The following is a 57671-nucleotide window of genomic DNA, read 5'->3' as shown; positions in this document are numbered from 1 at the left end:
CATTTTTCTTCATGCAGTTGTTTGGGTTTTCGATCAATTTATTAACGCTTTTTGCTTTGATTTTAGCCATTGGTATTGTGGTAGATGATGCGATTGTAGTGGTAGAGGCAGTGCATGCCAAAATGGAGCACAAGCATTTATCGCCCAAAGCGGCTACACATGAGGCCATGCATGAAATTACAGGCGCCATTGTTTCCATTACGCTGGTGATGGCGGCAGTGTTTCTTCCTGTTGGGTTTATGGAGGGTTCTACAGGTGTTTTCTATCGTCAGTTTGCCTTCACGATGGCCATTGCGATTGTGATTTCGGCGGTGAATGCGTTGACATTGAGTCCGGCTTTGGCTGCATTATTTTTGAAGGATAATCATGCCGCTCATAGCGAAAAGACTGAAGTTAAACCAAACTTTAAGCAAAGGTTTTTTAATGGATTTAACCACAGTTTTAATTCCTTAACCAACCGTTATGTTGGTGGACTTAAGTTTTTAGTACGCCACAAATGGTTAAGTTTAGGTGGTTTGGCATTGATTACGCTGGTAACTGTCTTTATGGTTAAAACTACACCATCAGGCTTTATCCCAACAGAAGATCAGGGTTTTATTGCCATTGCAGTAAACACACCATCAGGTACTTCATTGGATGGTACTCAAAAGGTAATGACTGAAGCCGAAGGGATCTTAAGCAAGCTGGATGCTTCAAGAGATGTAACTGCCGTATCAGGTTTCAACCTGCTTACCAACTCAACCAGTCCATCTTCAGCAGTAGTTTTTGTATTGTTAAAACCAAATGAAGAACGTGGCGAGGTTAAAAATATTGAGGATATTATGAATCAGGTGCGTGGAAAGTTAGGTGCCATTTCTGGCGGTAATTTCTTTGTGTTCAGTTTCCCTACCGTTCCGGGCTTTAGTAATGTGGAGGCTTTGGATATGGTGTTGCAAGATAAAACAGGTGGCAAACTGGATAAATTTAGTGGTATCTCTCAACAATTTATTGGTGAGTTAATGAAACGGCCGGAAATTGCTGTAGCCTTTACCAGTTTTAAAGCCGATTATCCGCAGTTACAACTAGATATCAACGATGAAAAAGCTGATCAGCTAGGCGTGAATGTGAAAGATATTCTGCAAAGCATGCAAACTTATTTCGGAAGTGTACAGGCATCAGATTTTAACCGCTTCGGTAAATATTACCGTGTGGTAGTTCAGGCTGATGTACAGGATCGTGCAGATCCTTCGGCTATAGACAGGGTGTTTGTAAAAAGCAACAGAGGTGAAATGGTACCCATAAATACATTGGTTAAACTTACCCGTATTTATGGTTCTGAAACAGCATCAAGGTATAATCTGTTTAACTCCATCTCTATTAATGCCATTCCAAAACCTGGTTTTAGTTCGGGCGATGCCATTAAAGCGATTGAAGAAGTGGCAGAAAAGCACTTGCCAGCGGGTTATAGCTATGAATTTTCTGGACAAACCCGTGAAGAAATTTCATCTGGCGGACAATCTACCGTGATCTTTTTATTGTGTTTGGTATTTATTTACTTCTTGCTATCTGCTCAATATGAAAGTTATATCTTGCCTCTAGCGGTAATTTTATCTATCCCTGCCGGAATATTTGGGGTATTTGTTGCGATAGGTTTAACTGGAATTGTAAATAATATTTATGTTCAGGTGGCGCTGATTATGCTCATCGGGTTGCTGGCAAAAAATGCGATCCTGATTGTAGAATTTGCTGTTCAGCGACGACGTGCCGGCGAACCTTTAATTGCTGCGGCATTAGAGGCTGCAAAATCAAGGTTGCGTCCAATTATCATGACATCCCTTGCTTTCATTGTAGGTTTAATACCAATGATGGGTGCAACTGGTCCATCAGCGCAGGGTAACCATTCAATTAGTATTGGTGCCGCAGGTGGGATGATCTCTGGAGTAATTCTGGGTTTGTTTATCATCCCGGTACTCTTCGTGATTTTCCAGGCTTTACAAGAAAAAATTTCAAAATCAAAAGAGGTTGTTCATCATGAAGAGCCTGTAAAAAAATTAGTTTATGAAACGGTTTAATATATTCATCATCTTGCTTCTTGCAATTATTTGGAGCGGATGTTCGGTTTCCAGAAACCTGTCTTTACCAGAAAATCTGGCTCCAGGAATGTTTAGAAATTCTATGCCTAAAGATTCTTCCAGTATTGGCGATTTGCCTCTAAAAAACTTTATTAACGATCTTACGGTACAGCATTTAATTGATACGGCTTTGGTGAGGAATTATGATATGCAAATTGCATTAAAGAACATTGATGCCTCGGAAGTTTTGTTCAAACAATCTAAATTAGGGTATTTGCCTGAGTTGAAATTGCAGGTTACTGGAAGTTCCAGTCGCCCTTCTGATAATAGTTTGAATGGGTTAAGTTTAAATCAGTTTACGGGATCTACTCATATTGAAGATTATAATGCTAACCTTGGTGTGTTTTGGGAAGCAGATATTTGGGGTAAAATCCGCAATCAAAAAGCTGGCGCTTTAGCCAGCTTTTTACAAACTGGTGAGGCACGTAAAGCGATTCAAACACGTTTGGTAGCTAATGTGGCACAGGGTTATTATAATTTGCTGATGCTTGATGCTCAATTGGAAATTGCCAGGAAAAACTTAAAACTAAATGATAGTACGCTTAGAATTATCAACTTACAGTTTGATGCTGGTCAGGTTACTTCTTTAGCCATTCAACAGGCAGAGGCACAACAGTTAAATGCGGCGCAATTAATCCCGAGGTTAGAACAAAATATTGCCTTACAGGAAAATGCTTTGAGTGTATTAATTGGTACATTGCCAAAATCTATTAGCCGTCTGAGTCGTTTAGATCAGATGGTTATTCCTACAGACTTAAATGCTGGTTTCCCATCATCTTTATTAAGCCGCAGACCAGATATTAAATCAGCAGAACTGGCTTTGGATGTAGCTAATGCAAAGGTAGGGGTAGCGAAGGCGAGTTTGTATCCATCATTGGTGATTACGGCAAGTGGTGGAATCAACTCTTTTAAGGCAAGCAATTGGTTTAGTATACCAGCATCTTTATTTGGAATGGTATCTGGTGGAGTTACACAACCTATTTTTCAACGCGGTCAGCTTAAATCTAATTTAGAACTGGCTAAAATCGATCGGGAAAAAACGGTGATTCAGTTTCGTCAGTCGGTAATAAATGCTGTGGGCGAGGTATCTGATGAATTGACAAAGGTAGAAAAGCTAAAATCGCAGTACAGCATTGCTGAAAAAAGGGCGCAGACTTTACAGCAGGCTTCCAGAAATGCGAGTTTGTTATTTAAAAGTGGTATGGCAAATTATTTAGAGGTGATTACGGCGCAAGGGAATTTATTGCAAAGTGAACTGGAACTAACTACCATTAAAACGGAACAACTTAATGCGGTAGTTGGCTTGTACCGCTCGTTAGGCGGCGGCTGGAATTAAATGCTATTAACCTTTATTATCACATAAACCTATAAGATTTTCAAAACCTTATAGGTTTTTAGGCCTTCTAGAAGGAAATGGCAAGGCTATTAGGTCAGTTGTAAAAAACAATCGGTTTGTTGTTTGGCAATTGGTACTTTTTTTAAACCTATAAGAGTCTTTAAGACCCTTATAGGTTTTATGTAATTGCAGTATTTTATGCCCAAGCGGTTGTTTTTTACCATGGTAAATAAATCGCTATTTTTATTCATCCTCGTTAGGCAGATAGGATGAACTTCTTATAAAAACTTACGAAGTTCTCCCAACTCAAATGGCTTTTGAAACTTCGAAAGTTAATGTTCGATCCGATTGTTATAATTTTACGATATTGATTTATGGTTTCTTACCAATATTTACCCTGATGTTTACTTCAAAATCACCATTGGTATAACCGCTGATGGCGGATGTTGCCGTATTGTAATAGGCCATGAAATATAAGGAAGACTTATAATTCATTCCAAAACCTACGGTAGCATTTTGTGTGTTGTGGTACATGGCCATTACATACAATTTATCGTTGGCGAAATTGGCATTTACACCGGCATCCCAAAGGTTATCGTAATTTTTAATGCCTCTGAAAACTCCCTTCGGCTCCAAACTAATGGCGTTGATGCCACTGCCGAAGTTAAATTTATAACTTACAGCTGAATAGAATGTTGGTTTGTTTGCGTAATTTAAATCATCGTTTCTGAAAACGGAACGCATATTGGGCAGAGCACCCTCGACGGTAAGTCCGTTTGAGATATAGGAGACACCAAAATCGCCATCTAAATAATAGCCACGATCATTAAAACGGGCAATTGAAGGGTCGTTAATATCGCTGTTCCGCACGCTACTTAAATCGAGTTTATCCTGACTGGCCCCAAATGAAATACCGAAATTTAACTGTTGGTTATCACTGCTTAAGGGTAAATGATAGGCAAAAGTTCCAACGGCTTTGGTGCGTTGTATCCCGCCTGATTTTTCATTATAAATGTTTACACCCCAGCCCACTTTATTTACTTGTTGATCTAAAGTTACACTTTGCGTAATGGGAGCACCAGGAATATTAGACCATTGCTTACGGAAGCTACCATTAATATTAAAACCTTCGTTAATACCCGCCATTGATGGATTAACGAGGTATTTATTTTGAAAATATTGCGCATTTAGCGGAAGGATTTGTGCCCCTGCTGTTTTAGAAAATATGATGCTTGCGGCAAATAGAAACGTTACGCGACTTATTTGCTTAAGTTGTTTAGTAATTGCTTTCATGTCTGTAATTAGTCTCTAATGATGTTGATATAACCTTTAAAAGTTCGGATGCCTGTTCCTAAATCAATGATGTAGTAATAGGTTCCTTCTGCAAGCGGACTGCCGTTTACAGTTCCATCCCAATCATTTGCATAGGCTTGTTTGGTGTATAAAATCCGGCCGGCTTTATCAAATATTTTCAGGGTATTTTTTGGATAGTAATCAATGTTTTTAATGATAAACCGATCATTATAGCCATCGCCATTTGGCGTAACAACTGTACTGGCTTCTAATTTATAATCATCTACCACAGTGATTGAAATACTTTGATCGCTGGTGCAGCCGCTGGCATTGGTTACTGTTACTTTATAGTTTCCACTTTGTTTTGGCCTGATGGTAGCAGTAGCTGTTGATTGTCCGCTGGTGATGTCAGCTCCCGTCCAGCTATATTGTGAACCGCCGGTTGCTGTTAAAATTATGGATTCGCCTTTTGAGATGGATACATTGCTGCTGCTGATGTTAATTACGGGAAGTGGATTTACCGTTACTGTTGCCGTTCCACTTTGGGTTTGTGTTGCAAAGGCATCTGCCACGCTAATTAAACGATAAACAAATGTACCTGTTAGGTTTGTAGGCGCACTTAAAGTAACCGTTGTTCCGTTGGTAGTGATTATTCTGTTGCTGCCACCATTTATAGTATAGGTGAAGGTATATGGAGCGGTACCAGCTGAACCTGTAAAAGTGATTACAGGGGAGTTGTTGAAATTACATACAGAAGCGTTGCCTGTAATTGTGGCTAAAGGTAATGGGCGAACCGTTACAGTTGCAGAACCGGTTTGTGCTTGCTCGCAGTTTACATCAGCAACACGAACTAAATTATATACAAAGTTGCCTACGGATGTTGTAGGCGCAACTAAGGTTGCAACATTGCCAGTTGAGGTAATGGTTCTGTTAGTGCCACCGTTAATGTTGTAGGTAAAAGTATATGGTGCGGTTCCGTTTGCCCCGGTAAAAGTGATGGTTGGTGCAGTACCATTTTGTGGAATAGCAGTAGATCCGGAAACACTTGCCGTTGCTAATGTTCTAATGGTTACTGTTGCTGTTCCACTTTGATTTTGTGCTGCATTTACATCGGCAACGCTTAGTAAATTGTAGTTAAAACTACCTGCAACATTTGTTGGTGCAACCAGTGTTGCATTGGCATTTGTAGCGGTAGAGGTTATGGTTTGGCTTGCTCCACCATTTATATTATAGGTAAAAACATATGGCCCGGTACCGTTTCCACCAGTAAAAGTTACGGTAGGTGCTGTGCTATTTAAGCAAAGTGCTGTTGTGCCTGAAATGGTTGCTACAGGAATTGGGTTTACTGTTACCGTAGTAGAAATATTTTGCGTTTGGGTGCTGTAGGCATCGGTAATGCTGGTTACAGTATAGGTAAATGTACCTACTGTATTGGTAGGTGCTGTAATGGTTACCGTATTGGTGTTTGATGTTGCCGTTTGCGCTACACCACCATTAATTTGATAGGTAAAAGTAAATGGAGCAGTACCTGCTGAGGCCGTAAAAGTAATTGCCGGAGCAGGAGCATTAAGCGGAACTGAAACATTTGAACTTACTATGGCTGCGGGTTTGGCATAAATATGCAGATTAGCAGTTTGATAATCAATGGCATAATTGGTACTCAAGGCCAATGTGCCTTGGGTAATGGCATAATCGCCCGCTGTTTCTCCAGGATTTCTACTTAAAGCACCTGTGAAAATATCTGTTCCGATTAATGCTGGAGTAGATGTGTAGGTAAACGATGGATCTACAGTGGCTTCTACTTTGGTTTTGGCATCAGCCGTTACGGTAATCTTTTTAGGCGCTATAGTTAAAATTTGCTGTTTTGCTACGGCTGGATTAAAAAACGTATCTCCCGACTGATTAGCTGTAATGGTAACCGTACCTGCTTTTAAAATATGGATATCGTTATTGCTCAGGGTTGCAATATTGGTATCGCTGCTGGTATAGGTGATGTTAATGTTGGTATTATTGCTGGTTGCACCAACCGGGAAATCAGGATCACCATAGGTAACCGTTTTGGCCGCCGCAAGTGTGATGGTTTGGTCGGATTTTACTGATGCATCATCTCTGCTATACCAAATAGGAGAAGTAATGATCCGGCTTCCATCTGCTTCTACAAGATCTGCATAGTAATAGCCTGTTGCTAAATTTGCCAGTGCATTATCTGTATAGGTTAAACTGGTAGAAGTGCTTGAGGTTAATTCAATCGGATTTACACCGCTACCTGGGGTACCGTATAAGATTTTAATACTTGTTACCGGGCTTGTTGTAATTGAGTTTAACTCAATAAGTGGTGCGCCAGCGGTTTTAAATATGCTACCAACGGGTTGTTTGTTAATGGTAAAGACAATTTTTGCAGCAGAATCTTGCGATGCATAAAAACGCATCTTCTTAATCGCATCCAATAAATCGTTTTCGGTAAGGGCAGGAGCCATTACAACTAACCTGGCCCGGGTATGCCTGCCGAAAGTTAGGTTATGGTTATCATGATCGATACTGGCGCCAAGGTGATAACCTCTGGCAAGCATTCTATTATAGTAACTCAGGTAACTCATAGAGCTGGCTGGGTCTGAATAGGTGATGTTGGTTGAAAATGCCGGGCCACTTTCCAAAGCAGCACCTACAATTGCACTGTCTGCACTTAAATCATAAGTAGCTGAAATATTATTATAATCGGTTGTATTAGGATGTGCCAGTGTTGCAACAGCATTTAATCCATGTCTGTTGATGATTCTGAATAATCCGGTAGGGCCGGTATACACGCTTTTAGGTACGTAAATTTGATTTTCTCCGGGTTCCCAGCCAATTAATGAATCAATTCCGTAAACTATTACGTGTCCGCCACCACTAATTACGCCCCACTCCATACCGTGCATGGCTACGAAGGTAGATGTAGTGGCTTTTTTTGCCGCTTCAATTCCGGGTTGCCAGCTTGCCAAAGACATTCCTGCCTGTGTGTGGTTATGTTCTGATATACCCAGGAAATCTAAATTCATGGAGTTTTTAGCAAATGCATAATCATCTTCAGGCTTTTTGGTTAAGTCGTCTTTATTTCCATCAGAATAACTGCTGTGACTATGCAAATTTCCATAATAGAAATTAAGCTTATTTACGTCTAAAACACCAGTTTTTAGGTTGCCCAGCAGCGGTTGGGTAGTGAGGTATAATGGCCCGCCACTACAAGCACTGTTAATGGAATAGATGAAGAAATAGTAATTGGTATTTTGGGATAAACCATTTCTGATGAATGTGCCGCCGGTTCCTCTTTTAACAACGATACCACCGCCTAACTGATCGCCAATGTTGTACGTGGTTTGATCTACCGGAGCAGTTGTTAAAGCAGGATTGGTGCTCATTACCACCAGGTATTCATCTGCACCGGTGGCTGTTGTAAAAGCGCCTTGAATAAAATTATAGTTGGATGATGTAATGGTGAAGTTGGTTGGCTGGGCTACCGGAGTTGCACAAGGCAATAATGTTTTGGTAGACTGGCTTGCGCTTAAAATATTTGTGGTTAAATATTTAGGGCCTCCTGTACATGAGATGTTATTTAATGGAACGATGAAATAAGTATAGTTCGTTGCATCTGTTAATCCGTTATCTGTAAATACATTGGTTACGATTCTGTTGGCGATAACGCCGCCACCAAATGAGGTACCCACATTATAAACCGTTCCATCAACTGGTAAAGCGGTTAAGGTGTTGCTCTGGCTTCTGATGATCAGATATTCGTTTGCATCGGTTGATTTAGTGAAACCTGCCGAAATGCTATTGGTGGTTACACTGTTAAAAGTTAATGCTGTAGCTGGGGTTGATGGCGCTGCGCAAACTGGTAGGTTTGGCGGGAAATGAACGCCTAAACGGTTTGCATCATCATCATCAATGGCATTTTGAACCAAGGCCATAGTGGTTCTTGTCCAGTCGTCATCAATATAAGTAGGGCTAGGTGCCGTAACATTCAAACTTCTTACATAAGAAACATCCTTCGCATTCACTCCTTGTCCAAAAGCATCAATGATATTGTTATTGGCATCAAGCAAAGCCACACCATCGTTTCCATTAAAGTTGATTACCGTATTGCTGTTTAAAACGGCACTTGCTGTGGTGAGATAAGGAATTTCAGTATTGCTGTTTCCGGTGTTGCCCAGCAAAACAGATCCACGTGCAGGAATGGTAAAGTTTAAATTAACGATTTGAGATGGTGCACCCGTGATATTAATGGTTCCGGCATCACCAGATATATTGTATAAAGCCAGTTTTAATTGAGGTGTTGCAGTATTGATAGGCGCATTGCTCAGGTTGGTTAATTCTATCCATTTATTTACCGAAGTGCCTTCATAATACTGACTGATAATAACCGGAGCACTTACCAATGGTGGGTTGGCTGTACTTCCATTTGCGTTAGTTACGGTTGTTTGTAAATTTCCGGCAGCATCTTGTGCAACTACAAAGAAAGTGTAATCAGTTGCGGAGGTTAAACCAGTTACAGTTATAGAAGCATCAGTATTAGCTGTGTTGGCAAATGAACCCGACTTTAATGCAGCTGTACCAGAAGCATCTACACCAGCTTTTACTTGTGCCGGGGTAGGAACATTTGCACCTGATGGAAGTAAAATATAATAGCTGGTTCCAGCCTCGTTAATATTATTGGTTAAGGTAAGTTCTGTTAAAGTTGGATTACTGGTTTTTGGGTATGTACTCGTGGTCACTGGCGGAGTAACATCTCCTAGTACACCTGATCCGGATAAAGCAATATTTATAGTTGTTGCACCTGTGCTAGTGAGCGCAATATTACCGGATGATGATCCCACTACTGTAGGGCTAAACCGTACGTATACCGTGGGCGTTGCCGCTATTTCTGTGGGTGTAAATGCGATGGAAGTTGAAAAAACACTGTTATCTTTTGATACTGAAAAAGGTGCAGTGGTAGTGATATTGGTGTTTGCGTTGGTATTGGTTCCTTTTGCTGTAAAGCTTTGATTACCAGAGTTTGTACCGATGCTTTGGTTTCCGAAAGATAAACTTGCCGTTGATGCCGTTAAAGTAGGGGTTGATACGCCTCCACCCGATGTGAACGACAAATTAAAATTATCAATACCTGTAGAAGGGCGGTTTCCAGACCCTGAAGTTGCATTGATGGTCACAATCCTGATCCATACCGTATTTGAAACATTATCTAAGGCTGTTCCAAAATCAATATTTACCGTATTATTAGTGAAAGAGGTGTTTCCTGTGGTTAATGTCCCGGTGGTGGTTGCTGCCGTAAATGCAGTTGGTGCCGCACCAATGCCATAATCTACCCGCCAGGTGGCTTGTCTTGGCGATCCGGCATCTAAAGATTGTAAATTAAAGCTTAGTTTTAGCGCTGTTTTGCCTGTGGTGTTGGCCAGTTGAAAAACAAAAGCCCCATTTGGATCTCCTACAGCTGCAGTTTGCCTTAAGCCTAAGGCCCGATCTGTAGCTGAACCTTGAACAGCAGTTGTTGCTGCTGATCCTGCTGTTGCAGATGCAAAGTTTTTGAATGCACCAGTGGCATTATTCCATGCAGTAGCAGCGGTTGTAAGGGCTGCGGATGTTCCTAACGCTGTGGCTGTTGCATTTGTTCTTACAGAGAAACCAGCTGGAAGTGCTGTGCCAATTCCGTCAAAGTTTTCCACATAGGGCGAAGTAGTGAGTGTTACCTGAGCGAATAATCTGCCCGCAATCAGAAACAACAGAGATAAAAGTAGAAATTTTTTCATACAGTTTTATTTGGATGATGATGGTCTCCTTCTTGCAGGCAAGAAGAGTTGACACGACAATGGAATCTTTAGTCAGTATTTTAATTTACACGCTTAAAACTTACCGATAAATGGGTTAAGGATAATTGTTGGATCATTTGAATACCCATAGCAAGATAATGCCACTAAGGAGCTTATCATATTGCCTGAATAAGTTGGAAATTGAATCGCGTAGCGAAACAATTTAGCTGGAAAAGCAGCTTATTGAAGTAGATTTTTCTGCATATGGGATGTTTAGGATGTAAAAATAGGGTTCGGATATTAATTTAATATTGTGGGGATGTTAAATTAGTTGTGTTTGGTAATCAATGATAGTTAGCCATTGATGATTTAAATTTAGTTAATTATCAGAATATTAACAGTGATGTTGGTAAGTTTTAGTGATTACTGAATGATTTAATGATTGAATGAGAGAATGGTTGAATGAATGAGAGATTTAATGAATGATTGAATGGTTGAGTTAATGAAAGAATGAGTGAATGGGTAGTGAGGTTACATGAAATCTTCAATATTGCCTTTTCCTTCACGGATTACTTCAAATTCGCCATTGGTACAATCTACTACAGTTGATGCTTCATTATCTCCAAAGCCACCATCAATTACCAGGTCTACCAGGTTTTCATATTTTTCGTGAATTAATTCAGGGTCAGTAGAATACTCGATTACATCATCGTCATCTTTAATGGAAGTAGATAGGATAGGATTACCCAATTCTTGTACAATAGCACGTGCAATATTATTATCAGGAACACGAATCCCCACTGTTTTTTTGTTAGAACTAAGCAGTTTGGGCACATTGTTATTTGCGTTGAAAATAAAAGTAAATGGCCCGGGTAATGCTTTTTTCAGCACTCTGAATGCGGTATTATCAATAGGTTTTATATAGTCAGAAATGTGCTTTAAATCATGGCAAATAAAAGAAAAGTTCGCTTTTTCAGGTTTAATTCCCCTCAGGCGTGCAATTTTTTCAATAGCTTTAGGATTGGTAATATCACAACCCAAACCATAAATGGTATCGGTAGGATAAATGATTAAGCCACCTTTCTTTAATACTTCAACTACTTGTTGAATGGCTTTCTCGTTGGGGTTTTCTGGATAGATTTTAATAAGCATAGCGTAAAAATAACAATTTAATGGTGTCGGTTGTTTAATAATCATAATCTTTGTATGAACAAAACATACGCTAATCTATTGTTATGAGAAAAGCTTTCGTGGCCATCGCCGCATTTTTAATTGCCCTAACCATTATGCTGGGCTTATATCATCCTTTTTTATGGTGGACATTTTTATTCACCGGACCCTTTGTAATTCTTGGTGTTTATGATTTATATCAGCCTAAGCATAGCATTGTTAGAAACTATCCTGTATTTGGTAGATTAAGGTATTTCATGGAAGAGTTAAGGCCAAAGGTTTACCAATATTTTGTAGAAAGTGATACCAATGGTACCCCATATAACAGGTTAAACCGCTCTTTAATTTATCAGCGAGCCAAAACAGATAATGATACTATTCCCTTTGGAACCCAATTAAACGTATATGAAAATGGTTACGAGTGGTTAAGCCATAGTATTGCAGCCATTTCTCATCACGAATTAAATTTAGATCCAAGGGTACAAATTGGTGGTCCGGGTTGTAAAAAACCTTATTCTGCCAGTATATATAACATTTCAGCCATGAGCTTTGGTTCATTGAGTCAGAATGCTATTTTGGCTTTAAATGGTGGTGCAAAGATGGGGAACTTTGCACATAATACGGGTGAAGGCGGTATTAGTGATTATCACCGTAAACCAGGTGGTGATTTAATCTGGCAAATAGGAACTGGTTATTTTGGTTGCCGAAATGATGACGGAACTTTTAATTATGATGCCTATTCAGAACGAGCGCATTCAGATCAGGTTAAAATGATTGAAATTAAACTTTCACAAGGGGCTAAACCTGGTCATGGTGGAATGTTGCCTGCAAAAAAGGTAACGGCTGAAGTTGCTCGCATTCGTTTGGTGCCAGAAGGTAAAGATGTATTGTCGCCGCCAGCACATTCTGCCTTTAATACACCAACTGGTTTATTGGACTTTGTGCAAAAACTTAGAGACTTATCAGGTGGAAAACCAGTGGGTTTCAAGCTATGTATTGGTCGTAAAAGTGAATTTTATGCCATTTGTAAAGCCATGATTGAAACGGGTATTTACCCTGATTTTATTACTGTTGATGGGGGAGAAGGTGGAACGGGTGCAGCGCCTCAGGAATTTTCAAATTCAGTTGGGATGCCTTTGCGTGAAGGTGTTGCCTTTGTTTATGATGTGTTAAATGGTTTCGATCTTAAAAAACACATTAAAATTATTGCTTCTGGTAAGGTGGCAACAGGATTTGATTTGGTTAAGAATATTGCTTTAGGTGCAGATTTATGTAATGCAGCTCGTGGGATGATGTTTGCTTTAGGTTGCATTCAGGCTTTAGAATGTAACAGCAATACTTGCCCTACGGGGGTAGCCACACAAGATCAGAGCTTGATGAAGGGTTTGGTTGTGGAGGATAAAACGGTTCGCGTGAAAAATTTTCATAACCTTACGGTGGCGAGTGCGGTTGAATTATTAGGTGCTGCGGGTTTGCGTGAACCTCACCAGTTAAGCAGGGCTTATATCAATCGTCGCGTAAGCTCAAGTGTAATGCAAAGTTACCTGGAAAGTTTTCCTTATATTCCTGCCGGAAGTTTATTGCAAACTCCATATCCAACCCGTTTTGAATTGGGAATGGCGCTAAGCACTTCGCAAAGTTTTGCACCGACAGATTATAAGGTTTCGGCAGTAGATTATGCACATGCAAATCCTTATAGCGATACCATGCATGATGATGGAAGATAGTTATTTCGGTTGGTGAGACGCCAGCCGATAGGTTGGTTAAATGTGCTATCGTCATTGCGAACTGAAGGTCAGGGTTTAGCCGTTAGAGTGAAGCAATCTTTCTAGAGGAATAGATTTTTCTACTGATTGCTGAAATACCAAACAGACTTATAAACAGATGAGTCGTCATTGCAAGGGGGAACGACGAAGTCATTATTTAGGTTGGTGAGACACCCAACCGATAGGTTAGAGTTCAAAGATTTCTCGGCTATGCTCGAAATGACGAAGCAATCTAATTCGCTAAATAGATTGCTTCGTCAGCTGAAAAAGCCTTTCTCACAAGGACGAGTTTGTTAGTTTTTCGTACAAGCTTTCTGCGCTAAGTACGTGAATTAGCGACATTTTTCTCCATATTAATCCCTAGAAATAACACATTATAGGCTGCCAACCAACTTAATCATCAAGTAAGTAGTTTTTTCTGTAAATGGGGGTGGAATGGATAAAAAAAAGAGTTCAAGCCTTTAAAAGCTTGAACTCCTATATCGTCAGGTTTGTTTACCCTAAACCCTAAACCCTAAACCCTAAACCCTAAACCCTAAAACTCTGCATTTTTCGGGAACCTTGGGAAAGCAATGACATCACGGATATTGGTCATACCAGTTACGAACAATACTAAACGTTCGAAACCTAAACCGAAACCAGCGTGTGGCGCTGTACCAAAACGGCGGGTATCTAAATACCACCAAAGTTCATCCTGAGGTATGTTTAAATCTTCCATTCTTTTAGTTAAACGATCTAGGCGTTCTTCACGTTGAGAACCGCCGATCATTTCACCAATTCCAGGGAAGAGGATGTCCATTGCGGCAACGGTTTGTCTGCCTTCTGCATCAGGTTCATTCTGGCGCATGTAGAATGATTTAATGTCAGCTGGATAATCTGTTAAAATTACTGGTTTTTTAAAATGCTTTTCAACAAGAAAACGTTCGTGTTCGCTTTGTAAATCAGCACCCCACTCATCAATTAAATATTTAAATTGTTTCTTTTGGTTTGGTTTTGATGATTTTAAAATTTTAATGGCCTCTGTATAGGTTAAACGCTCAAAATCATTTGCTAAGCAGAAATCTAATTTTTCTAATAAGGTAAATTCACTGCGCTCATTCTGAGGTTTTTGTTTATCTTCTTCCGCAAGGCGGGTATTTAAAAATTCCAGTTCTTCCTTGCAATGATCTAAAGCATATTTGATTACATACTTCATCATATCCTCTGCCAGTTGCATGTTATCTTCCAGATCGGCAAAAGCAAATTCAGGTTCTACCATCCAGAATTCTGCAAGGTGACGGGTGGTATTGGAGTTTTCAGCCCTGAATGTTGGTCCAAAAGTGTAAATTTTTCCAAAGGCCATTGCAGCTAATTCACCTTCCAGCTGTCCGGATACGGTTAGGTTGGTTGCACGTGCGAAGAAATCCTGAGAGAAATCTACTTTTCCATCTTCGGTACGTGGCGTATTGTCGAAATCTAAAGTAGTTACTTTAAACATTTCACCTGCACCTTCAGCATCACTGGCTGTAATTACTGGCGTATGCATATACACAAAGCCGCGTTCATTGTAAAACTGGTGGATGGCAAAAGCCAAAGCATGACGTACTTTAAATACGGCATTAAAAGTATTGGTACGGAAACGCAAGTGCGCAATTTCACGTAAGAATTCTAAACTGTGCTTTTTAGGTTGTAAAGGAAATTTTTCAGGATCGCTATCTCCTAAAATTTCAACAGTTGTAGCTTTAATCTCTACTGACTGACCTTTTCCTAATGATTCAACCAGGTTTCCGGTGGCAGAAATAGCTGCCCCAGTGGTGATTCTTTTCAACAGCTCATCAGGTAAATTATTAAAATCGATTACCACCTGGATATTGCCCATGCAACTTCCATCATTTAAAGCGATAAACTGATTATTACGGAAAGTTCTTACCCATCCCATAACCGTTACTTCTGTGCCAAATGCAGTCGATTTTAATAAATCTTTAATTTGCTGTCTCTTAATCATAATGTTATTTGTAAAAGGCGCAAATTTATGAAAAAATGAGGTTAAATTGTTGGAATTAGTTAAAATGTTGAATTGGCTAATTGTTTTATTGCCTGATTTTTAATAAACTGCCAAGTTAATAATTGACCTATCTACCAGATGATTTTAGAAAGTTTAGTTTTAAATAGGTTTATCGTAAAGTCCTATAACCCTGTTTTTGAGTTTAGTTTTAGGTACTTTCATCATGATTAATCCTTAAATTCTGGTTTATTGTTGCTGCTGTTGTTGCTGTTGTTGCATTGCTTCCATATATTGCTGGTAACTGTTTTGTTTAATGGCTGTTGCAGTAGCCATTTCTGATGGTTTTGAATAGTTGACTTCTTTCGGCTGAAAATAATTTTCATTATCACTAAAGTCGTCATCATTATAGCCAACAGATACATTTACTTCCATAATGTGCTCAAGACCGCCTTTATATACTCCTTTTACCGGAGAGCAATTGGTGAAATTGCGTCCAACTGCCAGGCGAACATGCTTTTCATTGGCTATACAATTGTTTGTAGGGTCTAAGCCCAACCACCCATATTCAGGTATATAAGCTTCTGCCCATGCATGGGTAGCGCCTTCACCTCGCATGCCATCTTTATTTGGGCAAATATATCCACTTACATAACGTGCAGGGATCCCAGTTAAGCGTAGCATTGCGGTAAGCACGTGTGCAAAATCCTGGCAAACACCAGCTTTTAGTTTTAAAATTTCATCAATAGTGGTATCTACTGCTGTGATTCCTTTGATGTATTCAAAATGCTGAAAAACATGTGCGCAGTATTTAATAGCGGTTTGATAGGGGGTATCTTCGGGAGTTTTAATTTGCTGTGCCGTTTCTTTCAATTGAATAATTCCATCAAAGGATTCCTGACGAAGGTAATCGATGTATGGGACCTCATATTTCATCAAGTCCAAACTATTCCATTGTTCACTGCTAAACATATCGTCTTGCGGAAGTGGTTTTGGGAAAGTCTCTACACAAACCTTTGAAAATATTTTCAACTGGTTATGTGGTTCATTTTGAGTAAATGTGCCTACTTCATTTCCATAATAATCGATAAATATTTCTATTTCCGGACTTCCAGATATATTCAAATCATGTTTCACCACTTTTTGAAAATCATCTTTAATGGGGAACAGGATAATCTGGTTTGCACTATCACGAATAGGCAATTCATATTTGTAATTGGTAATATGTTTGATTTTAAATATTGGCATAATAAATGGTTAAGTAAGGGTACAAATTCATTGCATTATGAATTTGCAAAGTAATATTCGTTCAGTAGGTTCCCGATACCAAAAAGCTCTGTCTTAATATCAGTTAAATAAAGATGAAGCTGATCATCTGCCATGGTATTTACTGAGCTGTAAGTAATCATGCTTTTTAGCCTTCCTATTTTAAAGGATAAATTATTATAATCTGCAATATTGCTTTCACTTTTAAGTCTACTGAAATAACGCTCAATATTGTTCATCGAATAAAGTGCAGACCTTGGGAAATCGTTATTAAGCATCACCAATTCGATGATGTTCTTAGCATCAAATCCCTGTCTGTAAGTTTTAAGGTAGAGTTCATAGCCACCTAGCGAAAGTAGCAAGTGTTTCCAATAGGCTATATCTGTAAGTAAATCGGGATTGGTGCTGATGGAACTGAACTTAATATCTAAAATATCGATTGATTGGATGCTTCTTTCCAGGTGTTTACCAATCTTCATAAAGCTTCTGCTTTCACCACGTTCCATGGTGCTATCTGCCGTTCCATGATAGAGCATTACCTGCTTAATTAAAATGTCCAGGGCAGTAATGGGGTCGTCTTTTTGCACATACCATAGCAATTTTTCATCCTTTACGGTATGATAATATTCATTCAGGCATTGCCATAGGTCTTTTGGAATATGTTCTTGTACACTTCTGGCATTTTCTCTGGCCAATGTTACAATATTTAAAATCGAATTGGGATTTTCCTTGTTTAATAGTAAGTATTCAATTACCGCTCTGCTATCGTGCTGGATATTCAAAAGTTCATGCTCATCATCCGAAGAAAAAATCCGAATGACAGGTTTCCATGTAAACTCCTGAATGGTATCTTGTGAGGAGGCATAATTGATTTTTAACATGCGCAGCATACCATCACTGCGTTCTACATACCTGCTTAACCAATATAAGCTTGATGCTACTCTACTTAACATATCTGTAATTTAAGAAGTTAAAACCCAGGTATCTTTACTGCCTCCACCTTGAGAACTATTTACCACCAGCGAGCCTTCTTTGAGGGCTACACGCGTTAATCCGCCAGGTACAATTGAAATTCCATCAGGTCCGTTTAAAGCAAAAGGGCGAAGATCTATTCTTCTTGGCGCCAGTTTGCCATTAATAAAACACGGTGCAGATGAAAGGCTGATGGTGGGCTGGGCAATAAAATTTCTTGGATCTTTGAGGATCTCGATTTTATATGCTTCGGTTTCTTCTTCTGATGCCGCATGTCCCATTAACATTCCATAACCGCCACTTCCATTGGTTTTCTTTACAACCATTTTGTTGATGTTAGCGAAAACATAATCAAGTTCATCACGGTTACTCAATTGGTAAGTAGGTACATTCTTTAAAATGGGTTCTTCATTCAGGTAGTATTTAATCATATCCGGAACATAAGTGTAAACGGCCTTATCATCGGCAACACCATTTCCTACTGCATTTACAATAGCCACATTTCCTTTGCGATATACGCCCATTAAACCTGCAACACCTAATACACTGTTCGGGTTAAATACTAACGGGTCTAGATAATCATCATCTACCCGCCTGTAGATAACATCAACCTGTTGCAGTCCTGTGGTTGTTTTCATAAACACGTTATGGTTTTTTACCACCAGATCGCGGCCCTCTACTAATTCTACACCCATTAAACGTGCTAATGTGGTGTGTTCATAGTATGCAGAATTGTACATGCCAGGGCTCAGTAATACAATGGTAGGATTGGAGACGGCCCGGGGAGAAAGTGCCATGAGATTTTTATAGAGAATAGCCGGATATTCTGTTACGCTCCTTACGCCACACTGCGGAATTAAATCAGGAAAAAGTCTTTTAGTGATCTCCCTGTTTTCTAGCATGTAACTTACACCAGAAGGCGTACGTAGATTATCTTCCAATACATAGAAAGTACCATCATGATCGCGAATTAAATCGATACCAGCAATATGGATATAAATATCGTGTAGAACGTTTACATGGTGCATTTCTCTTAAAAAATGCGGACAGGAATAAATTACGTTGATTGGTACAATCTGATCTTTGAGGATAAACTGATTGCTGTAAACATCTTTTAAAAAAAGATTTAATGCTTTAAGCCGTTGTGTGATTCCTTTTTCTATAAATGCCCATTCACTGGAGGTGATGATTCGTGGAATAATATCAAAAGGGAAAATTTTTTCTATACCCTCACCACTATCGTAAACAGTGAAGGTGATACCTTGACTCATAAAGAGCTTTTTAGCTAATTCTTCCTTCTTGTTTAAATTTTCAAGTGATTCTTTTGAAAAGTTATTGATGAAGTTTTGATAGTGATTTCGATAATGATCACTACTTAAAAACATTTCATCATAAATTTGCGGGTGATTTAAGTAATTTTTTATAAAATTTTCGATCATTTGACTTAAATATTTCCTTAAAGTATGATTTTAAGTGAATAAATCATATTTAATTTCAAAATAATTATTGATTATTGTTTCATTTTAAATTTTTAATGCTTATTTTGATGTAATCATTAATTATTTTAATAATTTATTTTATTTTTATTGATAAATGTCTTGATTTTATCAATAAAATTGCTACTTTTGAATGCTCGTTAATTATTATTATATATTTGGTTTAAAAAAAGCGCTGGCAACGGCGCTTTTTTTACAGATCTAGAAAGACTTATTCATAATCAACATAAACCAAACAACCTAAACCAAAAGAAGCTTCCAGGGTAACCCACTGGAAGCTTTCTTTTTCTAAAGCATTTCTATAAGTTTTATGCTTAAAGTAAATAATAATATATTCTGAAATTAACTTATGGATTGGTATATACTATTAGCCCTAAGTTTTATCTCTTCAATTTGTTAATACCATTGAATTTATAGGAATTAGTTTTGGTTGTTAAGATACCAACCGATAGATGGGGGGTAACATTTGGAAGCTTTCTTTTTTAAGCATTCTTCACTTATAAATCATTAGGCTGGTTTATGCATGAACTCGGTAAGAATATGTAAGAATAGAATTTGAAATTGTTATATATGAAAAAAGCTATCTCAATTTTCATCAAGATAGCTTCAATTATATGTTTTGTTAGTGATTAATTAATCTTCTGAATAGGTGATATCATTAACATGTTTGTCAATTTCCCATCTTCCTGTTCCTTCTTCGCCAATTACTTCGAACAATTCTAAAGCACGGCGGGCTTTGTATTCTTCTTCACGTTGTTCTTTCAAGAACCAGTTTAAGAATTCCATTGTTACAAAATCTTGTTCCTTCAAACATCTTGAAGCTAAGTTTTTAAAACTTTGTGTAATGGCAATTTCAGCTTCAAGGGCATCTTCAAAAACTTCTCTGAATCCAGCAAAGTCCGTTTTAATGCCGGTAACTTCAGGAGAGATTGCATTTCCTCCCATATCTAAAACATACTTGAATAATTTCAATTGGTGCATTCTTTCTTCTTCAGATTGTTTAGTGAAATAATCTGAAGAGAAGTCATAACCATTTTGGTTACACCATGATGCCATTGATAAATATAGTGATGAAGAGTGTGCCTCCTTTTTAATCTGCTGATTTAAAAGTGTTTCAATATCCTCAGATATTAAACATTTAATACGCATTAAATCTTTCATAATTTCTGTGCTTTAATAACAATACAAATGTAACACAGAATTGTTCATTATTGTAAATTATTTACTATATGAAATTAGTCTAAATTGCTGATAAGTAGGTATTTATAATGAGTTTAAATAGTGATAAAGATATGTGAAAGTAAATTGAAGATAGAAGGTAATAACGCCAAACGGATACTAATTGGGAGACAGGGGGATAGCTGGCTTTAACAGCCTACAATTATCATTGAATAGTATCATGTAATGAATATCAATCTTTTGCCAACGAACTTATGGGTTAATAAACCAGCCTGTAAAGGCAGTCGTTCACTATATGATTTAAGTTAAACATGGTAAAAGTACCATGCAATAAATCTTTTAAGGCAATAATTTCTAATGCATTTAATAAATAGACATGCTCACATCCATTAAAGGTAACCAACTCGAAATCGGCTCTATGGGTATTGAGTAGGAGTGCCTCGATATCGATTTCCTCTACAACTTTCTTCAATTTTTGAAGTGAAAGGCAATTGTAACGGGCAAATTTTCCGCCAAAATCTACGTAAAAGCAGTTTAGCTTATCAGATTGATAAACCGCCCCTTCGTAGTTTGAGAATACGTTAATTAATTGATTAATATCGATACACGCTTTTTCCATCTCTTGCAAAACTGGTCATTATTTAGATTAAATACAAATAAAATGTAAAAAAAAATCTTTTATCATTTATTGTAATGCTCTGTCATATTAGATCGATAGGATCATTAAAGATAAGCTATTAAGTATAATTTCAGGTTACTGAATGGTGTAGACCATGTGATAATATAAGCCGCCTATAAATAATTTTTGATTTTGTATGCTGAATGCTTTATTCTGATAGAGTTTTAAAGCTTTTTGGTTCTCCATTTCCACTAACAAGCCGATGCGTTTGTGGCCCATGCTTTTTCCCCATTCAATGCCAGCTTTAATTAAAGCCTTACCAATTCCTTTTCCCTGGGCTTCGGGATGAACACTAATGGTATCCAGGTAAAATTCTCCCGCCTCTGTTTCAGGTTCTGGATGGAAATTTAGAAGATTATAATTTTTGGTCAGGTGATCTAGGAAAGTTTTTCTCAATTCAAAGAGTTTGCCTCCATCATAAGCATTAATCGAGCCCAATACCTGATCATTTTCTATAAATACTAAAGTGTTCTCGTAGCTATATTGGTTATGTTTTTGTTTAAAGAAATGTTCAAATAATTGTTCTATGATTTTGGGATCACTGGAGTTTGCAAATTTACCAGCCAATTCATCCATGGCCTGAATGATTAGTGGGACAACAAATTTCGAATCGGAAGGTTCTGCTGGCCTGATCATTTAAATATCGCTCAGGTTAAAGGTTTCTGCTACTCTCACGCCTTTTTCTGTTCTTTGAAGGGTACAGCATTCATGAATGGGATCGTGTTCTAAAAATAAGATATAGTTCTGATCTACTGCTTCTTCGAGAAAAGCTTTTTTTTCAGTTAGTGTTTTCAAAGGAAACATATCATAAGCCATCACATAAGGTAATGGCAAATGTCCAACAGAAGGTAATAGGTCTGCCACATAAACTATTGTTCTTCCTTTATAATTGATTTTTGGCAGCATCATCGCGTCAGTATGGCCATAAGCAAAACCAATGTTGATGTTTGGTTGCCAATTTATATTTTCTACTTGATCTATAAACTTAAGTTGTCCGCTTTCTTGTATGGGCAAAATGTTCTCCTTAAGAAAAGAGGCCTTCTCACGTGCATTCGGTTCAATAGCCCATTGCCAATGTTTTTCATTGCTCCAGTAAGTAGCTTTATTAAAAGATGGAAGGAGTTTATCTTTTTCACGAACTACAGCTCCACCAACATGGTCGAAATGAAGATGCGTGAGGAACACGTCTGTGATATCCGATAGATTAAAACCTAATTTACCGAGAGATTTTTCCATTGAATCGTCTCCATGCAGATCATAATGACTGAAAAATTTTTCATCCTGCTTATTTCCAATTCCCGTATCTACAAGAATAAGTTTGTTTCCATCTTCAATCAACAGACACCGCATAGCCCAGGTACATAAATTGTTTGCATCAGCAGGATTGGTTTTTTGCCAGATGGTTTTAGGGACAACGCCAAACATTGCGCCGCCGTCTAATTTAAAAAGCCCGGTATTGATGGTGTGGAGTTTCATGTGGTTAGGTGGTTAGGTGGTTAGGTGGTTAGGTGGTTAGGTGGTTAGGAAATAAACCGGTAAAATTACAAAACCCTTTAGAACAATCTAAAGGGTTTTGTGATTTTTACTAATGACTAATGACTAATGACTAATGACTAATGACTAATGACTACAAATGGATCACTTCACCATATGCATCAGCAGCAGCTTCCATGATGGCTTCGCTCATGGTTGGGTGGGGGTGAACCGATTTAATCATTTCATGACCTGTAGTTTCCAATTTACGGGCAACAACAATTTCAGCGATCATTTCAGTAACGTTAGTACCAATCATGTGTGCGCCTAATAATTCGCCATATTTAGCATCAAAAATTAATTTAACAAAGCCATCTTTTGCACCGGCAGCACTTGCTTTACCTGAGGCAGAAAATGGAAATTTGCCTATTTTTAATTCATAACCTGCTGCTTTCGCTGCTTTCTCTGTATAACCAACAGAGGCAATTTCAGGTGTGCAATAAGTACAGCCCGGGATATTGTTATAATCTAAAGGCTCGGCATGCTGACCAGCAATTTTTTCTACACAGATAATGCCTTCTGCAGATGCTACGTGCGCTAGCGCTTGTCCGCTAACCACATCGCCAATAGCATAATAGCCTTTTACCGAAGTATTATAAAACTCATCCGTAACAATTTTCCCTTTTTCAGTTTTGATTCCAGTTTCTTCTAAACCAATGTTTTCAATGTTAGCCACAATTCCAGCTGCAGAAAGTACAATGTCTGCCTCGATGGTTTGCATACCTGAAGCTGTTTTAACTGAAACTTTACAACCTGAACCACTTGTGTCTACTGATTCCACCGAAGCAGAAGTCATCACATCTATACCCACTTTTTTAAGGCTACGCAATAACTGCTTAGAAACATCTTCATCCTCTACAGGTACAACGTTTTCCATAAATTCAACAATGGTTACCTTAGTGCCCATTGTAGCATAGAAATAGGCAAATTCAACACCTATAGCGCCTGAACCTACAACAACCATGCTTTTTGGTAATTCTGGAAGTACCATGGCCTGGCGATAGCCGATGATTTTTTTGCCATCCTGTTTCAGGTTAGGCAATTCTCTTGAACGGGCACCTGTAGCAATGATGATATTTTTAGCTGTCAATTCTTTTTGAGAACCATCAGCACCTTTAACTTCTAATTTGTTTCCTGGTTTCACTTTACCAGTACCCATGATCACGTCGATCTTGTTTTTCTTCATTAAAAACTGAACGCCTTTGCTCATACCATCTGCAACACCACGACTGCGTTTTACTACAGCTGCAAAATCTGCAGTCGCTTCGGCAGTAGTGATTCCATAATCTGCTGCATGATTAATATATTCAAAAACCTGTGCACTTTTTAGTAACGCTTTAGTTGGGATACAGCCCCAGTTTAAGCAAATGCCACCTAGTGATTCACGCTCTACAATAGCAACTTTCATTCCTAATTGAGAGGCTCTGATTGCAGCTACATAGCCACCTGGGCCGCTGCCTAAAACAATAACATCGTAATTCATATCTATTATATAGAGATTTGCTTTTTAATTGTTTCTTTTATTGATGTAAACTTCTAATGAAAAAGTCACAAATCGAACAGGCTGATCTCCTTTGGATATCTTTAATGTTCTGATATTACCTGACTGAGCGTTTTCATTTACTCAACAACAGCCCAAAACTAAAAAAAAAATGTTAATTGATGCGTTGATTATTTCGATAGTAATGTAAAAACTACAAAATTTACAATGAGGTTTTGTTTAAGGCTCCTCCGTATGGTTTATATTGTTTTGCCATTTATTAAAAAGTATTCCAGAAAATTTGCCTACGCTAATAAATTAATTCCAATTATGTCAAAACCTCTTATTGTTACTTCTTATTATAAGAAATTAATATGGATGTATTTTATTGTTTGGTAAAATCCTTAAGAATCATGATCGTTAAGAACGATAATTAGTGAACTGTTAGATTTATTTAGAATTTACTGCATTATTTTTAAGTTTTAATTCAGTTTTATGGTAATTATTTAGTTGTTTAAGCAATCCTTTGATAAAGTGAAAGTTATGATGTTAAATAGAGAACTGAATTGTTGAAAAGTTTTGAGTTTGTTAACGTAAATTTAACATTGCATGTTAAAATGTGTTAAATTTTAATACATACATTTGCAGCAATAAAATCACCCCAATTTATTATTCAACAACAAAAACATTAAAAAACAAAGGATGAAAAAAACTTTACTATTTAAGATTGTAGTAATTGTTCTTGCTTTTGTAGGTTTTATATCTGTTGCAAATGCACAGGTAACTACATCTTCAATGACAGGTACTATCAAGGATGCCAAAGGTGCCCTACCTGGTGCAAGTGTAAAAGCTACCCATACCCCAACCGGAACAGTTTATTCTGTGTCAACAAATAATGATGGCCGTTTTACTATTGGTGGTATGCGTGTAGGTGGCCCATACACAGTTGAAATTAGTTTTGTTGGTTACAGACCAGAAAAAGCTACCGATATTTATTTAAAATTAGGTGAGCCGTTTGTGCTGAACCCAATATTAGTAGATAACAGTTCGACTTTGAGTGAAGTAAAAGTAATAGGACAAAGTGCAAATAGTGTTTTGAATTCGAACAGAAGTGGTACTTCAACTGTTATTAATAAAACACAAATTCAAAGTTTACCAACCATTTCACGTAGTGTTAATGATTTAACGCGTTTAACGCCACAAGCAAATGGTACTTCAATCGGTGGTGGTAATTATCGTTCTAATAACTTTACAGTTGATGGAGCAAACTTTAATAACCAATTTGGTATTGGTCAAAATATTCCTGCTGGTGGATCTCCAATTTCAATTGATGCATTAGAGCAAATCTCCATTAATGTAACGCCATTTGATGTTCGTCAAACTGGTTTTACGGGTGGTTCTGTTACTGCTGTTACCCGCTCAGGAACTAATACTTTTTCTGGAAATGCTTTTTATACCATGCGTGGTGATGATCAACAAGGTAAAAGAATCGGAGAAACCTACAGAATTCAAACGCTTCAAAAACTTGACGAGAAAAATTATGGTTTTAGTTTAGGTGGGCCAATCGTAAAAGATAAATTGTTTTTCTTTGTGAATTATGAGAAAAAACATACCATTCAGCCAGGTACTACTAAAATCGCTGCTACTTTAAGTCAGCCTTTTGGTAGTATCAGTACAGTTGCTAAGCCAACAGCAGATTTTTTAAATACTGTTTCTTCTTATTTAAATGCTAAATATGGTTATCAAACAGGTCCTTATCAAGGTTATTCTAATACTAGCGATAATGAAAAAATGTTTGCCCGTTTAGATTGGAACATCTCTAAAAATCATCGGTTTAGTGTAAGATATAACCAAGTTGAAAGTCAATCGCCTTCAAATTTAAGTACTTCAACTACAGGTTCTGGTATCACATTTGGTGCTACATCAAACAGAGCTTCAGTTAACGCTTTATCTTTTTTCAATTCTAATTATTATCAAGCTGCCAACTTATATTCAGGCGTAGCTGAATTAACTTCATCTTTTGGAAGTAAAATAACTAACGTGGCAAGAGCTACTTATTCACATCAAAATGATCCTAGAACATCTGATAGTTCTCCCTTTCCTTTGGTTGATATATTAGATGGTACTAATGTTGCTACAACTTTCGGTTATGAGCCATTTACTTATGGTAACTTAAGAGATGTTAAGGGATATACTTATAGTGATGATTTAAGCTTGGCTTTAGGTAAACATAACATTACCTTAGGTTTGCAGGCAGAATTCAGTACAACTAAAAACGGTTTCCAACGTTTTGGTACAGGTTATTATGTATTTAATTCATGGGCTGATTTTGTAAACAATGCAAAACCTGCAAATTATGCAGTTACTTATCCATTAACAGCAGATGGTTCACAAGCTTATCCAAGTTTTAAATTCAATCAATACTCTGCTTACTTGCAAGATGAATTTACGGTATCGGATCGTTTAAAATTAACGGCTGGTTTACGTGTTGAACAGGCATCTTATCCCGATGTTTCAGAAGTTAGAACACATCCTTTAGTTGCAGGTTTAAATTTTGCAGGTCAAAAAGTTGATACTGGCCTTTTACCAGAAAACAGAATTTCTTACTCTCCACGTTTCGGATTTAACTGGAATGTATTTGGAGATAGATCTTTTCAAGTTCGTGGTGGTACTGGTATTTTTACTGGTCGTATTCCATTTGTTTGGATTGTATCTCAATCGGGTGATGCTGGTTTATTACAATATACCCAAACTTATTCTGGTCAGGCAAATACTCCATATTTTAATCCTAGTATTGCGCCTAATTTATTATCAACAGCTCCAGCAGCTGGATCTTCAATTCCGAGTAGCATTAGTGTAATGTCACCAAACTTGAAGTTTCCTCAAACCTGGAAATCTAGTTTAGCATTTGATGTAAAACTACCATGGGGTATCGTTGGTACTTTAGAAGGTATTTATGGAAGAGATTTAAATGTAGCAGTTGCACAGAATATCAATTTAGTTAATCCAACTAATTTAGCTATCAGTGGTTATGGTGATACCAGACCAATGTTTCCTAGCTCAACATTTGCAAGACAGAATGTTTCTTTAACTTCTGCAGGGCAAGTTGCTACTACAGCCGCAGCTACAAGTTCATCTGGCTTCAACGTAATTCAAATGACAAATGCTAAAGGTGGTTATAACTGGCAAGCAACTGCTCAATTGACAAAACAATTTCAGGGTGGATTATCAGCCATGGTAGCTTATACTAGATCTGATCAACGTAACTATGGCGACGGTGGTGGTGATCAGCTGTTAAACTTATGGTCAATTCCACAAACTTCTGGAAATCCAAATACACCAACTTTAAGTTATTCAAGTAACTTAAACCCTGATAGAATTATCGCCAATATTTCTTATAGAAAAGCGTATTTTGGTAATCTTGCTACTTCATTTTCGTTGTTCTATGAAGGAAGCCAACAAGGTCGTTTCTCTTATACTTATAGTTCTGATTTCAACAGAGATGGTCAATCAGGCAATGATTTGATTTACATTCCAAGAGATGCATCTGAAATTACTTTCGTAGCTATTCCAGCAGGAACTTCAGGTTACGGAAGAGCATATACTGCACAAGAGCAAAGTGATGCATTCGAAGCATATATTGCACAGGATGATTATTTAAGCAAACATAGAGGCGAGTATGCTAAACGTAATGGTGGTACATCTCCTTGGAGAAATCAATTTGATTTTAGATTAACGCAGGAAGTATTCAAAAACTTTGGTAATACAAAAAATTCATTCCAATTTACAGTTGATATCTTTAATGTTGGAAATTTATTGAACCGCAAGTGGGGTAACGTAAATTTTGTTAATCAAAGTGCTATATTAGTTCCGCAAAATGTTTCATCTATTAGTAATACTACTAAGCCAACATTTAGAATGGGGGCTACCAGTAATGACTTAACGAGAACTACTTTCGGCACTTCTCAAACAATATCATCTACTTATTACATGCAATTTGGTGTTCGTTATAACTTTAATTAATAATTAATTCATACAATAATTTTCTTGAAGCCCTGACTGAAAAGTTGGGGCTTTTTTTATAATAAGCAAAGCCATTTATATGAAAATATGATTTAATGATTTTTAAGCCTATTAAGAAAAACAATAATTAAATATAGTGAACATTTAAACAAACATGCCAAATATGCTAATACAAAGGTGTAAGAGGTAGAAAAACATGGTTGGCATCTGTTTATAAAAGATAGCAAAGGGTGAGAGATTTAAAGAATTAGTTTTCTGAAAAATAGAGAGAGCATTTTTGATTTAAAAGAACAGATTTGTCTACCTTCTTCAAAGCTTCGCAAATGATTTTGCGAAGCTTTTTTGCAATTTAACGGGATTTATTGGAGCAATTTATCTGTGATATTAACAAAACCCAAGGGTAAGATTTTTTGATATAAATTCTATATTGGTTACAACTGATTTGTTGATTACGGTATATTGGTTAAGGTATTACCCATAACTGTATGTGACTAAGTTAATCTTCACACTGTATTGCTATCGTTTATTGAATTGCTTTTGCCGAACCAGAGACGAACGAGATACGAACAAGGTCCAGATGAATAGTCTGCCGAGACACTGCTGATCATGTCAAATTACAGCAGAAAGTAGGTTTATAATCCAAGCTATTGGAATAGTCAAAAAAGCTTCCCGAATGGTTTCAAGAAGCTTTTAGATGATTGGCTTTTGTAATTACTTATTTATATTGAACGCCATTCCTAAACAGCTCATTCAATACTCCAGCCAAACGGATCCCGCCCATTTCTATTCTTTTATTTGCAATAGCGATATGAGATTGGTAATATGCCTCGTCTAATTTATTATTCTTTTCAACTTCCTGATAAAGCTTTGAACTGATTTTATAACTTTCATATAACCAGTCGATTGGTGAGGCCCTTTGCCATTTTCTTATTCTGAATTTACCTACATCATCTTTTGCTACAAGCTGTGTAATGCTAAGTCCCTGATGATCTAATAATCGGCTATCCCAAAGAGAGTGCAGGTTAGTTCCTTTTCCATCAAACTGAACCTGTATAGTATTACCACCCTTATCTTCAGCACGGCTCACATGCATGGGCTGATGGGCATCTCCCACTAAATGCACGATGAATTTTAAAGCAATAATTTTCTGATCTTTAGTCGCGTTTCGATCTTTGATTATTGATTCATTTAATGCAAGTGCTGTTAACAGGTTTTCATTTTTTAAGCTTTGAATGGAATCTTTGAATCTTCGACGGCTTAAGCCCAAAGGTAGATTAACAAAATGCCATCCGGATGTATTCTTGTATTCTGGTTGATTGCGAACCTCGTCAGCCCAGGATGCCACATCTGTTAAGGTTTCTTTACCTAGCAGTTCTTTAACAGCTTGTTTAGCCTCATCATTTAGATGTTTTTCTGCAATGGAAGCAACAGTTTTGTGTCCGAAAAAGCCCCATGAGCCAAAAAGGAATGCTATGCATATGAGTACGCATGCTACAATTATTCTTTTCATGCCACGAAGATATTAATCTGTGCTGACTGGTTTTTCTTGACTTAGAAATATTACAATTCTCCTCCAATAAAAAATAGGCTTTGGTTTTATCCAAAGCCTATTCAATTATTTAATTGTAAAATCTTAATTGTAAATAAAAGTCCCCTTTTCGCTTTCTATTGTTACTTGTTTCTGTTCGCCTTTTTCTACACGACCAATTATTTGTGCGTCTATGTTAAAGCTTTTTGAGATTTCAATAATGCTTTCAGCAATCTCTTGTGGTACATAAAGCTCCATGCGGTGACCCATATTAAATACTTTATACATTTCTTTCCAGTCTGTACCTGATTGTTCTTGAATCAAAGAAAACAATGGTGGAACAGGTAACAGATTATCTTTAATAACATGGATATCATCATTAACAAAGTGGAGTACCTTGGTTTGTGCACCACCACTACAATGTACAATACCATTAATTTGCTGACGATGTTTAGCTAATATTTTTTTTATTACCGGTGCATAAGTACGGGTAGGGGATAAAACCAGCTTTCCTACGGTAATTTTGCCAAAACCTTTAATTTCGATTTCATCGGTTAATTTCTTTTGACCAGAGAAGACCAAATCAAATGGCACAGCCGGATCAAAACTTTCAGGATATTGGTTCGCTACTGATTTCTCAAAAACATCATGACGGGCTGAAGTTAATCCATTAGAACCCATTCCACCATTATATTCTGTTTCATATGTAGCTTGTCCGTATGAAGCTAAAGCCACAATAACATCACCAGGTTTAATATTGTCATTACTAATTACCTCATCACGTTTCATCCGACAGGTTACTGTAGAATCTACAATAATAGTTCTTACGAGGTCGCCAACATCAGCTGTTTCACCGCCTGTTGAATAGATGGAAATTCCTTGTTCGCGGAGATCAGCCAGAATTTCTTCTGTTCCGTTAATTACAGCAGCAATTACATCGCCAGGAATTAAATTTTTGTTCCGGCCTATTGTTGAGGAAAGCAAAATATTGTCGGTAGCACCAACGCAAATCAAATCGTCAATATTCATGATGATGGCATCTTGAGCAATACCTTTCCAAACAGAAATATCACCTGTTTCTTTCCAGTAAACGTAGGCGAGTGATGATTTTGTGCCAGCACCATCTGCATGCATGATATTGCAATAGGCTTCATCACTAGCTAAAACATCAGGAATGATTTTGCAAAATGCTTTTGGGAAAATTCCTTTATCAATATTTTTGATGGCATTATGCACATCTTCTTTTGAGGCAGAAACGCCACGCTGATTGTACCTGTTATCACTCATGTTGCGGCAAAGATAAGCTTTTGAAGGGAAACACTAAAGTTAAAAGGAGAATGGTTTAATCATTCTTTCTTGTGTTTAACCACGTTAGAAATTTAAGTAGAGAGATAAATATGTAAGTTTTACCATATAAGGAATGAAAGAACATTTAAGGTTTAATCTATCGCTAAATGAGAATGCTTTAATTATCCTTTCTTGTGTTCTGCCACCTTTAGAAATTTAAGTAGAGAGATAGATATGTTAAGTTTTACTATACAAGGAATGAAAGAATATTTAAGGTTTAATCCATAGTCAAAAGGAGAGTGGTTTCATTCTTTTTTGTGTGCTACCACTTTAGAAATTTAAGTTTTCTTGATGTTTCGGGAGATAAATATGTAAAGTTTTACTATATAAGGAATGGAAGAATATTTAAGGTTTAATCCATAGTCAAAAGGAGAGTGGTTTCATTCTTTTTTGTGTGCTACCACTTTAGAAATTTAAGTTTTCTTGATGTTTCGAGAGATAATATTTAATGTTTTACCATATAAGGAATGAAAGAGCATTTAAGTTAATCCATAGCCAAAAGGAGATTGGTTTTAGTATTCATTTTTAGTTTTACTACTTTAGAAACTCAAGTTCATTAAGTTGATAGATTGGCAATGTTTTCACCTATGAGAAGTTTTGCGCTTTGATCTTATAAACCTCAAATCCTTAAAATGCTGATCAAAAAAAGGGCGTAAAGTTTTCACCTTACGCCCTATATCTTAACCTTGCGGCTTAAAACCTATTTCATAAATAATAATTCTCTGAATTTTGGTAAAGGCCAAACACTGTCGTCAACAATCTGCTCCAATTTATCTGCATGGTAACGGATTAAATCAAAGTAAGATTTAACTTTCTCATCGTAAGCAATTGCTTTCTCACGTGTATCTTCAATTTTGTTGGTTACTTTACGTTCTTCTAACATCGCATCGATATTTGTTTTTACGATATCTAAATGCTCGGATAATTTCTTTACAATTACAAGAGAAGATTTGCTTTCAATGCCCAAATCTTTCAATCCTTTAACGTTCTCAATTAAGGAGTTCTGGTAAGCAATTGCAGCAGGAATAATGGCCGTATTTGCCACTTCGCCCATAACACGGGCCTCAATCTGTAATTTTTTGTAGAAATTTTCTAACATAATTTCATGACGGGCATGAATCTCACGAGCACTGTAAATGCCTGTTGTAGAGAATAATTCAGCAGATTTTTCTGTTAAATAAGCATCAAGGGCTTTAGGTGTAGTTTTGATATTTGATAAACCACGTGTTGCAGCTTCATCTTCCCACTCCTGGCTATAACCATTTCCTTCAAAACGGATGGCTTTAGATTCTTTGATGTATTTTTTAATCACTGTTAATAAAGCGATATCTTTTTTATCACCTTTCTTAATCAGTTTATCTACTTCAACTTTGAATTTTGTTAACTGCTCAGCCATGATTGCATTTAAAATCGTCATCGGTGCTGAAGAGTTAGCTGAAGAACCTACAGCTCTTAACTCAAATTTATTTCCTGTAAAGGCAAAAGGTGAAGTACGGTTACGGTCGGTATTATCCAATAAAATTTGTGGAATTTTAGGAATACCTAACCAAAGTGCATTATCTTCTTTGATTTTTTTGCTGATTCGTGAGTGCTCAATCTCATCTAACACATCGTTCAATTGAGAACCTAAGAAGATAGAAATAATAGCTGGCGGCGCCTCGTTAGCTCCTAAACGGTGATCGTTGCTTACTGATGCAATACTGGCACGTAATAAATCAGCATGCTCACTAACTGCTTTAATTGTGTTTACAAAGAAAGCCAGGAACATCAGGTTATTTTTAGGCGTTTTGCCTGGTGCCAATAAGTTTTTACCAGTATCTGTAATTAACGACCAGTTATTATGTTTACCTGATCCGTTGATTCCTGCATATGGTTTTTCATGTAATAAAACACGGAAATGGTGACGGCGGGCAACTTTTTCCATCAAATCCATTAACAACTGATTGTGGTCAATCGCTAAGTTGATTTCCTCATAAATAGGCGCACATTCGAATTGAGATGGTGCTACCTCATTGTGACGGGTTTTTAATGGAATACCTAATTTTAAGGCTTCATTTTCGAAATCAACCATATAGGTGAAAACACGTTCAGGAATTGATCCGAAATAGTGATCTTCTAATTGCTGACCTTTAGCAGACATGTGTCCGAATAAGGCACGACCAGTTAACAATAAATCCGGGCGGGCGTTATATAAAGACTCGTCAACCAGGAAATATTCTTGTTCGATACCTAATGATGCATTTACTTTAGTAATGCTTTTATCGAAATATTGGCAAACATCAACAGCTGCTTTATCAAGTGCGGCTAATGCTTTTAATAATGGTGCTTTATAATCTAATGCTTCACCAGTGTAGGATACAAAAACGGTTGGAATACAAAGTGTTTTACCCGCTTTGCTTTCCATAATGAAGGCTGGAGAAGAGGGATCCCATGCAGTATAGCCACGTGCTTCGAAAGTATTACGGATACCACCGTTAGGGAAACTTGATGCATCTGGCTCTTGCTGAACCAATGCACTACCTGCAAATTTTTCGATAGCACCATCGCCGCTTGGCTCAAAAAATGAATCGTGCTTTTCTGCAGTTGTACCTGTTAATGGTTGAAACCAATGCGTGTAATGCGTTGCACCTGCACTCATTGCCCAAGCTTTCATAGCCGTAGCAATCTGGTTAGCATCATCAGAATTAATGAGTTCACCTTGGTTAATAGATGAGATCAATTTTTCATACACGTCCTTAGATAAGAAATCTCTCATTTTTTTCTTATCAAATACATTAGCGCCAAAAAAATCAGAAATTTTTGAAGATGGTGATTTAACTTCTGGTGAAATTCTGTTTTGAGCCTCTTTTAATGCGATGGTTCTTAAGCTTTTCATTAATTTGTTATGTTTTTTGTCAAAAATAGGATATTTTATTAATTTTTATAAAACAATCGTAAGAAATATATCAATTTTATTGAAAATGAAATAAAAAAATGTTTTAGAGATCAAAAATTTCATTTTTGGTAAAGAAAGGAGATTTTTTAACTGTTTTATGGAATCATTGATTTTGTTACATCATGCTTAAAACTTAAAAGCTATGTTCAATTCATCAATCAATGTGTACAAAACCGAGTGGCTCGATCTTGTATTTGCTAACCGCAACAAAAATTATGGCGCCTATGAATTAAGGTCTAAATCTTCTAAAATTATGACCAGATCGCTATTCATAGTCAGTGGATTATTTCTTTTAGCTGGCTTTGCTCCACTGGTTTATAGCAAAATGTTTCCAACAGTTATCGAAAAAGTAAGTCCTCCTAAGGTGGTTAACTTGGCAGAGGTGATTCATACCATGGAAAAAAAGATTGAACCAGAGAAAAAGATAGAACCTGCAAAAGCTGAACCTGTTAAAGTGAAATCAGTTAACGTGACATCAAATATTGTAGTGGTAGATAAACCAGAAATCAAAGATCCGCCTACTATAGACGAAATTAAGAATGCTGTTGTTAGCAATGTTACTCAAGATGGAGATATTAAGCCAAATTTAGTACTTAATAAAGCTGTGGTTACGGGCAATGGTGATGGTTTGACTAAAGAAAATACATCTGGCGGCGACTCAAATGCTATTCTTGGTACAGACGGCGTGGATGAATATCCTGAATTTACAGGTGGAATGAAAGCTTTTGCTAAATACATGGAACGTAATCTGCGTTATCCTTCACAAGCACAAGATGATGGGGTTCAAGGTAAGGTGTTTATCAGTTTCGTGGTTGAAAAGGATGGTTCGATCACTGATGTTAAAGTATTGAAGGGGATTGGTTATGGGTGTGATGAGGAAGCCATGAAAGTGATTAAAAAATCTCCACTCTGGAAACCTGGAAAAAATAAAGGAATCCCGGTAAGGGTAAGGTACAATATGCCGATTAATTTTAATTTAATGTAGAAGTGGTTAGGCGAGGAGTTGGTTAGATGGTTTAGTTAGTAAGGTGGCTAGAAACTATCAGTTATTGAAGGTTCGTCATTTCAACTGCAGTGGAGAAATCTTGAACTTTGCTTTTGTAAATGAATAATCAGAATAAACCCATTTGAAAAGATCTCTCCATTTCGCACTGCCTAAGGAGGCAGGTGCTACAGTCGGGATGACGATAATTGGTTTTTAGGAGAAAGGTGGAGAGTTGGGAAGGTGAGAAGTTGGTTAGGTGTTTAGTTAGTCAGGCGGCTAAAAACTATCAATTATTGAAGGTTCGTCATTTCGACCATAGTGGAGAAATCTTCGAATTTTGCTTTTTGCAAATGAATAATCAGAAGAAGCCCATTTGAAAAGATCTCTCCATTTCGCACTGCCTGAAGGAGGCAGGTGCTTCAGTCGAGATGACGACAATTGGTTTTTAGGAGAAAGGTGGGAAGGTGGGAAGTTGGGAAGGTGAGAAGTTGGTTAGATGGTTAGGTGTTTAGTTAGTAAGGCGGCTAAAAACTATTAATTATTGAAGGTTCGTCATTTCGACCGCAGTGGAGAAATCTTTGAACTTTGCTTTTTGCAAATGATTAATCAGAAGAAACGCATTTGAAAAGATCTCTCCATTTCGCAATGCCTTAAAAAGGCAGGTGCTACAGTCGAGATGACGACTTTAGTGAAGATATCGTCATTTCGACTGCAGTGTAGAAATCTTGAACTTTGCTTTTGCAAATGAATAATCAGAAGAAATCCATTTGAAAAGATCTCTCCATTTCGCACTGCCTGAAGGAGGCAAGTGCTACAGTCGAGATGACGACTTTAGTGAAGATATCGTTATTTCAACTGCAGTGGAGAAATCTTGAACTTTGCTTTTGTAAATGAATAATCAGAATAAACCCATTTGAAAAGATCTCTCCATTTCGCACTGCCTAAGGAGGCAGGTGCTACAGTCGGGATGACGACTTTGGCGTATATCCCGTCTTCCTGAACTTGATTCAGGATCTTAAATAGATGAGTTTTTTTGTGAGGTGCTGAGATAAATTCAGCACGACGGATTTACGAAGTAATGCTTAAAAATAAATTTATAATTGTGATTTTTGGTGATAAATGAAAAGGCTTGAGTGTTTGCTCAAGCCTTTGTCATGTAATTTCAATCTATTTAAATTTATGTAGCGATTAACCCTTTACTTTTTCTTCAATCCATTTTCTGGCGTTTACAAAAGCTTCCATCCATGGTGATACTTCGTCTTTTCTGCCAGCAGGGTAATTTGCCCAATGCCACTGAAATAATGAACGCTCAATGTGTGGCATCATCACTAAATGGCGGCCAGTTTCATCACACATCATAGCCGTGTTATAATCAGAACCATTCGGACTTGCAGGATAACCTTCGTATGCATATTTGGCTACGATTTTATATTGATCTTCCGCATAAGGTAATGAGAATTTTCCTTCTCCATGTGATACCCAAACGCCTAAAGTGCTACCTACTAAGGTAGAAAGCATCACTGAATGATTTTCTTGTAAGGTTAATGAAGTGAAAATACTTTCATGCTTGCCACTTTTGTTGTGCAGCATTTTTGGTTTCTCTTCATGGTTTTTGTTAATCAGGCCAAGCTCTATAAATAATTGACAGCCATTACAAATACCAACGGATAAAGTATCAGGGCGGGCAAAGAATTTTTCTAAAGCTACCCGGGCTTTTTCATTATATAAAAATGCGCCAGCCCAACCTTTGGCTGATCCTAAAACATCAGAGTTGGAGAAACCTCCAACAGCACCAATAAACTGAATGTCTTCCAGTGTTTCGCGGCCTGTGATTAAATCCGTCATGTGAACATCTTTAACATCAAAGCCTGCTAAAAACATTGCGTTAGCCAGTTCACGCTCAGAGTTACTACCTTTTTCACGGATAATCGCTGCTTTCGGACGGGGTTTCGTAGCATCAATAACAGGTTTCTTTCCATCAAACTGAGATGGGAAATTATATTTTAAGGCCTGGTTTTTATAATTGTCGTAACGTTCTTTTGCTAAACCATTACCTGTTTGCTTGGTGTCTAATAGGTATGAAGTTTTAAACCATACATCACGTAAGTGGTTGATTTCAAAGTTGAAACTATCTGTTGCATTCTTAACCTCAAGTGTCAGTGATGATGTCACTTTTCCAATTTTATGAAAATTAACACCTGCACTGGTTAATGTATTTTCTACTGAGGCATCTGCCTGGAAAACCAAAGCGATATTTTCAGCGAATAATAGTTTAATAATGTCTTGTTCACCTAGAGAAGAAAGATCAATTGAAGCGCCTAAATCGCGATCGGCGAAACACATTTCCAATAACGTTGTAATTAAACCACCGCTACCGATATCGTGTCCGGCCTGAATTTTATCTTCTTTAATTAATTGCTGAATAGTGTTGAATGCTTTCGAGAATTGACCTGCATCTTTAATGTCTGGTGTCTCTGTTCCAATCTTGTTTAAAATCTGCGCAAAAGAAGATCCACCTAATTTATAGGTATCGTTAGAAAGGTTAATATAATAAATAGATCCACCATCTTTTTGAAGTACGGGTTCCACCACTTGTGTAATGTCATTGCAATTTGCACCTGCAGAAATAATCACTGTTCCGGGTGCAATTACATCGCCATTTTTATATTTCTGTTTCATCGAAAGCGAATCTTTTCCGGTTGGGATGTTGATTCCTAAATCGATGGCAAAATCAGAACAAGCCTTTACCGCTTCGTATAGGCGAGCATCTTCTCCTTCATTTTTACAGGCCCACATCCAGTTTGCTGAAAGTGAAACACTTTTCAAGCCTTCTTTTAGAGGTGCCCAAACAATATTAGATAAAGATTCTGCAATCGCATTTCTGCTCCCTGCAGCCGGGTCGATCAGCGCCGAAATCGGAGCATGGCCAACTGAGGTTGCAATTCCTTCTTTACCCTGAAAATCCAAAGCCATTACGCCACAGTTGTTTAATGGCAACTGCAAAGGTCCAGCAGTTTGTTGTTTCGCTACACGGCCACCCACGCAACGGTCAACTTTATTGGTTAACCAATCTTTTGATGCAACAGCTTCTAATTGTAAAACCTGCTCTAAATAAGTATGAAGTTCTTTTTGATCGTAAGCAAGTGCTTCGTATTGGCGATTAATGGTTTGGTCATCCATCACAATTTTTGGCGAACTGCCGAACATATCTTTCAATTCCAGATCCATTGGCTTAATGCCCGTTGTTTCTGATTTGAATGTAAAACGATGATCACCGGTTACTTTACCTACCGTATACATAGGGGAGCGCTCGCGATCAGCAATTTTCTGTAAGGTTTCAATGTGTTCGTTACCAATCACTAATCCCATTCTTTCCTGAGATTCGTTTCCAATAATTTCCTTAGCGGATAGGGTAGGATCACCAACAGGTAATTTATCTAGATTGATTAATCCACCTGTTTCTTCTACCAGTTCTGATAAACAGTTTAAGTGTCCGCCTGCACCATGATCGTGAATAGAGATGATTGAATTGTGTTCACTTTCTACCATTCCCCGAACCGCATTGGCGGCACGTTTTTGCATTTCTGGATTAGATCTTTGAATCGCATTTAACTCAATACCCGATCCATGTTGGCCGGTATCAGCCGATGAAACTGCTGCACCACCCATTCCAATTCTATAATTTTCACCCCCGAGAATAACGATGTTATCGCCTTCCTGTGGTTTTAGTTTTTGTGCCTGACTGGCTTTGCCGTAGCCAATACCACCAGCAAGCATGATCACTTTATCGAAACCTAATTTGCGGGCATCTTCTTCGTGTTCAAAAGTTAACACTGAACCTGTGATAAGTGGCTGACCGAATTTATTTCCGAAATCAGTTGCACCGTTTGATGCTTTGATCAGAATATCCATTGGCGTTTGATATAGCCAGTCTCTTTCTTCTACACCTTTTTCCCAAGGACGGTTTTCTTCCAGCCTGGAAAGTGCTGTCATGTAAACCGCGGTTCCGGCTAAGGGTAAAGAACCTTGTCCGCCAGCTAAACGATCTCTGATTTCGCCACCAGAACCTGTTGCTGCGCCATTAAAAGGCTCAACAGTGGTTGGGAAGTTATGTGTTTCGGCTTTTAATGAAATAACCGAATCAAAATCGCTGGTAGCGTAATAATCTGGAATATCGGCTCTTTTAGGTGCGAATTGCTGCACCGTTGGGCCTTTAATAAAAGCAACGTTGTCTTTATAGGCAGAAACAATATCATTTGGATTTGCCTCTGATGTTTTTCGGATTAATTTAAACAGTGAGGAGGGCTGCTCTACGCCATCAATTACAAATTTTCCGTTGAATATTTTATGACGGCAATGTTCAGAATTGACCTGAGAGAAACCGAAAACTTCTGAATCTGTTAAAGGTCTTCCTAAATTGGTTGCTAATGTATTCAGATATTCTACCTCTTCATCACTGAGTGATAAGCCTTCTTGTTTGTTGTAGGCTGCAATATCAGTAATTTCTAAAATGGGTTCTGGCTTAATATCAATGGTGTAAATGCCTTGATCAAGCTTACTGTATTTCTGAGCGAGCATAGGGTCATAATCAGAAAAATCTTCAGCTATAGCTTTAAATTCTTCGATTCTGATGATGCCTTGCATATCCATGTTCTGGGTAATCTCTACCGCATTTGTACTCCATGGCGTAATCATAGCTGCCCTTGGTCCGACGAAAAAGCCTTCTAAAGCTGTTTCTGCTGAAATTTTGGCACCGCCAAATAACCACTCAAGTTTAGTAATGTCATTGGTAGTAAGCGTTTTGTCTGTTTGTAATACAAAAACCGCCTGCGATTGACTAAGGAAGAAATGAATCATGCTTTTTTTTTGAAGCTGCAAATTTAGGTTTTTTAGATTGAATGCGTGAATGATTGCATAATAGAATCAGAGAATGTGGAAATAATGACGGGATTGTGGAGAGTTAATGATAGAAGGAAAGAATGGATGATTGAATGATGGTCGGATTGTGGTAGAGATTAATAGGGAAGGGAAAATAGATAAGAGAAGTTGATGAGGAGAATAGTAAAAAGGTAATCAATCCCCAAGCCTTTGGTTTGTTGGCTCACTAACCAAAACACTTTATCTTACCACCTTGCTGTCATTCAGAGCGCAGCGAAGAATCCCTGTCTTTTAATCTACTGACTTCGTTTCATACAAAGCCAACTATACTAGATAGCAAGGCAAATGGCAGGTTTGATAGTGAGTTGCGGAGAATGGTTTTTACTTCGCCCTTTCCCTTTTAGGGGAAAGGTGCCGCTAGGCGGATAGGGGTTTAATTCACCATTAAATTGTATGCAAAGTTCAAAGATTCCTCCACTACGGTCGGAATGACGATTTCTTCGAGTGAGATTGTTTTTCATTGCCCTTTCCTTTCAGTGGAAAGGTGCAGACACGCTGATAGGGGCTTTTTCTCCTTCGGATAGGGGCTTGGTAACTTTTCTCCACTTTACTAGCCTTGTTGAAGAATTCTTTTGTCTTCGTAATTTTTCTGCAACTTTGTACATCAAATTCATTTAAAATCCACTCATTCAAATTCAATCATTATTATGTTCAACCGGATTCATCATATTGCCATTATTTGTTCAGATTATGAAAGATCAAAAAAATTCTATGTTAATAAGCTGGGCTTTACCATATTGGCCGAGGTTTATCGTGAAGAACGTAAATCGTATAAGCTGGATTTAGCTGTGAATGGGTTGTATCAGATTGAATTGTTTTCTTTTGAAAATCCACCCGCCAGGCCATCAAGGCCCGAAGCCCAGGGTTTAAGGCATCTGGCTTTTGAGGTAGATGATATTGAAAAGGAAATTAACAGGTTAAGTGATGCCGGAATTATCACAGAGCCCGTTCGGATTGATGAGTTTACTGGGAAGAGGTTTACTTTTTTTAGTGATCCGGATGGTTTACCGCTTGAGTTATATGAGGGGTAGAGGGGGTAGTTGGGGGACGGTTAGTTGGATTTAGGAGGCTAGTTGATTAGGCGGTTAGAGGGTTAGGTGTTGAGTTGGTTATTGGGTGTTATGAGTATTTTTAAATTTAAGCAGTTTGAAGTTGACCAAACGGGTTGTGCCATGAAGATCAATACCGATGGGGTGTTAATTGCTGCAATGGCTAATCATGAAGGGCCTCAGCATATCCTGGATATTGGAACAGGGACAGGTGTGATGGCGCTTATGCTGGCACAGCGTTTCCCTGAAGCTGAGGTTGAGGCGGTAGAAATTGACCTTCAAGCTGCGCAAACTGCTGGAAGGAATTTTCAATCATCAGTTTTCAATAGTCGGTTAAAAGTGCATCATCTTGGAATTCAGGAATTTCAAAGCAATCAAAAATTTGATTTGATTGTATCTAATCCGCCTTTTTTTGTAAATGATCTGAGAAACGATGAAGAAAGAAAAGGCATCGCCAGGCATGCTGATCAATCATTTTTCGAAGTGCTGATTCGAAAAGCGAATGATTTATTAACTGGAAATGGTAAATTTTGGATAATTCTACCCGTGAAACAAGCTGATGAGGTAGTTAAAATCGCTGCTAAGTATCCACTTCATCTTATTGAACAAGTTAATCTTCATTCTGATCTTCAAAAACCGACTTTCAGGCAAATTATTTGTTTGGCAAGAAACCACGCGGTGCGTGAGAAAAGTGATTTCTATATTTATGAATCATTTAAAATTCATAGCGCATCATATAAATACTTATTAAAAGATTTTTTTCTGGCCTTTTAGTTGGTTTAAATTAGTGATTAAATGGAGCATCAATAACCAGCTGTTTTTATTGCAGATGATGACGTAAAATTGCATGGATTTTTTTGTGTGCAAACACAATCACAGTAAATTAGCTTAAGAAATTTGGTGTATAACCAGCACAATTAAATTCACAATATGAGAAAAATAGGATTAATTTCTGATACACATGGTTACCTGGATGATGCAGTTTTTAAGCACTTCGATCAGGTGGATGAAATTTGGCATGCTGGAGATTTTGGCTCTGATGTAGCTGCTCCATTAGCTGCATTTAAACCTTTGCGAGGCGTATTTGGAAATATTGATGATGCTACAATTCGTTCTGAGTTTCCAGAGAAAAATCGATTTAGCTGCGAATTGGTTGATGTTTGGATGACGCATATTGGCGGTTACCCGGGTAAATATTCGTCCTATGTTAAGCCAGAAATTTACACTAACCCTCCTAAATTATTTATCACAGGGCATTCGCATATTTTAAAAGTGATGTTCGATGAAAAAATAAAATGTCTGCATATAAACCCCGGCGCAGCAGGAAAACAGGGCTGGCACAAAGTGAGAACACTGATTAGGTTTTGTATTTCTGAAGAAAATATTCATACCTTAGAGGTTATAGAGTTATCAGGTAGATAATGTAAAATATACACTAAGTATGGGTTTTGGCGTAGTCACATTAGGGCAATTTATTATTGAAAAACAAGCAGATTTCCCCTATGCAAAAGGAGAACTTTCCAGGCTGTTGCGGGATATTGCAATTGCTGCAAAAATTGTAAATAGAGAAATCAATAAAGCCGGTTTGGTGGATATGATTGGGCATGTGGGTACGACTAATATTCAAGGAGAAAAACAAAAGAAACTGGATGTATATGCCGATCAGCAATTTATTGCCGCCTTAACCAGCGGAGGAGAATGTTGTATTATCGCCACTGAAGAAGAGGAAGAGATTATTCATATTGAATCGCCTGTTTCTCAAAATGCTAAATATATTGTCTGTATTGATCCCATGGATGGATCATCCAATACGGATGTGAATGTAGCGGTGGGTACTGTTTTTTCAATTTACCGGCGTAAATCTTTAGAAGGAAAGGCCAGTATTAAAGATGTATTGCAAAAAGGTACAGAACAGGTGGCGGCAGGTTATATTATTTATGGCTCATCCACGATGTTAGTCTACACTACTGGAAAAGGTGTGAACGGATTTACACTGGATCCTTCTATCGGTGAATTTTGTCTTTCTCATCCCGAAATGAAAATCCCGGAAAGCGGCATTACTTATTCTATTAATGAAGGGAATTATGTTCATTTTCCTGATGGTGTGAAAAAATACATCAAATATTGCCAGGTGGAGGATGAAAGTACGGAAAGGCCTTATACATCTCGCTATATTGGTTCTATGGTTGGTGATATCCACCGGAGTCTGATTAATGGTGGGATCTATATTTATCCAACCACGTCGCGATCACCAGAGGGTAAACTACGATTGCTTTATGAATGTAATCCGATGGCTTTTATTATTGAGCAGGCTGGGGGCAAGGCCAGTACTGGTTTTGAGCGGATTTTAGAAATTCAACCTACCGAAGTTCATCAACGTGTTCCTATTTTTATCGGTTCTATCCGCATGGTAGAAAAAGCAGAAGAAATGATGTTAAATGGTATATCCAAACGTGATCAGGTAGAGGCAAAACTTGAAGGAATGGGTGTGATTGGAGGTATAGACTAAGATTAAAGTCTTGATATCTTCGGAAATAAATGAACTTAAGTTGTGGCTGTTGATTGAGTACACTAATTTGCAGCCACAATATCGTTCTATCAAATTAAGAGTTCACATCATTGTTTTCATAAATAAGTAGCTTCAGAATGAGTTAAAGCATTTTTTTTCGCTCTGCCTCAAAAAAGGTGTCTATTGCCAGGTTTTGTTTGTCTTGTGAAGCAAATACCGCCAGTCTATCGCAACGCTCATTTTCCGGATGATCATTGTGGCCTTTAATCCAAATGAATTTTACCTTATGCAGTTTGTATAATTCAAGGAAGCGGATCCAGAGATCCTTGTTTTTTTTATCTTTAAAGTTTTTAGTTACCCAACCGAAAAGCCATTTCTTTTCTACTGCATCTACTACATATTTTGAATCGGAGTAAACCGTTACTTCCTGATTTAAACTTTTCAGTGCTTCCAGGCCTTTAATTACGGCCAATAATTCCATGCGGTTATTGGTGGTCATTCTGAACCCGCCACTCAATTCTTTATAGTGTTGTCCTGCTCTTAAAATAGTTCCCCAGCCACCTGGTCCGGGGTTTCCACTGGCTGCTCCGTCTGTATAAATCTCAATCATAAACAGGGTAAAGTTATGTTTTTAGGTTTAAAACTGTGGATTTTATGTTGAAGTGATAAATTATTTTCATTTCAAATAATTGAATTTTAAGCAATTAAAAATTTGTCGTTAATTCTTTGACAAAAATATTTGCAGGGAATAGTAAAAATCGTACTTTTGTGACACTAAAAAATACGGTGGTTGTAGCTCAGTTGGTTAGAGTATTGGTTTGTGGTGCCGAGGGTCGTGGGTTCGAGCCCCATCAGCCACCCAGAATTTTGAAAGGTCTTGACATATGTTGAGACCTTTTTTTTTAACAGTTTGATCTTAAAATACTTATTCGGTTATTTCATCAATTGATTGTGTTCGACATCGGACTCCAATTTATTTAAATCTTCTAAAAAATAAACGACTTATTCAGGATCTATTTACTCATGGGCTGAAAACTTAAGTCTGACTTAAAAATATGATGGCGGGTATTCAGAAATCAGACTGGTGATGATGATTTCAAAATCCATCTCCTTTCAAATTGCTGCATCAATTTTTAAAGATCTGCTTGAGAAAGATTTAAGTCTTATTTATCTTTTGTTCGTATTTGTTTAGCCTTTGGCTAAAGGATGGTATTGCACAGGATCCTGGCAGCTTCTTCACTTGTTGCTAAAAATAAAGTAGCACATCAAACAATATGATCTCCTATACGAAGCAAGAGCTAAGCATAGGTGGGTTAAAGGTGGGGTAGAGGTGGAATTGACGTGGGGTGGAGGTGGAGTGAAGAAGTCAATTTTTGACAAATGGAAAATGCTATATTTAATTGATCATTCCCTTGAATACGCTAATATAATAATTATTATGGCAACATTAAATGGAATGATCAGTTTTTCAGGTAAACTGGGCGACCTTGTTTTGTTATAACCGTGGAAAAACAAAAGTGGTGCGACAGCAACTGAAGTCTTATCAGCTTTCTGAGAAAGCAAGAAAAGCAGTTGAGATTTTGGAGCGGCTAGCCGTACGGCAGCTTATTTCAGAGCGGTCTTTTTACCTCCGATATACGGATGGGGATCTGTTCAATCGACTTAATAAAAGGGTGATGGAGATTTTTAAAAGTATCCCCAAAGAACATGTCGGAAATAAAAACATAAGAATATATGCATAAAGTTGTTACCACCGATAAATTTATTCTAATGAGTATGCTTACCAACCCTAATTTAAAAGGTTCATTTCTAAAATTTGAACCTTTTTTTATTTATAGAGTGCGCTGGCTAGCGATAACATCAACCAGATATTAAAGTTTACTATTGCTCAATATTTTTCTATGCCTGGAAACTTTGACCTATTTTTTTTGTTCTAGGGCTAAGATATTACCGAATGAAAAAACTATACTTTCTAACATGTTTCATGCTTTTTTTAACTTTAAAACTCTGGGCTCAGGAGAAGAAAAGCATATCCTACAATCTATTTCATCCGGTTCCAAAAGTTGAACTAAGGGAGATGGAAACCGAAAGACCTGATGTTACAGAGTCTCCGATCACCTTAGATGCTGGCCATTTTCAGTATGAAAGTGATCTTTTCAGGCTTGAAAGAGAGCCGGGAGAAAACGCTCAGACCAATACTTATCTTTTTAATCAGGCTAACCTGAAATTAGGACTTACCCGTTCAACAGCTATCCAGCTTGTGGTTCAAAGCTTTGTATATCAAAGGGAAAAATCAATAGAGGATGGAACGATAGAACGTTCTCATGGATTTGGAGACTTGACCTTACGCATTAAACAGAATATATTAGGAAATGATAAGGGGAATTTTGCTATAGCGGTAATACCTTATCTTAAATTTCCGACTTCGCATGTGGAAGAAGAGAACCGCTACGAAGGAGGGCTTATTATACCTATGTCTCTGAAACTTCCGAGCGAATGGAATGTGGGCATGCAGATGGAGGTGGACAGGTTACAGGATACTGAAGGTGCGGGATTGCATACAGAAATCCTTCAGTCTTTTACTATCGGACATAGCCTTATGGATCGCGTTACCGGAATTGCAGAGACTTATTATAGATATGATTTCTCCCACAATCATTGGGGTAATTTTTTAAATGCCGCCTTGCAGGTCGAAATTGCAAAGGATGTTAAGCTAGATGGTGGACTAAACTATGGAATCCAGCATGATGCCATGAAAAGTTATTTTCTCGGACTGTCTTTCAGGCTTTAGGTGAGTAGTACAAAAAAGTAGGTTCTTTGTTAAGGTTTAATTTTCAAAGATTTGGATTATAGAATAGTTAAATTATGCCTTGTTACGGATCAGGAACAAGGCATAATTTTTAATAGTTGTGCTCTTTTTTATTGTCTTGTAATTTCTTGTTGATCAGGTAGATTGTTCAGCTATTTAACTAACCAGATTGTTTGAGATCCTTTATTTGCAAAGATGCTAAAGCATTTTATTCAAGCGTATCATTTTTCTGACTCATTCCTTTCTAGTGATAAAGACTGCCCATTTTGTTTAAGCTCCTCATTGTTTAAACCTGTAATTTGATGAAATTCATGTATGAACTGTTCAACCTGTTTGCTGGTTCGAAGGGATGCTATGGTTAACAAATCGGATTTGTCAGGCGATTCCGGATTTTTGAACCTTAAGTTGACTGCGGTTCTGGTGTAAATAAAATTGGTATAGATCCTTACGGTTTCGATTCTGATAAAGTCATTGAAATGATAATGTTTATTTAAATAGCTTAAGATTCCAGTTCTTTCAATAGTTTGCGCTGTTTTATTGAAAATGAGTTTTGTAAAGGCTGCAGCGATACAAAAGAATCCAAATAGGAAGAAGGCTGTACCGCCTAAAAAGGCTCCGATTGGGCTTTTAAAAATCAAAGTAAAAAATAGCACACCGAATAAAATAAAAAACGCACCTAGTATGACCACTCCTGTTTTTTTGCTTTTTAAAAGATAGGAACCATTATTATAAACAAAATTGTGATAGGAAAACATGATTGGTGGGGCTATAGTATTTAAAAGTTTATGTTGTTGCTTACATGTTGTAAAGGCAATTGTATTGGCATTATGCGTTGTTAATTTGGCACTCTGGATATTTGGTTGGCGTAGTTTGAAACTCTGCGTTTTAAAATACCATTATCCTAACTCTTTTGGCCGCCTTTATCAATCGCCACTTGGATTTTATTTCGTTATTCCCTTTGCTCAGTATTGATGAATTGATCCCTCTGCCTAACAAAATGACGCGGATGGTTAAAACTTTATTTTCATCACATTTGATTTTGTAAAGGGCTGTCTCATAAATGAACAAGTTGTCGAAACACCATAAACGGCTTTTTTACAAGTCCTTCGACAGGCTCAGGATGACATTTCGTGTTTATGAGACAGCCTCTTGTTGCTGAATAAGGTTTTACAGCTTACATTTGTCTTTCTTATTTCTTGCTTTTTTGCTGTTCTTTATATTCTTGCAAAAACTTGGTAGGGGTGCAATTATCAGACAGGTCTTTTGCATAAGTGATATACATCGGTGATTTTTGCATATTATTTTCTTTAGGAAGGTATATTTCGTAGTTGTTGTTCCTCAAAGTCATGATAATATACGCTTTTCCTTTGTAAGTAATTTCATAATCTGCCTTACCATTATAGTTCTCTACCTTGGCTTTAAATATTTTTCCTGCCCAGGAATGGTCAATATCATAAACCCCTATGAGTACTTCGTTATTTTTGTCGGGGCCATAGCGTGCGGTAGTAACGATCAGACCTTCCTCGCCTCTGAAAGTTTTACAATATTTTCCCATTTCGGTCTGCTGCGCGGCGGCGCTGAAGCTGATCAATATTGCGCATACTATAGTAGTGATGCTGAGTAATTTTTTCATTGTTTTTTAAGTTTTAAATTGTTAAATTAAATCAAAGATGCTCCATATCTGTAAGGCCTACAATAACACTTTTGTATCAATCTTGGTTTTAATTATCTAACACTTACCGCACGAAATGGGCATGCTGTAATGGTGTGCCATCACACATTTGTATGAGTTTACGGGTAGCTGCATTTGTTTACCTTTGTAGGGCTACGGATATTTAATGTAGCATTGTAAACATATATGCGATTATGTAGAAAATATTCTTGTTGCCGGGTGCTTTCAGGCCTATCCTTATTGTTGCTTGCAATGATCCTCTTAGGTGCCTGCAGACAAGATCAATCCTCTAGCAATATTGCTTTTTACAAACGGAGTGTAAGCGTTTCATTAAAGCCGCTGATTAATGCAGCCATTAACAAGGCAAAAGCCGACCCTGCAGGTGCTATTCCGCTTTATGAAAAGGCACTTGCTGCTGCCAAATCGCAAAAAGATGAGGTAGCACAGGTAAAAAGTTACCGCATGCTGGTGTTTTACTACAGCATTTACAAGAATGATTTTAGCCATGCAATAGCCCTTTCAGATGCATCTATCGTATTGGCAAAAAAAATAAACGACCCTAATACGTATAGTGACCTGTATGCCTCAAGGGCAGTAGCTTACAGCGTAGCTGGCAAACTGAACGAAGCTGCTGATGCAAGTACAACGGCACTACAATACTTACAGCAGGACAAAGCCCCGGACAGTTTAAAAAATTTTCCGCTTTATAATAACCTGGCTGTTTTACATACGCAGTTGGGTAACTATAAACTCGCCGTGGAAAATGCGGGTAAGTTTTTAAACCACTACGCGCCGTTAAAGGATACCGCCAGGATGATTGGGGCTTATCAAACGATGAGCAACGCCTATTACCAGGCAAACGATACCGTTAATTTTCGTATTACTGCCAGGAGTGCGCAGGCATTGCAACGGGATTATAGTGATAAAACAAAGGAATATCTTGTAAACTCGCTTATGGTGGCTATGTATAAAAGCACCAAAAATTATGATAGTGCAAAGGTTATTTCCGAACACATGTTAAAATCGGATACGAATATTAATACCCCCAGGCATTTTGAAACTTTAACGCAGATGATGGAAATAGCCGACCACGCTAATGATACGGCGTATGCGGCGAATATATTGAAAAAGGGCGTTCCGATGCGACAACTTTTAGATGAAAACCTGCTACCGCTTTCGTTGAGAAAGAATGTTTTTGATGGGTATTACAAAATACTTAAAATGACAGGCAATACGGAATTGGCAAAAGTTTGTGTAGAGCAGGCTTACCGACTTGCGGGCGAACTGCGCAAGCAGGAAATAAATAAAGACCTTGAAAAATATGAAATCGAGCGCAAGAAAGTGATGCAGGAAAACGTATTGCTTAGCAAAAACCTAGAACTGACCCGGAAAAGCAATACCATCACCATTTTGATATTGAGCGCTGGTTTGCTTGCCTTGGCGGGAACCGGTTTTTTGATAAGCTATCGTAGAAAAATACAAATAGAGAAAAACCGTTTTGAGCTGCTGGAAAAGGAGCAGCAATGGAAACAAAGCAAAGCTGTACTAGAAATGCAACTCGTAGAACGCACCCGCATTGCTCAAGAACTGCATGACGACTTGGGCGCATCTCTTACTTCTATAGCGCTGAGTACCGAATTGTTGAAAAGAAAACATCCTCAATTGGATACAAGGGAGATCAGCATTATAGCTGATAACTCTGCGCAGTTGATCGATCAAATGAACCAGATTGTATGGACATTGAATAATAATAATGACACGCTTCAAAGTCTGCTGGCCTACATACGCAAGTTTGCAGCGGAGTTTATGAATGAAGCAGGTATTCACTTTACTATGCACTTACCCCAACCCATTGCCGAACATAATTTGGATGGCAGTGTACGCCGAAATCTTTTTCTTACTGTAAAGGAGGCGCTTCATAATATAGTAAAACATGCTGAGGCCACGGCCGTAACCCTTCAAGTAACCATTACTAATACAAACCAGTTAAGCCTACACCTGGCGGACAATGGAAAAGGGATGACTGAGAAAAAAGAAGAAATTGTTTTGGGCAATGGCCTGCGTAATATGAATGCAAATATGCAAACCATTGGCGGCACTATTATTTGGGTAAATAATCCTGGTGGGGGAACAGGTATTACCGTTACTTACTTTTTAAAAACCTAAGCAATGAAAAGATTAATTACTATAGCTATTGTAGAGGACCATGCATCTATTAGGGAAATGTTGCAATCTATTATAGCAATGGAAGAGAGCTACTTATGCACCGGTGTATTTGGAAATGGGGAAGATGCACTGAAAGGGATCCCGGAGCTGCAGCCAGACGTAGTACTGATGGATATTGGACTGCCGGGAATGAGCGGCATAGACTGTATAAAGCAATTAAAACCTACCTGCCCGCGTACAGAGTTTTTAGTATGCACGATATACGATGAGGATGAAAAAGTGTTTCAGGCTTTGGAATATGGTGCATCATCTTATATTCTGAAAAGGAGCAAGCCTGAGTTTTTATTGCAATCTATTCTTGAGGTGCACGATGGTGGCAGCCCAATGAGTCCTGATATTGCACGCAAACTGGTGCAACGTTTCCAACAAAAAGAAAATAAAAATGCAGCCGCGCTAACGATTACCCCAAGGGAAAAAGAAATTTTAGAGCTGCTTTCTCAAGGGCTTTTTTATAAGGAAGCAGCAGATCAATTGGGCATTTCCATCAATACCCTTAAGCGCCACATTTACAACATGTACCAAAAACTACAAGTAGATAATAAAACAGAAGCTATTAACAAGGTTTTTGGGAAATAGCATCATAATGGTTAATTTTTAAACATTAAAATTAAGAAAGACTTAACTCCTTAATTTTCTCCTTAATAAATGCTTCCTTATCTTTTTTTACTTCATCAATCATTTCTTTTCTTTCTGAAGGTAGGGTGAAATATTTATCTGCCCATAAATTTATCTCTACCATGATTGGAAGCAGGTCTATACCTTTTTGAGTAAGCTTGTATAATACTTTTGCCTTGCTTTCGGGATGATCTTGTTTGGTAATTACTCCATTGGTTTCCAACATCTGTAACCTGGCTGCCAGGATATTTGTCGCAATTTTTTCTTCAGATTTTAGGAAATCACCATAGGTGCATTGTTTAGCATGCATTAAATCTCTAATGATCAGCAATGACCATTTGTCTCCCCAGATATCCAGTGAGCAACTGATGGGGCATTCAGACCTCTTTTTTATCTCTATCATAAAATATTTAATAAAATCACTTGCAAATTGAAAGTTGTTTATATATTTGTACTTGCAAAATGCAAGTAAATTTACATAATTAAATTATCAATATCATGAAAACAACAGGAAATACCATATTTATTAGCGGCGGAAGTGCTGGAATTGGCTTAGCCATCGCTAAAAAATTTAATGAAGCAGGTAATAAGATCATCATCAATGGTAGAAGTGAGGAACGTCTTCTAAGTGCTTTGAGAGAATTAAATAATGCAGTGGCGATACAGGGAGATTTGTCTATACAGGCAGACCGGAACCGCATTGCAGCAGAATTAAAAAACAATCATCCTGATTTAAACATCGTTATAAATAACGCTGGTGCTGCCTTTATGAATGATTTGAGTGACCAAAACAATCATGCTGCTGAAAAGGCCTATCAGGAAATTAATACCAACTACATCAGTACTGTAGATTTTACGGCCCTAACTTTACCATTACTTTTGCAACAGGATGATGCAGCAATTATGAATGTTTCTTCCATAACTGTTTTTAGGTCGAATAAATACTTGCCTACTTATTCTGCAAGTAAGGCTGCATTGCACAATTATACACAAGGCCTTAGAGATACATTTTCCGAAACTGCGCAACTTAACGTGTATGAGCTTTATCCTCCTTTGGTTAACACTGAATTTTCTGCAGAGATTGGTGGTGCCAATGGTATTCCTCCATCTGAGGTAGCGGATGAGTTGTTTGCAGCGATGGAAAAAAATCAATTTGAAGTTCCGGTAGGGGACAGTAAAAAAATACACGCTTTGATCAATCCATTGATAGAGGGGATGAATCATTAATTCTTCCTGAGATATAAAAATTAGAAAACATGAACTTAAAGGGGAAAACGATCCTGATTACAGGTGGGGCATCGGGCATAGGGCTGGAAGCTACCAGACAGTTTGTAGCTCTTGGAGCGAAAGTAATTATCACGGGAAGAAATCAGTCAAAGCTTGATGCTGCTAAACAATTATATCCAGCTATAATCGCCATACAAAGTGATGCGGGGAATGAAGCAGATGCTAAATCACTCTATCATAAAGTGAATGAATTGGGTGGTATTGATATCTTGTACAATAATGCTGCGGTTCTCGTTCCGCCATCAAATCTCGGTATTGCCCATGAAAAACATATTGAAGGTGCTGCATATGAAATGGGCGTTAATTATCTGGGAGTGTTAAGATTAAATAATCTTTTTCTTGATATGCTTAAGTCCAGATCAGAAGCTGCAATTATTAACACAACATCAATTCTGAGTCAGGCACCCTCCTTAATTGAGGCTACTTATTCTTCATCTAAAACAGCACTTGCTTTTTACACCGTATCACTTCGCGAACATTTAAAGATCATTGGCAGTAAAGTGAAAATCTTTGAATTGATCCCTCCACTGGTTGCAACGGAAATGACTGGGGAGAGAAAGGACAAAAAAATATCTGCTGAGGAAATGGTGAAAGGACTGATCAATGGTTTATCAAAAAACCATTACACCATCCGCGTAGGCGATGCAAAATTGTTCAATCTGGTGAACAGATTTTTACCCAAAACCGCATTTAATATCATCAATCCAAAAAAAAATCATCACCTCTTAAAACAATAAAATGAAAGCATTTATCATTAATCATTATACCAAAGGCGATCTTCAGCTTGTGGATGTACCCATGCCAGAAGTTGGCGATAACGAGGTTTTAATAAAGGTTCATGCAGCAAGCGTAAATCTTTTGGATTCAAAAATAAAATCTGGAGCATTTAAATTAATCCTGCCCTACAAGTTGCCGCTGATTTTAGGGCACGACGTAACGGGTATTATAACCCAGATTGGACAAAATGTAAAGCATTTAAAAGTAGGTGATAAAGTTTATTCACGTCCATCGGATTTCAAAATTGGAACTTTTGCAGCATTTATTGCAATTAATGAAAATGACGTAGCCTTTAAACCAAAGAACCTTTCTATGGAAGAGGCTGCATCTATTCCTTTGGTTGCACTAACTGCCTGGCAGGCTCTGGTAGAAAAGGCAAAGCTTAAAAAGGGACAAAAAGTGTTTATCCAGGCAGGCTCCGGAGGTGTAGGTACCGTTGCGATACAATTGGCTAAACACCTTGGTGCAACTGTTGCGACAACTGCAAGTGAAAAAAGCTTTGGTATTTTGAAAAACCTAGGAGCAGATGTGCTAATTGATTACAAAAAGCAGGATTTTGAGACCATCCTTAAAGATTATGATGTGGTGTTGAATAGCCAGGATCATAAGACACTTGAAAAATCACTAAAGATCTTAAGACCTGGAGGAAAGGTCATCTCTATTTCAGGTCCGCCAACACCTGATTTTGCTAAATCTATTGGAGCCCCTTGGTTTGTGAGGATAATCTTATCTCTGCTAAGTGCTGGTATTCGCCGGAAAGCAAAGAAATTAGGCATTGACTATTCATTTCTTTTTATGAAGGCTAACGGAAATCAATTAAATGAAATTTCCAAATTGATTGAAAAAGGGCTGCTCAAACCTGTGATAGATAAGGTATTTAGCTTTGCACAAACTAATGAGGCTTTGAGTTATGTAGAGAGTGGACGCGCCAAGGGAAAAGTAGTTATCAAGATGATTAAAGCATAAATTTCTTTTAATAGTGAACAATTATTTTGGTATATATTATATTAATTGTAATATTGCGATATAAACTATGGGACTTACCAAATCTGAAATATTTACCGAAGAGCAAAACAGATTGTCAACCTTGCTCAAAGCGATGGCTCACCCCGCACGTATCGCAATTTTACAAAGAATTTTGGCATCCAATACCTGTATATGTGGAGATTTAGTAGAGGAATTGGGACTTGCTCAACCCACTATATCACAACATTTGAAAGAACTGAAACTGGCTGGAATTATTCAGGGTACTGTTGAAGGGGTAAGCATCTGTTATTGTATCAATCCGGTAACGTGGAAGTTGTTGAAAGATCAGTTGGGTGTCTTTTTTGAATCTTATAAGGGCGAAGTAACTTGTTGCTAAGCTTTTTTTTTAAATCAAATCAATCGTTAAATTGCAATATTATAAAAGACAAATACACACATTATGAAATTATCAGAAATAAAAGATATTCTTAGTCAGGTAGAAGGTGTTCATTTTCAGTTGGAAAATGGAGAAATGGTGCCAGAACATTTTCATGTTACGGAAGTAGGGGTGATCACTAAAAATTTTATCGACTGCGGAGGGACTGTTCGCCATGAAAAAGTAGCCAACTTCCAATTATGGGATGCAGATGATTTTGAGCACAGGTTAAAACCTAAAAAATTACTGGACATTATAGGTTTATCAGAAAAAGTATTGGGAATGGAAGATTCAGACATTGAGGTGGAATACCAGGCAGAAACTATTGGTAAATATGATCTGGCTTTTGATGGCACCAATTTTATTTTAATTGCTAAAAAGACAGCTTGTTTGGCGATGGATAAATGTGGTATACCCGAACCTGCGAAAAAGGTTGGATTGGTTAATCTTGCCGGTCCCGCAAATTCATGCACGCCAGGCGGTGGTTGCTGTTAAAGCTTCCCATAAAAATTAAATCTAAATAAGTTCTCTAATAAGTTAACCATTGGACGAACTGACCTAATTAAAATCAATGAAAAAAGTTTTAGTGCTCTGTACAGGCAACAGTTGTAGAAGCCAGATTGCTGAAGGCTATTTAAGAAATTTCGCAGGTGATGTTGCTGATATTTATAGTGCTGGAATTGAAACCCATGGGGTAAATCCCAGGGCAATCCAAACCATGAAGGCAGAGGGTATTGATATTTCCGGACATACTTCCAATCACATCAATGAATACGTGGATATTGAATTTGATTACATCATCACGGTATGTGATCATGCAAGGGAAAGTTGCCCTTATTTCCCCAGTAAAGCATTAAAACTGCATCAGAATTTTCCTGATCCTGCTAAAGCTACTGGAACGGAATCAGAAATTGATGCAGAATTTGAACGTGTAAGAAATATCATCAAGGATTATACTCAGGCTTTTACACAGCAGTATCTTAAATACTGAAACTTTTTCTATTCGCAAGATAATCACTAATTGATAAAAACAAATTTACATGTCTGCTAATAGTTGCGCCCCTGCTTTGGAAAGAAAAAAATTAAGTTTTCTAGACTGGTATTTAACCCTTTGGATTTTCCTGGCCATGGCTATAGGCGTTGGGGTAGGATCCTTATTCCCATTATCTGCAGTATTGATCAATTCATTTTCAAGTGGCACTACCAATATACCACTTGCCATAGGATTAATTTTAATGATGTACCCGCCTTTGGCTAAAGTAAAGTACAAGAATCTTGGCCAGGTTTTTAAGGATACTAAAGTTTTAACTACTTCTTTGGTGTTGAACTGGATTATTGGCCCGCTTTTAATGTTCTTTCTTGCCATTACTTTTTTACATGATTATCCTGAATACATGGTTGGTCTTATCCTGATTGGACTTGCCCGCTGTATTGCCATGGTGGTGGTGTGGAATGAACTTGCTGAAGGAAACCGTGAATATGCGGCTGGTTTAATTGCCTTGAACAGTATTTTCCAGGTATTATTATACAGTGTATTTGCCTATGTATTCATTACGGTTCTTCCGCCGGTGTTTGGATATCAGGGGCTTGAAGTTAACATTTCTATTGGCCAGATTGCGGAGAGTGTCGGTATCTACCTGGGCATTCCTTTCGCAATGGGATTGATTAGTCAAATGATTTTAATTAATTTAAAAGGAGAGGAGTGGTTCAATAAGAAGTTCATCCCCCTAATCTCTCCAATTACATTAATAGCACTTTTGTTTACCATTTTAGTGATGTTTAGTTTGAAAGGAGAACTTATTGTTCAGATTCCGATGGATGTAGTCCGAGTTGCCATACCACTGATTATTTATTTCTCGATCATGTTTGTGGTGAGTTTCTTTGCTGGCCGTTATTTTGGCGCCGATTATTCAAAAAGCAGCGCTATTGCCTTCACCGCAACGGGTAACAACTTTGAACTCGCCATTGCGGTAGCCATTGGTGTATTTGGAATAAATTCTGGTCAGGCTTTTGCAGGAGTGGTCGGCCCATTGGTAGAAGTTCCGGCCTTAATTGCATTGGTAAATCTTGCTTTTTATTTTAGGAAGAAATACTTTGGCTTAAATTGAGCCACCTGATTTTTACAGTTTTTTCTGCTCAAAACCATATTTACATGAAGAAAAAGACAGGCTGGTTTTTTTAAGTTGTATATTTGAAATTTTGGAGATAAGATGGAGAAAACAACTATAGAAAAAATAATGGCACCTGTAAGTCGCTTTATTCATCTGGAATATACCAGCGGAATAATTCTTCTTGTAAGTGTGATCATTGCTATTGCCTGGGCAAATTCGCCATTCCACGAGTTTTATGAACACTTATGGCATATCAATTTTTCTGTGGGTTTTGATGAGTTTATGCTTAGTCATCCGCTCCACACGTGGATCAATGATGGCTTAATGGCCATATTTTTCTTTGTAATCGGTCTCGAACTCAAGCGAGAATTTATGGAAGGAGAACTCTCCTCTCTTCAAAAGGCCTCACTACCAATGACTGCGGCTTTGGGCGGAATGCTGGTTCCGGCAGCTATTTATTTTTTCATCAACAGCGGAACTGATGCATCACATGGCTGGGGTATCCCAATGGCTACAGACATTGCGTTTGCACTTGCCTTGCTCTCTATGGCCAGTAAACACATTCCTGTATCGGTAAAAGTTTTCCTTTCTGCATTAGCTGTAGCTGATGATTTAGGTGCAGTACTGGTGATTGCTTTTTTTTATACTGACCAGATTAACTTCATGCCTTTGGCCATCGGAGCAGGTTTATTAATATTATTAATGATAGGAAACAGGATAGGAGTTAGAAGCACTTTATTTTATCTCATACTGGGGATTTGCGTGTGGATTGGTTTTCTGCTGTCAGGCATTCATGCCACCATCGCTGGAGTTTTAGTTGCTTTTACCATTCCAGCGGTTACCAAAATAGATGAACAGATTTATTCCAGTAATTTGCGCAAGCTTTCTTATGATTTTGAGGTTGACATACCTGAAAGAGGGAGCCTGATTACCCCAGAACAAAACAAGACCATCCAAAAGGTAAAAACATTAAGTATGGCTGCTGAAACACCGCTCCAAACCATTGAACATGCACTGCACCCATGGGTTGCTTTTGGTATAATGCCACTTTTTGCATTGGCTAATGCAGGCATTGTAATCAGCGCCGATTTTTTCAGTTCTATTGCAAATCCAGTTTCTATTGGTGTGGCAGCTGGTTTGGTTATTGGTAAGTTTACTGGTATTCTGTTTTTTTGCTGGGTAATGGTAAAATTTCGTTTGTCTAAATTACCAGAAGGAGCGAGCTGGAGACACCTGGCTGGCGTAGCTTTATTAGCAGGTATTGGATTTACCATGTCGCTTTTTATCAGTGGATTGGCCTTTAAAAATCCCGTTTTTATTGATCAGGCTAAATATGGTATTCTCATTGCCTCGGTACTTTCAGGTATATTGGGTACAATTGTTTTAAAGCAGATTAGTAAAAGCAGTAATAAG

Annotated in this window: 40 protein-coding genes and 1 tRNA gene (2 of these 41 running past the window's edge); 21 read left to right on the top strand and 20 right to left on the bottom strand. The window is 37.7% G+C overall.

The genetic code is table 11. The features are described from left to right. On the top strand, positions 1 to 2051 hold the 3' portion of the coding sequence (locus AN34_RS10250) for an efflux RND transporter permease subunit (RefSeq protein ID WP_029284979.1). Its footprint begins 1135 nt before the window's first position; only the last 2051 of its 3186 coding nucleotides appear in the window; the start codon falls outside the window, past its left edge; its stop codon occupies positions 2049 to 2051. Continuing rightward, the gene (locus AN34_RS10245; RefSeq protein ID WP_029284978.1) at positions 2038 to 3447 is read left to right on the top strand and encodes a TolC family protein; all 1410 of its coding nucleotides are present in this window, start codon (positions 2038 to 2040) and stop codon (positions 3445 to 3447) included. Before AN34_RS10250 ends, AN34_RS10245 begins: the two co-directional genes overlap by 14 nt. Before the next feature lie 372 nt (positions 3448 to 3819). Here the strand turns inward: AN34_RS10245 and AN34_RS10240 are convergent, their stop codons facing one another. The 3 genes from AN34_RS10240 to AN34_RS10230 form a co-directional block, all read right to left on the bottom strand. Further along, complete coding sequence (locus tag AN34_RS10240; RefSeq protein WP_029284977.1) at positions 3820 to 4740, bottom strand: type IX secretion system membrane protein PorP/SprF; 921 nt, start codon at positions 4738 to 4740, stop codon at positions 3820 to 3822. An 8-nt stretch (positions 4741 to 4748) separates the two neighbouring features. Further along, a complete protein-coding gene (locus tag AN34_RS10235; protein ID WP_082468365.1) occupies positions 4749 to 10523 on the bottom strand; it encodes a gliding motility-associated C-terminal domain-containing protein in 5775 nt (1924 codons plus the stop codon). A gap of 531 nt (positions 10524 to 11054) precedes the next feature. After that, positions 11055 to 11675, bottom strand: a complete 621-nt coding sequence (locus AN34_RS10230) for an L-threonylcarbamoyladenylate synthase (RefSeq protein ID WP_029284973.1) — start codon at positions 11673 to 11675, stop codon at positions 11055 to 11057. A gap of 83 nt (positions 11676 to 11758) precedes the next feature. On the opposite strand from AN34_RS10230, the gene AN34_RS10225 reads away from it, so the two are divergent. Then, entirely contained in the window at positions 11759 to 13420 is a 1662-nt protein-coding gene (locus AN34_RS10225) for an FMN-binding glutamate synthase family protein (RefSeq protein WP_029284971.1), read from the top strand. A gap of 574 nt (positions 13421 to 13994) precedes the next feature. Here AN34_RS10225 and asnS read toward each other — a convergent pair. From asnS to lpdA, 9 genes are all read right to left on the bottom strand, one after another. Further along, a complete protein-coding gene (asnS, locus tag AN34_RS10220) occupies positions 13995 to 15443 on the bottom strand; it encodes an asparagine--tRNA ligase (RefSeq protein ID WP_029284969.1) in 1449 nt (482 codons plus the stop codon). 246 nt (positions 15444 to 15689) lie between these two features. Then, positions 15690 to 16688 carry a transglutaminase family protein gene (locus AN34_RS10215; RefSeq protein WP_029284967.1) on the bottom strand — a complete coding sequence of 333 codons (999 nt, stop codon included), beginning with the start codon at positions 16686 to 16688 and terminating at the stop codon, positions 15690 to 15692. A gap of 35 nt (positions 16689 to 16723) precedes the next feature. After that, positions 16724 to 17659 (bottom strand): alpha-E domain-containing protein, encoded by a 936-nt coding sequence (locus tag AN34_RS10210; RefSeq protein WP_029284965.1) that lies wholly within the window; start codon positions 17657 to 17659, stop codon positions 16724 to 16726. Positions 17660 to 17668: 9 nt separating this feature from the next. Next, positions 17669 to 19117, bottom strand: a complete 1449-nt coding sequence (locus tag AN34_RS10205) for a circularly permuted type 2 ATP-grasp protein (RefSeq protein ID WP_029284963.1) — start codon at positions 19115 to 19117, stop codon at positions 17669 to 17671. Between the two features lie 690 nt (positions 19118 to 19807). Beyond that, positions 19808 to 20335, bottom strand: coding sequence for a ferritin (locus tag AN34_RS10200; RefSeq protein WP_029284960.1), 528 nt, complete (start codon positions 20333 to 20335; stop codon positions 19808 to 19810). Positions 20336 to 20612: 277 nt separating this feature from the next. After that, a complete protein-coding gene (locus AN34_RS10195) occupies positions 20613 to 20972 on the bottom strand; it encodes a hypothetical protein (protein ID WP_029284958.1) in 360 nt (119 codons plus the stop codon). A gap of 135 nt (positions 20973 to 21107) precedes the next feature. After that, complete coding sequence (locus AN34_RS10190; protein WP_029284956.1) at positions 21108 to 21668, bottom strand: GNAT family N-acetyltransferase; 561 nt, start codon at positions 21666 to 21668, stop codon at positions 21108 to 21110. After that, positions 21669 to 22508 (bottom strand): MBL fold metallo-hydrolase, encoded by an 840-nt coding sequence (locus tag AN34_RS10185; protein ID WP_029284954.1) that lies wholly within the window; start codon positions 22506 to 22508, stop codon positions 21669 to 21671. It abuts the gene before it with no gap. 151 nt (positions 22509 to 22659) lie between these two features. After that, positions 22660 to 24048, bottom strand: a complete 1389-nt coding sequence (gene lpdA, locus AN34_RS10180) for a dihydrolipoyl dehydrogenase (RefSeq protein ID WP_029284953.1) — start codon at positions 24046 to 24048, stop codon at positions 22660 to 22662. Positions 24049 to 24747: 699 nt separating this feature from the next. Here lpdA and AN34_RS10175 point away from each other — a divergent pair. Beyond that, positions 24748 to 28068 (top strand): carboxypeptidase regulatory-like domain-containing protein, encoded by a 3321-nt coding sequence (locus AN34_RS10175; protein WP_029284950.1) that lies wholly within the window; start codon positions 24748 to 24750, stop codon positions 28066 to 28068. Positions 28069 to 28783: 715 nt separating this feature from the next. Here the strand turns inward: AN34_RS10175 and AN34_RS10170 are convergent. From AN34_RS10170 to AN34_RS10160, 3 genes are all read right to left on the bottom strand, one after another. Further along, positions 28784 to 29578 (bottom strand): S1/P1 nuclease, encoded by a 795-nt coding sequence (locus tag AN34_RS10170; protein ID WP_029284948.1) that lies wholly within the window; start codon positions 29576 to 29578, stop codon positions 28784 to 28786. Positions 29579 to 29701: 123 nt separating this feature from the next. After that, positions 29702 to 30883: an AIR synthase-related protein gene (locus AN34_RS10165; protein ID WP_029284945.1), complete on the bottom strand. Its 1182-nt coding sequence runs from the start codon at positions 30881 to 30883 to the stop codon at positions 29702 to 29704. Positions 30884 to 31643: 760 nt separating this feature from the next. Next, the gene (locus AN34_RS10160; RefSeq protein WP_029284943.1) at positions 31644 to 33818 is read right to left on the bottom strand and encodes a glutamine synthetase III; all 2175 of its coding nucleotides are present in this window, start codon (positions 33816 to 33818) and stop codon (positions 31644 to 31646) included. A 202-nt stretch (positions 33819 to 34020) separates the two neighbouring features. Here AN34_RS10160 and AN34_RS10155 point away from each other — a divergent pair, with 202 nt between their 5' ends. Beyond that, a complete protein-coding gene (locus tag AN34_RS10155; protein WP_029284940.1) occupies positions 34021 to 34863 on the top strand; it encodes an energy transducer TonB in 843 nt (280 codons plus the stop codon). A gap of 1188 nt (positions 34864 to 36051) precedes the next feature. On the opposite strand, the gene purL is transcribed toward AN34_RS10155, so the two are convergent. Continuing rightward, positions 36052 to 39771, bottom strand: a complete 3720-nt coding sequence (purL, locus tag AN34_RS10150; protein WP_082468364.1) for a phosphoribosylformylglycinamidine synthase — start codon at positions 39769 to 39771, stop codon at positions 36052 to 36054. A 677-nt stretch (positions 39772 to 40448) separates the two neighbouring features. Between purL and AN34_RS10145 the strand changes: the two genes are divergently transcribed. From AN34_RS10145 to fbp, 4 genes are all read left to right on the top strand, one after another. Beyond that, positions 40449 to 40832, top strand: coding sequence for a VOC family protein (locus AN34_RS10145; RefSeq protein WP_029284936.1), 384 nt, complete (start codon positions 40449 to 40451; stop codon positions 40830 to 40832). Positions 40833 to 40922: 90 nt separating this feature from the next. Further along, entirely contained in the window at positions 40923 to 41624 is a 702-nt protein-coding gene (locus AN34_RS10140; protein ID WP_029284934.1) for a tRNA1(Val) (adenine(37)-N6)-methyltransferase, read from the top strand. A gap of 156 nt (positions 41625 to 41780) precedes the next feature. Then, entirely contained in the window at positions 41781 to 42272 is a 492-nt protein-coding gene (locus tag AN34_RS10135) for a metallophosphoesterase (protein ID WP_029284931.1), read from the top strand. Between the two features lie 19 nt (positions 42273 to 42291). Further along, positions 42292 to 43359: a class 1 fructose-bisphosphatase gene (fbp, locus tag AN34_RS10130; protein ID WP_029284929.1), complete on the top strand. Its 1068-nt coding sequence runs from the start codon at positions 42292 to 42294 to the stop codon at positions 43357 to 43359. 142 nt (positions 43360 to 43501) lie between these two features. Here fbp and rnhA read toward each other — a convergent pair whose 3' ends face one another. Continuing rightward, positions 43502 to 43969, bottom strand: coding sequence for a ribonuclease HI (gene rnhA, locus AN34_RS10125; RefSeq protein WP_029284927.1), 468 nt, complete (start codon positions 43967 to 43969; stop codon positions 43502 to 43504). Positions 43970 to 44145: 176 nt separating this feature from the next. On the opposite strand from rnhA, the gene AN34_RS10120 reads away from it, so the two are divergent. Both AN34_RS10120 and AN34_RS10110 read left to right on the top strand, forming a co-directional pair. Beyond that, positions 44146 to 44219, top strand: a tRNA-His gene (locus AN34_RS10120). Positions 44220 to 45313: 1094 nt separating this feature from the next. Then, positions 45314 to 46150, top strand: a complete 837-nt coding sequence (locus tag AN34_RS10110) for a transporter (protein WP_029284923.1) — start codon at positions 45314 to 45316, stop codon at positions 46148 to 46150. A 239-nt stretch (positions 46151 to 46389) separates the two neighbouring features. Here AN34_RS10110 and AN34_RS10105 read toward each other — a convergent pair whose 3' ends face one another. Both AN34_RS10105 and AN34_RS10100 read right to left on the bottom strand, forming a co-directional pair. Continuing rightward, positions 46390 to 46923, bottom strand: coding sequence for a hypothetical protein (locus AN34_RS10105; protein WP_051666415.1), 534 nt, complete (start codon positions 46921 to 46923; stop codon positions 46390 to 46392). A gap of 434 nt (positions 46924 to 47357) precedes the next feature. Continuing rightward, complete coding sequence (locus tag AN34_RS10100; protein ID WP_029284917.1) at positions 47358 to 47801, bottom strand: hypothetical protein; 444 nt, start codon at positions 47799 to 47801, stop codon at positions 47358 to 47360. A gap of 291 nt (positions 47802 to 48092) precedes the next feature. Here AN34_RS10100 and AN34_RS10095 point away from each other — a divergent pair, with 291 nt between their 5' ends. Both AN34_RS10095 and AN34_RS10090 read left to right on the top strand, forming a co-directional pair. Next, entirely contained in the window at positions 48093 to 50006 is a 1914-nt protein-coding gene (locus AN34_RS10095) for a histidine kinase (RefSeq protein WP_029284914.1), read from the top strand. A gap of 3 nt (positions 50007 to 50009) precedes the next feature. Further along, complete coding sequence (locus AN34_RS10090; protein WP_029284912.1) at positions 50010 to 50642, top strand: response regulator transcription factor; 633 nt, start codon at positions 50010 to 50012, stop codon at positions 50640 to 50642. A gap of 31 nt (positions 50643 to 50673) precedes the next feature. Here the strand turns inward: AN34_RS10090 and AN34_RS10085 are convergent, their stop codons facing one another. After that, positions 50674 to 51084 carry a helix-turn-helix domain-containing protein gene (locus AN34_RS10085; RefSeq protein WP_029284910.1) on the bottom strand — a complete coding sequence of 137 codons (411 nt, stop codon included), beginning with the start codon at positions 51082 to 51084 and terminating at the stop codon, positions 50674 to 50676. A gap of 95 nt (positions 51085 to 51179) precedes the next feature. On the opposite strand from AN34_RS10085, the gene AN34_RS10080 reads away from it, so the two are divergent. From AN34_RS10080 to nhaA, 8 genes are all read left to right on the top strand, one after another. After that, positions 51180 to 51908, top strand: a complete 729-nt coding sequence (locus AN34_RS10080) for an SDR family oxidoreductase (protein ID WP_029284908.1) — start codon at positions 51180 to 51182, stop codon at positions 51906 to 51908. A gap of 29 nt (positions 51909 to 51937) precedes the next feature. Further along, positions 51938 to 52705 carry an SDR family oxidoreductase gene (locus AN34_RS10075; protein WP_029284906.1) on the top strand — a complete coding sequence of 256 codons (768 nt, stop codon included), beginning with the start codon at positions 51938 to 51940 and terminating at the stop codon, positions 52703 to 52705. Position 52706: 1 nt separating this feature from the next. Next, positions 52707 to 53711: an NADP-dependent oxidoreductase gene (locus AN34_RS10070; protein ID WP_029284903.1), complete on the top strand. Its 1005-nt coding sequence runs from the start codon at positions 52707 to 52709 to the stop codon at positions 53709 to 53711. A gap of 67 nt (positions 53712 to 53778) precedes the next feature. Continuing rightward, positions 53779 to 54108 carry a helix-turn-helix transcriptional regulator gene (locus tag AN34_RS10065; protein WP_029284901.1) on the top strand — a complete coding sequence of 110 codons (330 nt, stop codon included), beginning with the start codon at positions 53779 to 53781 and terminating at the stop codon, positions 54106 to 54108. 63 nt (positions 54109 to 54171) lie between these two features. Continuing rightward, positions 54172 to 54642: a DUF6428 family protein gene (locus tag AN34_RS10060; protein WP_029284899.1), complete on the top strand. Its 471-nt coding sequence runs from the start codon at positions 54172 to 54174 to the stop codon at positions 54640 to 54642. A gap of 76 nt (positions 54643 to 54718) precedes the next feature. Beyond that, positions 54719 to 55138, top strand: a complete 420-nt coding sequence (locus tag AN34_RS10055; protein ID WP_029284897.1) for an arsenate reductase ArsC — start codon at positions 54719 to 54721, stop codon at positions 55136 to 55138. A 49-nt stretch (positions 55139 to 55187) separates the two neighbouring features. Next, complete coding sequence (gene arsB / locus AN34_RS10050; RefSeq protein WP_029284895.1) at positions 55188 to 56255, top strand: ACR3 family arsenite efflux transporter; 1068 nt, start codon at positions 55188 to 55190, stop codon at positions 56253 to 56255. A 102-nt stretch (positions 56256 to 56357) separates the two neighbouring features. Beyond that, positions 56358 to 57671, top strand: partial view of a Na+/H+ antiporter NhaA gene (nhaA, locus tag AN34_RS10045; RefSeq protein ID WP_029284893.1) — the 5' portion only. It continues 30 nt past the right edge of the window; only the first 1314 of its 1344 coding nucleotides appear in the window; its start codon is at positions 56358 to 56360; its stop codon lies beyond the right edge, outside the window.

Source organism: Pedobacter sp. R20-19 (genome assembly GCF_000708265.2).
Lineage (GTDB): Bacteria > Bacteroidota > Bacteroidia > Sphingobacteriales > Sphingobacteriaceae > Pedobacter.
This window is presented reverse-complemented; position numbering and strand designations above follow the sequence as displayed.

Excerpts from the sequence above, each read along its gene's own strand:
- AN34_RS10090 (WP_029284912.1), top strand. The coding sequence starts at position 50,010 with ATGAAAAGATTAATTACTATAGCTATTGTAGAGGACCATGCATCTATT.
- AN34_RS10175 (WP_029284950.1), top strand. The coding sequence starts at position 24,748 with ATGAAAAAAACTTTACTATTTAAGATTGTAGTAATTGTTCTTGCTTTT.
- AN34_RS10190 (WP_029284956.1), bottom strand. The coding sequence starts at position 21,668 with ATGATCAGGCCAGCAGAACCTTCCGATTCGAAATTTGTTGTCCCACTA.
- AN34_RS10215 (WP_029284967.1), bottom strand. The coding sequence starts at position 16,688 with ATGCCAATATTTAAAATCAAACATATTACCAATTACAAATATGAATTG.
- AN34_RS10060 (WP_029284899.1), top strand. The coding sequence starts at position 54,172 with ATGAAATTATCAGAAATAAAAGATATTCTTAGTCAGGTAGAAGGTGTT.
- AN34_RS10165 (WP_029284945.1), bottom strand. The coding sequence starts at position 30,883 with ATGAGTGATAACAGGTACAATCAGCGTGGCGTTTCTGCCTCAAAAGAA.
- AN34_RS10140 (WP_029284934.1), top strand. The coding sequence starts at position 40,923 with ATGAGTATTTTTAAATTTAAGCAGTTTGAAGTTGACCAAACGGGTTGT.
- AN34_RS10145 (WP_029284936.1), top strand. The coding sequence starts at position 40,449 with ATGTTCAACCGGATTCATCATATTGCCATTATTTGTTCAGATTATGAA.
- AN34_RS10225 (WP_029284971.1), top strand. The coding sequence starts at position 11,759 with ATGAGAAAAGCTTTCGTGGCCATCGCCGCATTTTTAATTGCCCTAACC.
- fbp (WP_029284929.1), top strand. The coding sequence starts at position 42,292 with ATGGGTTTTGGCGTAGTCACATTAGGGCAATTTATTATTGAAAAACAA.
- AN34_RS10080 (WP_029284908.1), top strand. The coding sequence starts at position 51,180 with ATGAAAACAACAGGAAATACCATATTTATTAGCGGCGGAAGTGCTGGA.
- AN34_RS10170 (WP_029284948.1), bottom strand. The coding sequence starts at position 29,578 with ATGAAAAGAATAATTGTAGCATGCGTACTCATATGCATAGCATTCCTT.
- AN34_RS10195 (WP_029284958.1), bottom strand. The coding sequence starts at position 20,972 with ATGGAAAAAGCGTGTATCGATATTAATCAATTAATTAACGTATTCTCA.
- lpdA (WP_029284953.1), bottom strand. The coding sequence starts at position 24,048 with ATGAATTACGATGTTATTGTTTTAGGCAGCGGCCCAGGTGGCTATGTA.
- AN34_RS10240 (WP_029284977.1), bottom strand. The coding sequence starts at position 4,740 with ATGAAAGCAATTACTAAACAACTTAAGCAAATAAGTCGCGTAACGTTT.
- AN34_RS10185 (WP_029284954.1), bottom strand. The coding sequence starts at position 22,508 with ATGAAACTCCACACCATCAATACCGGGCTTTTTAAATTAGACGGCGGC.
- AN34_RS10095 (WP_029284914.1), top strand. The coding sequence starts at position 48,093 with ATGATCCTCTTAGGTGCCTGCAGACAAGATCAATCCTCTAGCAATATT.
- AN34_RS10135 (WP_029284931.1), top strand. The coding sequence starts at position 41,781 with ATGAGAAAAATAGGATTAATTTCTGATACACATGGTTACCTGGATGAT.
- AN34_RS10160 (WP_029284943.1), bottom strand. The coding sequence starts at position 33,818 with ATGAAAAGCTTAAGAACCATCGCATTAAAAGAGGCTCAAAACAGAATT.
- arsB (WP_029284895.1), top strand. The coding sequence starts at position 55,188 with ATGTCTGCTAATAGTTGCGCCCCTGCTTTGGAAAGAAAAAAATTAAGT.
- AN34_RS10105 (WP_051666415.1), bottom strand. The coding sequence starts at position 46,923 with ATGTTTTCCTATCACAATTTTGTTTATAATAATGGTTCCTATCTTTTA.
- AN34_RS10205 (WP_029284963.1), bottom strand. The coding sequence starts at position 19,117 with ATGATCGAAAATTTTATAAAAAATTACTTAAATCACCCGCAAATTTAT.
- asnS (WP_029284969.1), bottom strand. The coding sequence starts at position 15,443 with ATGATTAAGAGACAGCAAATTAAAGATTTATTAAAATCGACTGCATTT.
- AN34_RS10075 (WP_029284906.1), top strand. The coding sequence starts at position 51,938 with ATGAACTTAAAGGGGAAAACGATCCTGATTACAGGTGGGGCATCGGGC.
- AN34_RS10085 (WP_029284910.1), bottom strand. The coding sequence starts at position 51,084 with ATGATAGAGATAAAAAAGAGGTCTGAATGCCCCATCAGTTGCTCACTG.
- AN34_RS10200 (WP_029284960.1), bottom strand. The coding sequence starts at position 20,335 with ATGAAAGATTTAATGCGTATTAAATGTTTAATATCTGAGGATATTGAA.
- AN34_RS10210 (WP_029284965.1), bottom strand. The coding sequence starts at position 17,659 with ATGTTAAGTAGAGTAGCATCAAGCTTATATTGGTTAAGCAGGTATGTA.
- AN34_RS10110 (WP_029284923.1), top strand. The coding sequence starts at position 45,314 with ATGAAAAAACTATACTTTCTAACATGTTTCATGCTTTTTTTAACTTTA.
- AN34_RS10155 (WP_029284940.1), top strand. The coding sequence starts at position 34,021 with ATGTTCAATTCATCAATCAATGTGTACAAAACCGAGTGGCTCGATCTT.
- AN34_RS10230 (WP_029284973.1), bottom strand. The coding sequence starts at position 11,675 with ATGCTTATTAAAATCTATCCAGAAAACCCCAACGAGAAAGCCATTCAA.
- rnhA (WP_029284927.1), bottom strand. The coding sequence starts at position 43,969 with ATGATTGAGATTTATACAGACGGAGCAGCCAGTGGAAACCCCGGACCA.
- AN34_RS10245 (WP_029284978.1), top strand. The coding sequence starts at position 2,038 with ATGAAACGGTTTAATATATTCATCATCTTGCTTCTTGCAATTATTTGG.
- AN34_RS10065 (WP_029284901.1), top strand. The coding sequence starts at position 53,779 with ATGGGACTTACCAAATCTGAAATATTTACCGAAGAGCAAAACAGATTG.
- AN34_RS10235 (WP_082468365.1), bottom strand. The coding sequence starts at position 10,523 with ATGAAAAAATTTCTACTTTTATCTCTGTTGTTTCTGATTGCGGGCAGA.
- AN34_RS10055 (WP_029284897.1), top strand. The coding sequence starts at position 54,719 with ATGAAAAAAGTTTTAGTGCTCTGTACAGGCAACAGTTGTAGAAGCCAG.
- AN34_RS10070 (WP_029284903.1), top strand. The coding sequence starts at position 52,707 with ATGAAAGCATTTATCATTAATCATTATACCAAAGGCGATCTTCAGCTT.
- AN34_RS10100 (WP_029284917.1), bottom strand. The coding sequence starts at position 47,801 with ATGAAAAAATTACTCAGCATCACTACTATAGTATGCGCAATATTGATC.